Source organism: Micromonospora sp. NPDC127501 (assembly GCF_040302185.1).
GTDB lineage: Bacteria > Actinomycetota > Actinomycetes > Mycobacteriales > Micromonosporaceae > Micromonospora.
The window spans coordinates 1-56460 of the sequence record NZ_JBEORJ010000022.1 but is presented as its reverse complement, the minus strand read 5'-3'; the positions used below and the strand labels follow the sequence as shown (position 1 = coordinate 56460).

Genomic DNA, 56460 nt, shown 5'->3' with positions numbered 1-56460 from the left:
CGCGCCGACGGTGCTGATCGGCCAACCGGTCGACTGGCGCCGTCTCGACTAGCCTCGTCGCTGTGGCGGGACAGGGCACGCCGGCAACGGCACTGTTGGTCAAGCGTGGAATCGCGCATCGCACCCATCCGTACCGGGTGGCACCGGACGCCCCGAACTACGGCGCGTTGGTGGCGGTGGCGCTCGGCGTGGCACCGGGGCGCGTGTTCAAATCTCTGGTGACCGCCGTCGACGGCGCGCTCACCGTGGCGGTCGTTCCGGTCACCGGCGAGCTGGATCTCAAGGCGCTCGCGGCGGCGGTCGGCGGCAAGCGGGCGGTGTTGGCCGACCGGGCGGTCGCCGAGCGGGCCACCGGTTACGTACGCGGTGGGATCAGCCCGCTCGGGCAGCGTCGACGGTTGCCCACAGTGCTGGACGAATCCGCGCTGGATCTCCCGACGATCTACGTCTCGGCTGGTCGGCGCGGTCTGCAACTCGAACTGGCCGCAGCGGATCTGGTGGCGCTGACCGACGCCCGCACCGCGCCGTTGCAGACCCACTGACGGCCTTCGTTACGTCGACTCCCCCGTGGGATACCCGGGGAGTAACAGTCGCGTTGCTGAATTGTTATCGCCCCCAACAAACTATGCACCTGCGCGGTCTTGTGGAGCCGGTGTGACGCGAAATACGTTGCCGGGCACAACAAAACAACACCTCCCCCACCTCCGAAAGGACCCTGCACATGCGTAAGGGGATCCTCACCATCGCCGCCGTGGGCCTGCTCACGACCGGCGGCTTGACCGCTTGCAGCGACGATTCCGGCGACAACGCCGCCTCCGCCAAGACCCCCAAGATCGGCGTGATCCTTCCGGACAGCAAGTCCTCCCCCCGCTGGGAGACGGCGGACCGTCGCTTCCTGGAGGAGGCGTTCAAGGCTGCCGGCGTCCAGTACGACATCCAGAACGCCCAGAACGACAAGAGCGCCTTCCAGACCATCGCCGACCAGATGATCACCAGCGGCGTCACCGCCCTGATGATCGTCAACCTGGACTCCGGCACCGGCAAGGCCGTGCTCGACAAGGCCAAGTCGCAGGGCGTCGCCACCATCGACTACGACCGGCTCACCCTCGGCGGCTCCGCCCAGTACTACGTCAGCTTCGACAACGAGACCGTCGGCAAGCTCCAGGGCGAGGGTCTGGCCAAGTGCCTGACCGAGAAGGGCGCCAAGAACCCCGTCGTGGCGTACCTGAACGGCTCCCCCACCGACAACAACGCCACCCTGTTCAAGGCCGGCTACGACTCGGTGCTCAAGCCGAAGTTCGACTCCAAGGAATACACCAAGGGCCCGGACGACGCCGTGCCGGGCTGGGACGGCCCCACCGCCGCGACCATCTTCGAGCAGCAGCTCACCGCGACCAAGGGCAAGATCGACGGCGTGCTGGCCGCCAACGACACTCTCGGCAACGCCGCCATCTCGATCCTGAAGAAGAACAAGCTCAACGGCAAGGTGCCGGTGACCGGCCAGGACGCCAGCGTGGAGGGCCTGCAGAACATCCTCGCCGGTGACCAGTGCGTGACCGTCTACAAGGCGGTCCGGGAAGAGGCCAAGGCCGCCGCGGACCTGGCCATCGCGCTGGCCAAGGGCGAGAAGAAGGACACCGGCCAGACGGTGAAGGACGGCGACCGCGACGTCCCCTCGGTGCTGCTCACCCCGAAGGCCATCTACAAGGACAACGTCAAGGACGTCATCGCCGACGGCTACGCGACCAAGGAGCAGGTCTGCACCGGGGCCTACGCCAAGTTCTGCGCCGAAGCCGGCATCAGCTGACCGACGCCGCAGTACCCGCCGGAACGACCATCGCCGCCCGGCACGGGAGCACCCTCCCGTGCCGGGCGGCGCCCGCCGGACGGGCCCCGACCCTCCCTTGAGAAGGAGACCCCCGTGTCCGCGACCCCCTTGCTGGAACTCCGCAGGATCGACAAGAGCTTCGGTCCCGTCCAGGTGCTCCGCGACGTCGCCCTGACCGTCCACCCGGGCGAAGTGACCGCACTGGTCGGCGACAACGGCGCCGGCAAGTCGACCCTGGTGAAGTGCATCAGCGGCATCCACCCCACCGACGCTGGAGAGTTCCTGTTCAACGGTGAACCGGTGCACATCGGCAGCCCCCGCGACGCCGCCACGCTCGGCATCGAGGTCGTCTACCAGGACCTCGCGCTCTGCGACAACCTGGACATCGTGCAGAACATGTTCCTCGGCCGGGAGAGGCGCAGCGGCATCGTCCTCGACGAGCCGACAATGGAACAGCTCGCCGCCGAAACCCTGGCAGGGCTCTCTATCCGCACCGTCACCTCACTCCGCCAGCACGTGTCCAGCCTCTCCGGTGGCCAGCGCCAGACCGTGGCCATCGCCAAGGCGGTGCTGTGGAACAGCAAGCTGGTCATCCTGGACGAGCCCACCGCGGCACTCGGCGTGGCACAGACCGCCCAGGTGCTCGAACTGGTTCGCCGCCTCGCCGACAACGGTCTGGCCGTGGTGCTCATCTCGCACAACATGAACGACGTCTTCGCCGTCTCCGACCGGATCGCCGCGCTGTACCTCGGCCAGATGGTCGCCCAGGTGAAGACCACCGACATCACCCACGCCCAGGTGGTCGAGCTGATCACCGCCGGGCGCTCGGGCGGGCTCGGCCTCGCCACCGACCCGGGCAGCAACGGCGACGGCCCGCAGCCGGCCGATTCGACCTCAGGAGGCGTCCGATGACCACCACCGCCGTGCGGAAGGACGGCCCCGCCGCCGTCACACCGACGCCGACCATCGGAGGCCACTTCCGCAACTACCTGAGTCGGGTACGCGGTGGCGACGTCGGTGCGCTGCCAGCCGTGCTCGGCCTGATCGTGCTCTGCACCGTCTTCGCGATCATGCGGCCGTCGTCGTTCCTGTCGGCCGGCAACTTCGCCAACCTCTTCACCCAGGGCGCGGCGGTCACGCTGATCGCGATGGGCCTGGTCTTCGTGCTGCTGCTCGGCGAGATCGACCTGTCCGCCGGCTTCGCCAGCGGCGTCTGCGCGGCGGTGCTGGCCAATGTGGTCACGGTGCTCGGCTACCCCTGGTGGGTCGCCGTCCTCGCCGCCGTCGCCACCGGTGTGGTCATCGGCACCACGCTCGGCATGCTCGTCGCGAAGATCGGCATTCCGTCCTTCGTGGTCACCCTCGCCGGCTTCCTCGCCTTCCAGGGCGTCGTGCTGCTGCTCGTCAAGGATGGCACCAACATCTCCGTCCGCGACGACGTGCTGGTCGCCATCGCCAACCGCAACCTCGGCCCCACGTTGGGCTGGGCGCTGACCGCCCTCGCGGTCGTCGGCTACGCGGCGGTGCAACTGCTGCGCCACCGCACCCGGGCGGCCCGCGGTCTGATCACCGACCCCATCGCGGTGGTGGCGCTGCGGATCGGCGGGCTCGCCGTCATCCTCGGCGCCGCTGTGTACGTGCTCAACCTGGAGCGCAGCCGCAACGTCCTGATCAGCTCGCTCAAGGGTGTGCCGATCGTGGTGCCGATCATCGCGGTGCTGCTGATCATCTGGACCTTCGTGCTCCAACGCACCAGCTACGGCCGGCACATCTACGCCGTGGGCGGCAACCGGGAAGCGGCCCGCCGGGCCGGCATCGGCGTCGACCGGATCCGGATCTCCGTCTTCGTGATCTGCTCGTCCATGGCCGCCATCGGTGGCATCGTGGCGGCCAGCCGGGCCAACTCGGTCGACCCGAACACCGGGGGCAGTAACGTACTGCTCTACGCGGTCGGCGCGGCGGTGATCGGCGGCACCAGCCTCTTCGGTGGCAAGGGCCGCGTCCTCGACGCCGTCCTCGGCGGCGCGGTGGTCGCTGTCATCGAAAACGGAATGGGCCTGATGGGGTACACCGCGGGAGTCAAGTACGTGGTCACCGGCGTCGTGCTGCTGCTCGCCGCCAGCGTCGACGCGCTCTCCCGCCGCCGCGCGGCAGCCACCGGCACCCGCTGACCGCGCGGAAGGTAGCACCAGCATGCGCCCAGGACCGAGCCAGGATGACGTCCGACGGCAGAACCTCGGGGCCCTGCTGCGGCACGTGCACGTCCACGGGGCGACCACGCGTGCCGAACTGACCACCACGCTGGGCCTCAACCGCAGCACCATCGGCGCGCTCACCGCCGACCTGTCCGCGGTGGGGCTGGTCAGCGAAGGCGCACCGAAGGAGACCGGCCGAGCCGGACGACCGTCACTGGTCGTCCGGCCCGAGTCGGCCCGGGTCTACGCGTACGCGTACTCAGTGGAGGTGGACCGGCTGCGCGCCGCCCGGATCGGGCTGGGTGGCGCGGTCCTGGACCGCCGGGATCTGGACCGGCCGCGCGGGCTGCTGGCCGCGGAGGCCGCACCGCTGCTGGCCGGCGCGGTCAAGGAGATGCAGCAGCTGGTGCCGGCGGACGCGATCTGCGTCGGTGCCGGCGTCGCGGTCTGCGGCATGGTCCGCCGGGACGACGGCCTGGTCCGACTCGGCCCCACCACCGGTTGGGTGGACGAGCCGATCGGCGCGGCCCTCGCCGACGAGTTGGGCATCGACGTACCGATCACAGTGGGCAACGTGGCCGACGTCGCCGCGTTCGCCGAGCACGCACGGGGTGTGGCGGCAGGCTGCGACAACGTCCTCTACCTGTACGGCGACGTGGGCGTGGGCGCCGGCATCATCGCCGGAGGACGCCGACTGACCGGGCACGGTGGCTACGGCGGCGAGGTCGGCCACATGAAGGTGGTCCGCGACGGGAAGCCCTGTGAGTGCGGCTCCCGGGGCTGTTGGGAGACCGAGATCGGCGAGCACGGCCTCCTGCGCGCCGCCGGACGCTCCGACGCCCGGGGCCGCGACGCGCTGCTGGCCGTCTTCGACGCCGCCGACCGCGGGGACGCCCGCGCCCAGACGGCGGTCCGCCAGGCCGGCGACTGGCTCGGCTTCGGCGTCGCCAACCTGGTGAACATCTTCAACCCCGAGATGGTCATCTTCGGCGGGACCATGCGTGACCTCTACCTCGCGGCGGCGGCCCAGATCCGCAGCCGGCTCAACTCCAACGCGCTCGGCGCCTGCCTGGAGCACGTCCGGCTGCGTACGCCGAAACTGGGTACTGACGCGCCCCTGATCGGTGCCGCCGAGCTGGCCTTCGAACGGCTCCTCGCCGACCCCCTCGACGTGGGCTGATCCGCGTACGCTGTCCGGCGTGGATGTCGAGCTGCGCGCCTCCGACGACGACCGCAACCGGGTGGTCGCCGCGCTGCACCAGCACACCGCGGCGGGCCGGCTGACGCTTGACGAGTTCTCCGATCGCGCCGGTGCGGTGTGGACGGCGCGCACCCTCGGTGACCTGGCCGCGCTGACCCGCGATCTACCGGCCCTGCCCAACCCGGTCGTCGACGCCGGCCCGGTCGGGCGCGGGCGTCAGGAGTTGCTGATGGTCTTCGCCGCCGCGGCGCTCACCCTGCTGCTGCTCGGCGGCCTGCTCGCCGTCACGCGCTGATCCCTGTCGCTCCGCGATGAACTGATCGCGCGATCAGTCCGTACCAGTGTGCGGACGGGCAACCGGCAGGGTACGGCTGCCCGGTCCAGACGCGTTCCGGTCCGGACCGAGGAGGCACCACAGACATGGCACCGCTCAGAGCCGCCCATCGCCGACTGGGCACCCGGACGCACCGAGCGGCGATGCTGCTCATCGCGGTCATCGCGGGGGTCGGTGTCCTGCCCGGCGTGGCCGTCGCCGCACCCGCCGGTGGCCAGCAGCTCAACGCCGCCGACATGACACTGCTCAACGGGGTGCGGCTGGCCGGGCTGTGGGAGATGCCAGCCGGCCAGATGGCCGCCGAGAAGGGACAGTCGGCGAAGGTCCGGGAGATCGGCGCCGGCATCGCCAGCGAGCACCAGAAGCTCGACGAGCTCGTGGTCGAGGCGGCCAACAAGTTGGGCGCGACGATCCCCAGCGAGCCGACCGCCGAGCAGAAGGGCTGGCTGGCCGAGATGCAGAAGGCGTCCGGCGCTCGGTTCGACCAGATCTTCGTCACCCGGCTCCGGGTCGCCCACGGCAAGATCTTCCCGGTGATCGGCGCGGTCCGCGCCAGCACCCGGGACGCCACCGTCCGCAAGCTCTGCGACGACTCCAACGGCTTCGTGATGCACCACATGCAGATGCTGGAGAGCACCGGCCTGGTCCGCTGGCCGGAACTGCCGCCGGCCGCCCTGCCCGCCCCGGGTGAGGACGGGCTCCTGGCCGCCGCCTCCGCCAACTCCGGCCCTCAGGTCGGAGTCAGCAGCACCGTCGTGTGGCTGGTCTTCCTCGCCGCGCTGGGCACCGGCGGAATCGCCACCTACCGGATGTTGCGCCGCAGCTGACCGATCAGGCAGCGGCCTGGATGGTGGCTCGCGTTACCGGTCCACCTGGGTGAAGTCCCAGGAGTGCGGGGCGCGGGCCACCAGCATGGCTGGTGGGTCCGGCAGCGGGCGGGGGCTGCTGCGCCACTTGGAGATCACCACCACGCGGTGGTCGGTGGAGGAGAAGACCTCGCTGGAGACGTGGAGCGGGTCGTGCTCCAACTCGGGCAGGGCGGTGTCGCACACCCAGGTGATCAGGTCGGCCACTCCGTACGCCTCGGCGCGCGCCTCCCACATCCGCACGATCATGTCCGCCGCTCCCGTCACACGCTGACCGTGGTCAACGGCAGTGCCGAATCGGCTGGCAGGTCCAGTCGGCTCGGGGCGACCCCGGCGGCGACCAGGTGCGAACCGAGCGCGGCCACCATCGCGCCGTTGTCGGTGCACAACTTCGGCCGGGGTACCCGGACCTGGATGCCGTGCTTCTCGGCTCGCTGTTCGGCCATCGCCCGCAGCCGCGAGTTCGCCGCCACTCCCCCGCCGATGACCAGGGTCTCGATGCCGTGCGCGCGGCAGGCGGCGAGTGCCTTGCTGGTCAGGACGTCGCAGACCGCCTCCTGGAAGGACGCGGCCACGTCGGCCACCGGAACCGGCTCACCGGCACGCTGACGGGCCTCGACCCACCGGGCCACCGCCGTCTTCAGGCCCGAGAACGAGAAGTCGTACCGGTGGGCGGCGAGATCCTTCGCGGCGGTCAGACCACGGGGGAAGGCGATCGAGGCGGCATCGCCGGCCCGGGCCTCCCGGTCGATGGGCGGACCGCCCGGAAACGGCAACCCGAGCAGCCGGGCGACCTTGTCGAACGCTTCCCCGGCCGCGTCGTCGATGGTGGCGCCCAGCGGGGTGACGCCCCGGGCCAGGTCGTCCACGAGCAGGAGGGACGAGTGACCGCCGGACACCAGGAGCGCGATGGCGGGTTCGGGCAGTGGGCCGTGCTCAAGAGTGTCCACCGCGACGTGGGCGGCGAGGTGGTTGACGCCGTAGATGGGTTTCTCGGCGGCGACCGCGTACCCCTTGGCGGCGGCGACGCCGACCAGCAACGCACCGGCCAGCCCCGGCCCGGAGGTGACGGCGATCGCGTCGATGTCGGCCAGTGTGACGCCGGCCTCGGTCAGTGCCCGGTCCATGGTCGGCACGATGGCCTCCAGGTGTGCCCGGCTGGCCACCTCCGGCACCACACCCCCGAACCGGGCGTGTTCCTCGACGCTGGAAGCGAGCGCGTCGGCCAGCAGGGTGTGCCCCCGCACGATTCCGACACCGGTCTCGTCGCAGGAGGTCTCGATACCCAGGATCAGTGGTTCGTCAGCCATGGTCGTGTGGTCCGTCCCCGGTCGGCTCGGCGTCGCGCCGCATGACCAGCGCGTCGGTGTTGCTCGGTTGGTAGTAGCCGCGCCGCACCCCGATCGGCTCGAAACCGTACGTCGCGTAGAGCCGCTGAGCTGCGGCGTTGTCCACGGCGACCTCCAGCAGGGTGCTGCGGGCGTCGCGCCGGACCGCCTCGGCGAGCAACTCCTCCAGCAGGGCACGGCCTACGCCGCGCCGCTGGGCGTCCCGGCGGACGGCGATGTTCTGCACCCACACCTCGTCCGGCGGAACGCCGGCGAGCCCGGCGTAGCCGAGCACCGACCCGTCCGCGTCGACGGCCACCCGGTAGTGGTGCCCGTTGGCGAGCTCGCTCCAGAACATGGCGGGCGACCACTTCTCAGCGCCGAAGAGGTCCGCCTCGATCGGCAGCACGTCGTCGATGTGCCACCAGCGGAACGGTTCGAGCCGTACCGCCGTCATGGCAGGACCGGTTTGCGACCGGTCGCCACCACCGCGTCGGGGCGGCGCAGGTAGAGCGGGGTGAGCCGCTCACTGGACGCCCCCGCCCGGATCCGCTCGGCGGCGAGCAACGCCAGCACTGTCGCGTCCGGGTAGCGCGGCTCGACCCGGACGGGCAGGTCCAGGGCCTCGGCGTACCGGTGCGCCCCGTCACCGACCGCGATCGTCGCGCCCAGTTCGCGGGCGCGCGCGGCGGCGACCGCCGGCGCGGACACTTCGGGCCCGACGATCCGCTGGCCGGCACCGTCGTAGACCGCCCAGTAGAGCTCCTTGCGCCGGGCGTCGCTGGCGGCCAGGACCGACGCGCCGGTCGCCGCCGGGTAACCGATGGCGTCCAGCGAACAGACGCCGTACGTGGGGATGCCGAGCACCTGACCCATCGTCGCGGCGGTGACCAGGCCGACCCGCAACCCGGTGAACGGACCCGGGCCGAGCCCGGCGACGATGGCGCCGAGGTCACGCGGGCGCGCGTCAGCGTCGGCGAGGACCGCATCCACCTGGGGCGCGAGCAGCTCACCGTGCGCGCGGGCGTCGACCGTGCACCGGTGCGCCCGCGACGCCACGCCGTCTGCCGAGACCTCCACCAGCGCCGCGGTGACCGCGGGGGTTGAGCTGTCCACCACGAGTACGAGCACGGTAAGCCAGCCTAGCCGCCCCGCCCTCGCACCCCGGTCACGCCCCGCCCCCACCATCAGCCACGGTCACGCCCACCCACGGGCCGCCCGCACCACCAGCCCCTCGGCAGGCCCCACGACACCGGCCGCCCGCACCACGGTGACTCTCCGGCGGGCCACGGGCCGGCCGGGGCGGGACGACGGGCCACATCCCCCAGCGAGCGGTATACCTGTGAGTCATATTTATGACTCACAGGTATACCGCTCATCAGGGAACGGCCCTGGTCGCCGTGACACCTCAGCCGCAGGCCGGTGAAGCAGGGTGACGACCGTCCAGTCGTGAATACGCCTCAGCGGTTTCGGTCACGGCCGGCGTGGTCCACCATCCCGGCATGCCACCCAATCGTCTCGCCGGCCTGCTCGGCGCTGCCATCCGTGAGCAACGACAGTCGCGCGAGCTGAGCCAGTGCGAGCTGGCCGAGTTGGCCGGAGTCAGCCAGGCGACGGTCGCCCGGATCGAGGGCGGCGGCCGAGGGCCCAGCATCACCATGTTGGAGCGGTTGCTTGCCGCGATGGATGTGCAGTTGGTCGTCGGGGTCGAGCCGTTGGACGCGCACCTCGACGCCCGGATCGACGACCTGGCCGGCCGGCCGATCGCCGAGCGGATCGACGAGCTTGGCGTGGATGAGCTGCTGGACCAGCTCACCGACTTTCCGCAGGCGATCACCGGGAGCACCGCGGCGCTGTTGCAGGGCGCGCCGGTGCCGGTCGACGCACTGGAGATCGCCCTGCGCTGGCAGGACTCCAAACCGTTCACCCGCTGGCTGGAGACGAACTACGGGCAGCGGTGGAACGCCCGCTGGGGTGAGTTCGGCGGGGTGTGGTTGGAGCCCGAGGAGCCGGGCGAACACCGGTGGTCGAGCCGGTACGGGGAGATCAGGGCCACGATGTGCGACCAGTTGCCCGAGACGATCGAGGTGCGCCACAGCGGGCGGACTTACCAGGTGGTGCCGCTTGTCGAGCTGGAGCTGAGCGAGCCGCGCGCCGCCGAACTGTTACGCCGCTACCGGAAGCGGCAGCTGGCCAGCGACAGCTGAGCCACCTGCCGGTTCCGAGTGCCGGCTCAGCCGGCGGTGCGCTCCCAATCGATGGTGGGCAGGCCGGCGTCGGCCAGTGCCTTGTTGGCGGCGCTGAACGGGCGGCTACCGAGGAAACCGCGCGGGTTCATCGGGCTGGGGTGACCCGCCTCCAGCACCATATGCTGCGGATTGGTGACCAGCGCGGCCTTCTTACGGGCGTAGCCACCCCAGAGCAGGAAGACCACCCGCTCCGGTGCCGCGTCCAGTGCCCGGATGGTCGCGTCGGTGAACTCTTCCCAGCCGGCGTTGGCGTGCGAGCCCGGGGTGGCCTGCCGGACGGTCAGCACCGCGTTGAGCAGCAGCACCCCCTGGGCGGCCCACCCGTCGAGGTTGCCGCTGCGCGGCTTAGGGACGCCCACGTCCTCGCCCAGCTCCTTGAAGACGTTGCGCAACGACGGCGGCACCGTCACACCGTCGCGGACGCTGAAGCTCAACCCGTGTGCCTGCCCGGCCCGGTGGTAGGGATCCTGCCCGAGGATGAGCACCCGCGTGCCCTGCGGCGGGCAGAGCCGGTAGGCCGAGAACAGATCCTCCAACGGCGGGAAGACCGTCTGCGTCGCGTATTCCCGGGCGACGAACTCGCCCAGCGCGGCGGTGCGTGCCGGGTCGAGGTGCGGGGTGAGCACGGTGCGCCACTGCTCCGGCAGCAGGGCCAGCAGATCCAGGGCGGGAGCGTCGTCGGGCATCGGGAACCTCTCACAGCGCGGGTCGGACCCCCGCACTCTAGGCACCGGGTACGACAGCCACCGACCTAGCCCAGGTCGGCGAGCCGCCGGGCCCAGTCGCCGCCGATCGGGTCCAGCTCGACGATGCGGGTGTCGTCGTCGCGGCGGTCGATGCGAACCCGCAGGTGCGCGTCCACCAACTGCTCCACCAGGCCCTCGCCCCACTCCACCACTGTCACCGAGTCGTCCACCGACGCGTCGAGGTCCAGGTCGTCGATCTCGGCGCGCGGGTCGGTGGCGTCACCCAACCGGTACGCGTCGGCATGCACCAGCGCCACCCGGCCGTCCCGGGCCGGATCGGGGCGGTGCACCCGGGCGATCACGAAGGTCGGCGAGGTGATGTCCCCGAGGACACCGAGCCCGGCGCCGATGCCCTGGGTGAGCGCGGTCTTGCCGGCGCCCAACGGGCCGGTCAACAGCACCAGGTCGCCGGCGCGCAGCAGCCCGGCCAGCCGCCGGCCAAAGTCCCGAGTGTCCTCGACGGTCGGCAGCTTGACGACGTGACTCACCGTTCCTCCACGCTCTGCAATGACTCCAGGAACCGCGCCAGGGCGGCGTTGACCTCGTCCGCGTGCTCCAACATCACCACGTGGCCGCTGTCCTTGATCTTCACGAACTCGGCGTGCGGCAACCGGCGGACGATCTCCTCGGAGTGGGTCACCGGCGTGATCATGTCCTTGTCGCCGACCACCACCAGCACTGGAGTCGCCGCCAGCGCCGCCAGTGCCGGGAAGCGCGAGTGGGTGGCGAGGGTCCGCAGGTAGCGGGTCACCGTGTCGGCCGACGTCCGGGAGTTCATCGTCTCCACGTAGGACACCAGCGACGGGCTGGGCTTGCGGGTGCCGAAGCCGTACTTGCGGGTCAGCAGCCAGGCCACGTTCGACGTCGACTTGCGGGCCTTGTCGATCACCGGCCCGCCGTACCGGGTGGCGTTGCTGACCATGTAGAGCACCGGGCCGCCGACCCGGCCGAGCAGCGCGGGCGCGACCAGCTTGGTCTCCGCGATGAGCCCGCCCGACGTGGCCATCAGAACGGTGCCCACCACCCGGTCACCGAACAGTTCCGGGAACAACTCGGCGAACGCCATGATGGTCATGCCCCCCATCGAGTGGCCGACCAGCACCAGCGGCCCGTCCGGGGCGGTTCGGTCGATCACCTGGCGCAGCGTGCGGCCGAGCACGGCGAGGTCGTACTCCCCGGTCTCCAGCCGGCCGGACCGGCCGTGACCGGGCTGGTCGTACGCCACGATCCGGTAGTCACCGCGGGCGGCGAGCATCTGGCGCTGGAAGTGGAACGTCCCCATGTCCAGGCAGAAGCCGTGCACCAGCACCACCGTCGGTCGCCCCGGCACCGGCCGGGTCGGCTCGACCACCTCGACGTGGATGTCGGTGCCGTCCGGCAGCTCCAGGCGGAACGCCTCGTCGTACCGCTGCTGGTCGAACGTCTCGTGCGCGTAGCGGTCGGCCGGGTCGGCCTTGAGCCGGCGGACCAGGGTCCGCTCGGTCGCGACGCCGGCCGCCAGACCCGCCGCGGCCACCCCCACCGCCGCGCCGACGATCCCGGCGACCCGGCCCGCGGCCGTCCGCGGACGCGGAATGCGATAACTCATGGTTTCTCGCCGTCGTAGACCCGGGGCACCCGCGTGCCGCCGAACCGGGTGACGATCTCGTAGTTGATCGTGCCGACCGCCTCGGCCCAGTCGTCCGCGGTCGGTTCGCCGTCGACGCCGCTGCCGAAGAGCGTCGCCACGTCGCCATCGGCCACCGGGTCGTCGCCGCAGTCGAGCACGAACTGGTCCATGCAGACCCGCCCCGAGATCGTCCGGCGTACGCCGCCGAGCTGCACCGGGCCGGTGTTGGACGCGTGCCGGGGAACCCCGTCGGCGTACCCGAGCGGCACCACGGCCAGGTTCGCGTCGGCTTCGGTGGTGTAGGCGTGCCCGTAGGAGATACCGGTGCCGGCGGGCACCCGCTTGGTGAGCATCACCCGGGCGCGGGCGGTCATCGCCGGCCGCAACCCGTACGTCTCGCCGGCCACCGGGGAGAGCCCGTAGATGGCCAGGCCGGGGCGGACCAGGTCGAAGTGGGTGTCCGGGCGGGTGAGGGTGGCGGCCGAGTTGGCGAGGTGCCGCCAGCGCGGTCGCAGCCCGGCCCGCTCGACCATGGCCAGCCCTTCGTGGAAGACGGCCAGTTGCCGGTCGGTGGTGGGGTGGCCGGGCGAGTCCGCGTACACGAAGTGGCTCCACACGCCGACCACCTCGACCAGGCCATCGGCCTGCGCCTTCGCGGCGGCGTCCAACAGCGCGGGCCAGTCGGCGACGGTGGCGCCGCCCCGGGACAGCCCCGTATCGATCTTGAGGTGCAGGCGGGCGGGACGCCCGGCGAGGCGACTCGCCCCGATCATCTCGTCCAGTTGCGCCAGGCTGGCCGTGCCAAGGTCCACCCCGGCGGTGACCCCCTCGTGCAGCGGCAACCCGGGGGCGAGCAGCCAGGCCAGCACCGGCACTGTCACCCCGGCCCGCCGGAGGGTGAGCGCCTCGTCGAGGGTGCAGACACCGAGCCAGTCGGCGCCCGCGTCGAGCGCCGCGCGGGCGGCCGGAAGCATGCCGTGGCCGTACCCGTCGGCCTTCACCACTGCCATCAACTCGGCGGTGGTGCCGGAGCGGAGCCTGCTCACGTTCTCGCGGATGGCGTCAAGATCGACGCGTACCTCGGCCTGCCACATGTACCCAGCCTACTTTCCGCCGTGATCACCGCGGGCGGCGACGCACGTCCCGACGCGGCGATCCGGTCAGCGCACCCGGAACCGCCCCGTTCAGCCCAGCCGGGCCAGCACCGGACGCAGCGCGGTCGCCACGTCGGGCGCGGTCACCGGCCCACCCCGGGCCGCCTCCCGCCCGGCCAGCCCATGCAGGTACGCGGCCGAGGCGGCGGCCCGATCGGCGGGTACCCCGGCCGCCAGCAGCGAGCCGAGCAGCCCGGCCAACACGTCGCCGGTGCCGCCGGTGGCCAGCGCCGGGGTGCCGGTCGGGTTGACGTACGCCCGACCGTCCGGCGTGCCGATCACCGTGCGATCGCCCTTGAGCAGCACCACCGCGTTCATCCACGCGGCCAGCCGCAGCGCGGCGCCGACCCGGTCGGCGCCCGGCTCCTCACCGCAGAGACGGGTGAACTCCCGGTCGTGCGGGGTGACCACGATGGGCGCGTCGCGACCCCGCAGCCGGTCGGCGAGCGAGCCGTCCACCAGCAGGGTCAGGGCGTCGGCGTCGAGCACCACCGGCACCGGGGCGGCCAGTACGGCGCGCAGCTCGGCCGCCGCGTCGGCGCCGGTGCCCAGCCCGGAGCCGCAGACCCAGGCCTGCACCCGGCCCGCGTCGGCGACCCGCCCACTGGCGATCACCGACGGGTGCTGGTGCAGCACCTCGGCGCGGGCGCTGCCGGCGTAGCGGACCAGGCCGGTCGGCCCGGCCAGGGCGCCACCCACGGAGAGCACCGCCGCACCGGGGTAGGTCGCCGAGCCGGTCGCCACCCCCACCACGCCCCGGGTGTACTTCTCCGACGCCGGGCCCAGCTGGGGCCACCAGTCGACCAGGTCGGACCACTCGGTGACCCGCAGCGCCGGGGTGCCGCGCAGCCACGGCCGCAGCCCGATGTCGACCAGCTCGACGTGCCCGGCCATCGCGGCGGCCGGCCCGACCACCAGGGCGGGCTTCAGCGCGCCGAAGGCCACCGTCACGTCGGCGCGGACCGCGGTGGGCCGGCCGGACGCGGACAGCGGCACGTGGCCGGTGTCGACCGCGACCCCGCTGGGCACGTCGACCGCCAGCACTGTGGCCCGTTCCCCGTCGCGTCCGCGCAGCTCGTCGAGGCGCTGGACCACGTCGTCAGCGTTCGCCCGTAGCCCGCCGGTGCCACCGATGCCGACGATGCCGTCGAGGACCAGGTCGATCGGGCCGGCCGGATCCGGCACCACCCGGCCGCCAGCGGCTCGCAGCGCGGCCAGGCCGGCGGCGTGCGCCCGCCCGGGGGTGAGCAGCAGGGCGGACACCTGGACACCTCGGCGGGCCAACCGCTCCCCCGCGTACAGCGCGTCGCCGCCGTTGTCACCGGAGCCGACCAGCAGCAGCACCCGGCCTCCGTAGACTCCGCCCCGCTCGGCGAGCAGGAGCGCGGCGCGGCGGGCCAGCCCGGCGGCGGCCCGCTGCATCAGCGTCCCCTCCGGCAGCGTGCCCATCAACCCCGCCTCGGCCGCCCGTACGTCGGCCACCCGCCACACCGCTCTCATGCCACCGTGTCCCATTCCGTTAGCGGGCGGACCTGACCGGCCCTCCCGGCCGACGTCATCGTTCCGCGACCACCATCGCCGACGCGATCCCGCCGTCGTGCGACAACGAGAGATGCCAGTGGTTGACCCCACGTGCGTCGGCCACCGCCGCGACAGTGCCGGAGACGGCCAGCCAGGGGCGGCCATCCGGGTCGGGCACGATCTCGCAGTCGTGCCAGTTGAGGCCGGCCGGCGCGCCGAGCGCCTTGGCCACCGCCTCCTTGGCGGCGAACCGGGCGGCGAGCGACTCGGGCGAGCGCGGGCTGCCGGAGCGGGTGTGCCGCTCGGCCTCGGTGAAGAGCCGGTCGGCGAGCAGCGGCGTCCGTGCCAGGGCCCGGGCGAACCGGTCGACCAGGACGACGTCGATGCCGACAGCGACGATCACCACACCACCCTACCGGCGGTCGAGGCCGCAGATTAGCCGTCGGGCTCGCGCTGGGCAACGCCTGTGGACACCCCGGGGTACGCCTCGACGTCGGCTGTCCACAGGGCACCGCGCGACCTCCGGTACGCGCCTAGCGTCAGCGCGCCGATGCCGATCGTCCACGGGGGTGTGGTCATGACCGACGAGCCGTTCGCCGTCCAGCCGGAGGAGTTGCGGGCGGTCGCCGTCCTGCTCGACGACGAGGCGCGCCGGTTGGCGTTGGGCCTCGCGGGGTTGCCCGGGCTGGTGGTGGCGGCGCCCGAATGGCGAGCCGGCGCGGCGCTGGCCCGGTTGGAGGCGGCCGGGCACTCCTGGTTCTGCCGGCTGGGTGCCCGGGTCGCGGTGACCTCCGGCGGGGTCCGGGCGGCGGCCGAGGCGTACGAGACGGTGGACGACCGGGCCGCCGGCCGGTTCGCCTCCCTACCCCGGTGAGCAGCGTCGGTTACCGACAGCTGTGGGCTGTCGATCCCGGCGGGTGGCGGGCCGCCGGGGCGGCGTGGGCGGGGTTGGCCGGGCCACTCGATCGGCATCTCGGCGAGCTTCGCACGGCCACCGGGCGGTTGCGAGGCGGTTGGTCGGGTGCGGCAGCCACTGCGGCGGACACTCGACTGAACGGTCTGCGTGACGAGCTGACCTCGATCGCACCCGCGCTGATCGAGGTCGACCAGGTGCTGGCCGAGTTGGCCGGTGGGCTGGCGGTGGCGAAGGCGCGGCTCTCCCAGGCGGTCGCCCAGGCCGAGGCGGCCGGTCTGCTGGTGGACCGCTCGGGTGGGGTGCGGGTCGATCCCGCCCGGTTTCGGCCCACCGAGCGGGCCGGGGTCGCCGCGGCTGGCGTGGCCGCGGCCCTGCGGGCCGCGCTCGACGGGGCAGCCGCTGCGGACCGGGTCGCCGCCGACCGGTTGGATGACCTGGCCAGGGCCGCCGGCACCGGTTGGGCGTCCCCGCCCCCGCCGGGCCGACCGGCCTTCGGTGCAGCGCCCGCGCTGGTCAGCGCCTGGTGGTCCGGGTTGACCCCGGCGCAGCGACGGTGGCTGATCGCGCGCGAGCCGGCAGTGGTCGGCCGGTTGGACGGGCTGCCGGTGGCCGCCCGTGACCAGGCCAACCGGTTACGGCTCGACGCCTGGCGTACGGAGTTGCTGGCCGAGCGGCACCGGCTGCTGTCCCGGGTGCCGCCGGGGCCACTCGCGTTGATCCGGTTGCGCGGGGTGGCCGGACGGCTGGCCGGTCTGGACGCGCTGGTCGGGCGGCTGACGGGCGGCGAGGCGCCGCGGGCGTACCTGCTCGGGTTGGATCCGGCGGGTGAGGGCCGGGCGGTGGTGGCGCTCGGCGACCCGGACCACGCCGACCGGGTGCTGACCTACGTGCCGGGGATGACCGCCGGCCTGGACGACGCCTCCGGCGAGCTGGGCAGGGCGGCCCGGGTGCTGGAGCGGTGCGCCGCGCTCGCCCCGGACGAGCGCAGCTCGGCGGTGCTCTGGTTGGACTACGACGCCCCGGATCTGCTGACCGAGGCAGCCTCGGCGGGTCAGGCCCGGGACGCCGGCCCCGCGTTGCACCGCTTCCAGGAGGGGCTGCGCGTCAGCCACGACGGGCCGCCGGCCCGGCAGACGGTGCTCGGGCACAGCTACGGGTCGCTGGTGGTGGGGGTGGCCGCCCGGGAGCACGGCCTGGCCGCCGACGCGCTGGTCTTCGTCGGCTCCCCCGGTGTCGGCGCGTCGCACGCCACCGAGCTGGGCGTGCCACCCGGGGAGGTCTGGGCGAGCAGCGCTCCCGACGACGTGATCCGGGCGGCCCGGTCACCGGAGGAGCTGGGCCGAGGGGCCCTGCTGCGTACGGCTCCGCTGGCCGCCGTGCTGGGCTGGCCGGGCCAGACCGGGCACGAACTGTGGTTCGGGCACGACCCGTCGGATCCCGGGTTCGGCGCTCGGGTCTTCGGCAGTGGGCGAGGCGGGCACACCGGCTACTGGGACCCGGGCAATCCCGCGTTGGACGGGATGGCCCGGGTCGTGCTGGGCCGCTGAGGCTTACTCGACGGTGACCGACTTGGCCAGGTTGCGGGGCTGGTCCACGTCGTGCCCCCGGGCGGCGGCGATCTCGGCGGCGAGCACCTGCAACGGCACCGTGGTGACGAGCGGGGCCAGCAGGGTGGGCGTACGCGGCACGTAGATCAGGTGGTCGGCGTACCGGACGACCGCCTCGTCGCCCTCCTCCGCGATCACGATGGTCCGCGCGCCCCGCGCCCGGACCTCCTGGATGTTGGAGACGACCTTGTCGTGCAGCATGCCCCGGCCCACCGGCGAGGGCACCACGCAGATCACCGGGGTGCCCTTGTCGATCAGGGCGATCGGGCCGTGCTTCAGCTCGCCGGCGGCGAAGCCCTCGGCGTGCATGTACGCCAACTCCTTGAGCTTCAGCGCGCCCTCCAGGGCCACCGGGTAGCCGACGTGCCGGCCGATGAACAGCACTGTCGGCTCGGACTTCAGGTCCCGGGCCAGCTCGCGGACGGGATCGATCCGGTCGAGCAGCTCACGCAGCTTGCCGGGAATCTCCTGCAACTGGGCGACCACCGCGCCCACCTCGTCGGCGAACTTGATCCCGCGCACCTGGGCCAGGTGCAGGCCGATCAGGTAGCAGGCGACGACCTGGGTGAGGAACGCCTTCGTGGAGGCGACGGCGATCTCCGGCCCGCCGTGCGTGTAGAGCACGGCGTCGGACTCGCGGGGAATGGTCGAGCCGTTGGTGTTGCAGATGGCCAGCACCCGGGCCTTCTGCTCCTTGGCGTGGCGCAGCGCCATCAGGGTGTCCATCGTCTCGCCGGACTGGGAGATGACCACGATCAGCGTGGACCGGTCGAGCACCGGGTCGCGGTAGCGGAACTCGCTGGCCAGCTCCACCTCGCACGGGATCCGGGTCCAGTGCTCGATGGCGTACTTGGCGACCATGCCGGCGTGGTACGCCGTGCCGCAGGCCACGATGAAGATCTTGTCGACGTCGCGCAGATCCTGGTCGCTGAGGCGGACCTCGTCGAGGGCGATCTCACCGCTCTCGGTGAGCCGGCCCAGCAGCGTGTCGGCGATGGCCTGCGGCTGCTCCTCGATCTCCTTGAGCATGAACCAGTCGTAGCCGCCCTTCTCCGCGGCCGAGGAGTCCCAGTCGATGTGGAAGTCCTTGCCGGCGGCGGGCTGGCCCTCGAAGTCGGTGATCTCGATGCTGTCACCGGTGATCAGCACGATCTGGTCCTGGCCCAGCTCGACCGCTTCCCGGGTGTGCTCGATGAACGCGGCCACGTCGCTGGCCAGGTAGTTTTCCCCGTCGCCCCGGCCGACCACCAGCGGCGAGTTGCGCCGGGCGCCGACGACCGCACCGGGCACGGCGGCGTCCACCGCGAGCAGGGTGAACGCGCCCTCCAGTCGCTGGCAGACCACGCGCATGCCGGCGGCGAGCAGTTGCGGGCTGTCCGGCTGGCCGGCGGCGCGCAGGTCGGCCAGCGCGGCGGCGAGCAGGTGCGCGGCGCACTCGGTGTCGGTGTCGCTGGTGAACTGGACGCCGTCGGCCTCCAGTTCGGCGCGGAGCTTGGCGAAGTTCTCGATGATGCCGTTGTGGATCACCGCGACCCGCCCGTCGGGGGCGACGTGTGGGTGGGCGTTGCGGTCGGTCGGGCCACCGTGGGTGGCCCACCGGGTGTGCCCGATGCCGGTGGTGCCGTCACCGATGCCGATCGGGCTGGCCGCGCAGGAGGTCGGGTCGTCGGCGGCCCGCTCGGACAGCACCTTCTCCAGGTTGGCCAGCTTGCCGGCCTTCTTCTCGGTCAGCAGCTGGTCGGCGCAGACGATCGCGACGCCTGCCGAGTCGTAGCCACGGTATTCCAGCCGCCGCAGCCCGTCGAGGACGATGCCGAGTGCGGGGCGCGCGCCCGCGTATCCCACGATTCCACACATGGCCCGCAGCCTAACCCAGTTTCACTCATGTTGGTTGCTCGAAAGTCGGGTTATCAATCACGGAATCTGAGCGATCAGGGCCTGCGCGGCCGCAACGGGACGAGCGTCACAGCCCGCTCGCGCCCGCCTTGGAGGGCGGGGTTGCGACAGGCCTTCGGGTGCGACAGTCTCTCGGCGGGTTTGGCGCTCCCGTCCACGGCCCGTTCGTCCCATACCCACTCCCGCCCGGAGCAGCCATGTCCGACGCGCCGTCGCCCGACCCGAGCCCCTCATCCGCTCCGGACCCGGCCTCCCCCGCACCCCCGCCGGATCCGACGGCGCCGCCGTCCTCAATTCCGTTTCCGGCCCCGGACCCGTTGGCTCCGGGCCAGCCGTGGGCACCGCAGGCCCCCTGGTCACCGCCCCCGCCGGCCGCGCCGTGGACGCCGTCTCCGCCCGCCACCCAGTGGACGCCACAACCGTCCCCCACGCCGTGGACGCCCGACCCGCAGACGCCCCCGTGGTCGCCCGACGCCTCAGGCCCGCCGTCGGCCGGATCGCCACCCCCAGCGGGGTGGCCCATGCCCGACCAGCAGTCGCCGACCGCTGGTTGGCCACCGCCCGGCTATCCGCCGCCCGGCAGTGGCTGGCCACCGCCCGGCTATCCGCCGCCGTACGCCTACCCCGGGTATCCGCAGGTGCCCGGCAAGCCGGCCACGAGCGGCGGGCGGATCGTCGGGGTCGTCGTCGCGGCCTTCGTGGTACTCGTCCTACTCGTGTGCGGCTGCCTCTGCGCGGGTGGCCTGTGGCTCGACCCGACCAACTCGGACCCGACAGCTGAGGAGCCGTGGGGCGTCCCCGACGACGGCTGGACGGAGCCCACCACCGGGCCGATCATCCCGGAAAGACCCACCACCAGGCCATCCATCGCACCGCCAACCCCCAGCAAGAAGCCGATCACCCGACCGACCTCAGGACCGGCACCCGTGACTGTGGTCTACGAGCTCAGCGGGTCGGGTGTCGTCGATCTGGCGTACTTCGACGCCGAGAGCGACCTCATCCACGTCGACGGCCAGAAGCTGCCCTGGCGCACCACCATCCGCACCAACGGCAAGACCCGGGTGATGGTGGAGGCCAGATGGGCCGACGATGAGGGTGAGAGACCGCTCGACTGCGTCGTCACGGTCACCGGCGCCGGCAAGCCGGTCGTCGACAAGACCCGGGGGTACTGGTCGACCAGTTGCGGGCGCGACTGACGCTGGGGTCCGAGCCGGGTATGGCCGTAGGCTGGCGCAGGTGACGACGAGCACCGATGTCGACCCGCTGGTGGCCCGGATGCGGCCGTTCGGCACGACGATCTTCGCCGAGATGTCCGCCCTCGCCGTACGCACCGGTGCGGTCAACCTCGGCCAGGGCTTTCCCGACACCGACGGCCCGCCGGAGATGCTGGCCGCCGCCGCCGAGGCGCTGCGTGGCGGGCAGAACCAGTACCCGCCGGGCCCGGGGATTCCCGCCCTGCGCGCGGCCGTCGCGGCGCATCAGCGGCGGTTCTACGACCTGGCGTACGACCCGGACGGCGAGATCGTGATCACCGCGGGCGCGACCGAGGCGGTCGCGGCGAGCATCCTCGCGCTCTGCGAACCGGGCGACGAGGTGATCTGCTTCGAGCCGTACTACGACTCGTACGCCGCCTCGATCGCGCTGGCCGGCGCGGTCCGCCGCCCGGTGACGCTGCGCCCCACGGCCGACGGCCGGTACGCCTTCGACCCGGCGACGCTGCGCGCGGCGTTCGGCCCGCGTACCCGGCTGGTGCTGCTGAACTCGCCGCACAATCCGACCGGCAAGGTCTTCACCCCGACCGAGTTGGCGCAGGTCGCCGAACTGTGCCAGGAGTTCGGCGCGTACGCGGTCACCGACGAGGTGTACGAGCACCTCGCCTTCACCGACGCGGCGAGCCCGCACGTGCCGCTGGCCAGCCTGCCCGGGATGCGGGAGCGGACGCTGCGCATCTCGTCGGCCGGCAAGACGTTCTCCTGCACGGGGTGGAAGGTCGGCTGGGCGAGCGGCCCGGCGGCGCTGGTCTCGGCGGTGCTCCGGGTCAAGCAGTTCCTCACCTATGTCAACGCCGCGCCGCTGCAACCGGCGGTGGCCGTGGCGCTGGCCCTGCCGGACGACTACTACACCGGCTTCCGGGACGGTCTCCAGCAGCGGCGTGACCAGCTCGTCGGTGGTCTCACCGACGCCGGGTTCGAGGTGCTCGACTCCGAGGGGACGTACTTCGTCACCGCCGACATCACCGCCCTCGGCGGCCGGGACGGTGTGGAGTTCTGCCGCTCGTTGCCGGAGCGCTGCGGTGTGGTGGCGGTTCCCACCCAGGTCTTCTACGACGACGTCGACGCGGGCCGGCGGCTGGTCAGGTTCGCCTTCTGCAAGCGCCCGGAGGTGCTGACCGAGGCGGTCACCCGGCTGCGCGCTCTGGGCCCGAACCGCTGACCCGCCCAGCGCCGGCCGATCCCGGGTCGGTCGCCGACTGATCCGCTGTCGACGTCGCGAGACGGGTGAGCAGTTGACCCTCGTCACCGAGCAGCACCGCCTCGGCGTCGTCCACGAACGACAGGTCCGCGGTCACGTGCCGGCTGGCCGCCGTGAGCAGCAACCCGACCACCGGGTCCTCGGCGGCCCGCCGTAGGCCGTCCAGATTGCGCAGCTCGCGCAGCAGGTGCCCGCGCTGGTTGCTCAGTACCGCGCGGACCGTCGCCGCGGAGCCGGACCGGGCGGCGGCGGTGACCTTGAGGAAGAAGTCGTCCCGGAATCCACCGCTGCGCGGGCTCGGCTCGGCCAGCCACCGCGCCAACTCCGCGCGGCCGGCCGGGGTGATCTCGTAGACCACCCGATCCGGCTTGATCGGCTGCGGCTGCCGTTCGGCGACGACCAGGTCGTCCCGGGAGAGCCGGTCGAGGATCTGGTAGAGGTGGCCGATGTTCAGCGGCCCCCACTGCGGGCCGACGGCGGCCTCGAACGCGCCCTTGAGCTGGTAGCCGTGGCTCGGGCCACCAGCGAGCAGGGCGAGGACAGCGTGCTGGATCGCCATGTCACCTCCGGTACGGGTCTTGCATTGTCACAATGTATCGCGCAGAGTGAGAGCCAGCACACGGGGAGGCGCGATGCTCGGCTTCATCTGGAGACAGCTGCGCGGCCGTGCGGGGCGGTCGGTGGCGCTGCTGGTCGGCGTGCTGGTGGCCACCACCGGCTTCGTGGTCCTGACCGGCGCCACCACCACCTCTCGTCTGGACGTCACCGGCACTGTCGAGCGCAACACCCAGGTCGCCTACGAGATCCTGGTCCGTCCGAAGGGGACCCGCACGCCACTGGAAGCCGAGCGCGGGCTGGTCCGCCCCAACTATCTCTCCGGGCTCTTCGGCGGCATCACCACCCAGCAGTACGAGCAGGTGACCACTATCCCCGGCGTCGAGGTGGCGGCCCCGATCGCGATGCTCGGCTATTCCACCACCCTGCTACCGACGCCGCTCGACCTCACCGACGCCGTCGACCGCACGCTGGACCAGCAGGTGATCCGGGTCGACCCGACCTTCCACGCCGAACGCGGTCTCTCCAGCGCCCCGGGCAAACCCCGGTACGTCTACGTGACCAAGAAGCCGTTGATCTACCCCCGGATCGACGGGGAGATCGACAGTGACGCCGTGCCGTACTCCGATGGGCGGTCCTACTCCTGGTCGGACACCTGCGGGCCGACCCCCCGCGAGGTACAGCCGGACGGACGCAGCCTTCCCATCTGCGATCCGGGATACGCGCTGCTGGGCAACCCGGGCACCTACTCCGAGCGCGAGGACTGGTCCCTGCACGCCGTCCAACTGCTGCCCGACGGCCGGTTCCAGGCCGACTCCCACATCCTCGCGACCGACCGGGACGGCTCCGCTGCACCCACCGACCGGCTGGTGATGGCGTACGACCTGACCGTGCCGTTCCTCCTGGCCGCTGTGGACCCGGCGGCCGAGGAACAACTCGTCGGACTCGACGATGCCGTAGTCACCGGTCGCGCCGTCCGCACGGACGACAAGGTCGCCGTCAACCGCCGGGGCTCAGCGGACAACCACGAGGTCCCGGTCCTCGTCACGAACCGACCCTTCATCGACGAGTCGCTGGCGGCCAGGTTCACCCGGCTCGCGATCAGCCCCGCCGGGGTGGAGGCGATCGACCTGGAGCAGACGTTGAGCCGCCCCGGGGGGACTCCCGCGGGGTCCGGCCGGTACGACCTCACCGCCGGGCACCAGGCGATGCTCACCGAGGAGCTTTCCCTGGCCGGGTGCTGCCACGGCCAACTTCAGACGGTCGTGCAGTCGGCCGAGGTGCAGTACGACCGGCTCCCCGACGGCAGCCTGCGGGCCCGCCAGCAACCGCCCGGCGACCCCGAGGTGTACGGCAAGATGGAGACGTTCAACCCGCTGCCCCGACCCTGGCTCGCCGACGACACCGGTTCCCGAGCGATCCGGGCGCTGCCGCTACCCGTGGGCGCGAACACCGCCAATCGTTTCTGGCGGGCCGTCGGTGTCTTCGATCCGGGCCGGCTGGCCGGGTTCGGTGGCCTCGGCCAACTGCCGCTGGAGACCTACCAGGCGCCGACGGCAGAGGGTGCCGACGATCGCAGCCGGGCAGCGCTGGGCGGTCAACCGCTGGCGCCCAGCGGCAATCCCGCCGGCTACCTCTCGGCGCCGCCGCTGCTCCTCACCAACCTCGGCAGCGTGCCGAAGATCCTGGAGGGTGGCGGCGGGCCACAGGCCAAGGCCCCGATCAGCGCCATCCGGGTACGGGTGGCCGACGTGGGCGGCTACAGCGAGCGGTCCGCCGAGCGGGTCCGCCTGGTCGCCGAGCAGATCGCGGCACGCACCGGGCTGGACGTGGACATCACCCTCGGCTCGTCGGGGGCGCCGCAGACCGTGGAGCTGCCGGCAGGCTCGTTCGGCCGGCCGATGCTGCGGCTGACCGAGAACTGGTCCGCACTCGGCGTGGCGTCGATCATCACCCAGGCGGTGGACCGTAAGAGCCTGGTGCTCTTCGTGCTGGTGCTGGTGGTCTGCGTGCTCTTCCTCGGCAACGCGGTCAGCGCCGCCGTCCGGGACCGGCGCTCCGAACTGGCGGTGCTCTCCTGTCTCGGCTGGCCGGTCCGCCGCATCGCGGCGCTGATCCTGGGCGAGGTCGCCCTGCTCGGGCTCGTCGCCGGTCTGCTCTCGCTGACCCTCGCGGTGCCGCTCGGGATGGCGCTCGGCATCGACGTCGACTGGCGGCGGTCGGCCCTGGCCGTACCCATCGCCCTGCTGCTCGCGGTGGCAGCGGGCCTGGTGCCGGCGCTGCGGGCCGCGCGCACCCACCCGGCCGCCGCCCTCCGCCCGATCGTCGCTCCCGCGGGCTGGGTACGCCGGCCACGCACCCTCTTCGGTGTGGCGCTGGTGAATCTGGCCCGCACCCCCGGGCGCACGTTCCTCGGCGCCGGCGCGCTGGCCATCGGGGTGGCCGCGCTGACGCTGGTCACCGCCGCCGCGTGGGCGTTCCGGGGCGCGATCGTCGGCAGTCTGCTCGGCGACGTGGTCTCGCTGAGCGTGCGCGGCGCGGACACCGTGGCCGCTGCGGCCACCGTGCTGCTCGGTGCCGCTGCGGTGGCGGACGTGCTCTACCTGAACATCCGCGACCGGGCCGCCGAGTTGGCCACCCTGCGGGCGATCGGCTGGACCGACGCCGAACTCGGCCGGCTGGTCGGCTACGAGGGGCTGACGTTGGGGCTCGTCGGTTCGACGACCGGCGCAGCCGTCGGCCTGGCCAGCGCGGGTTGGCTGATCGGCGCGCTTCCCGGCGCGCTGCTCCTGGTGGCCGCGCTGGTAGCGCTGGCGGGCGCGTTGGTCAGCGCCGTCGCCGCGCTGGTGCCCGCCGCCCTGCTGCCGCGCCTACGACCCGCCCGACTTCTGGCAGAGGAGTAGCAGTCATGAGCGAGCAGATCGGTAGCGCGATCTCGGTCGACCACCTGACACGGCGATTCGGCACCGGCGCGGACCAGCTGACCGCGGTCGACGACGTGTGCCTGACCGTCGCGGCCGGCTCGGTGGTGGCGTTGACCGGGCCGAGCGGGTCGGGCAAGTCGACGCTGCTGCATCTCGTCGGCGCGATCGAGCAGCCCGACGAGGGCACCGTGACCGTCGACGACGTGGTGGTCAGCGACCTGCGTCGGGCGGCCCTCGCCCGCTACCGGCAACGGGTCGGGTTCGTGTTCCAGCGCTACCACCTGCTGCCCGCACTCACCGTGCTGGACAACGTGATCGCGCCGGTCCTCCCCCGCCGGGGCCGGGCCGATCACGCGACCCGAGCCCGCGAGTTGCTCGACGCGGTCGGCCTGGCCGGGCGGGAGCGCGCCCTGCCCGCGCAGCTCTCCGGTGGCCAGCAGCAACGGGTCGCCATCGCTCGCGCCCTGATGGGGGCACCGGGCCTGCTACTGGCCGACGAGCCCACCGGCAACCTCGACTCCACCACCGGCGGGCAGATCCTCGACCTGCTGCTCGACCTCCGTGAACGGCACGGCATGACCATCCTGCTCGCCACCCACGAACAGGCCATCGCTGCCCGCTGCGACCGGCTGGTCCGACTGACCGACGGACGCGTCACCGAGGACCTCGACCTCACCGACGGCGAGGACCCCGCCGACACCTACGAGCGGGCGGCCCGACTGCGGTTGTGACGCCGTCCCGAGGTGGTCTCAGGCGACCGGGCTCGCGGTACGGACCAGCTCGGCGATCCGCTCGGCGACCTCACGGGCGGTTGCCTCGGTGGCCGCCTCGACCATCACCCGGACCAGCGGTTCGGTGCCCGACGGGCGCAGCAGCACCCGGCCGGTCTCCCCCAGCTCCGCCTCGGCCCGCTCGACCTCGGCGCGGACGGCGGGCGCGGCGGCACCGACGGTGCGGTCGCCGACCGGCACGTTGATCAGCACCTGGGGCAGCTTGGTGACCACCGAGGCCAACTCGGCGAGGGACTGGCCGGTGGCCGCCATCCGAGCCATCAGGTGCAGGCCGGTGAGCACCCCGTCGCCGGTGGTGGCGTGCGCGGGCATCACGATGTGGCCGCTCTGCTCACCGCCGAGCGCCAGCCCGGAGGCGCGCAGCTCCTCCAGCACGTACCGGTCGCCGACCTTGGTCTCGATCAGCCGGATGCCCTGTGCGGACATGGCCAGGCGGAGGCCGAGGTTGCTCATCACGGTCGCCACCAGGGTGTCCTGGGTGAGCGTGCCGGCGTCACGCATGGCCAGCGCCAGGATCGCCATGACCTGGTCGCCGTCCACCTCGTCGCCGTCGGCGGTGACCGCCAGGCAGCGGTCGGCGTCGCCGTCGTGGGCGATGCCCAGGTGGGCGCCGTGCTCGACCACGGCGGCGCGCAGCGCCTCGATGTGGTTGGAGCCACAGTCGTCGTTGATGTTCAGCCCGTCGGGCTCCGCGTGGATGGCGATGACCTCCGCGCCGGCCTCCCGGTAGGCGACGGGGGCGACCTCGGCGGCGGCGCCGTTGGCGCAGTCGACCACGACCTTGATCCCGTCGAGCCGGTGCGGAACGGTGCCCACCAGGTGCTGGACGTAGTGGTCGGCACCGTCGAGCAGGTCGTGCACCCGGCCGACGCCGGCACCGATCGGCCGGTCCCAGGCGGTGGTGGCGTTCGTCTCGACGGCCGCCTCGATCTGCATCTCGATCTCGTCGGGCAACTTGTGCCCACCGGCGGCGAAGAGCTTGATGCCGTTGTCCGGCATCGGGTTGTGCGACGCGGAGAGCATCACACCCAGGTCGGCCTTGGCCTCCGCGGTGAGGAACGCCACCGCAGGGGTGGGCAGCACGCCGACCCGCACCACGTTGGCGCCGGCACTGGTCAGCCCGGCGACCACGGCGGCCTCCAGCATCTCGCCGCTGGCGCGGGTGTCGCGACCGACGACGGCCAACGGCGGATGGCTGCGGTCCGTCTCGGCGAGTGTGTGCGCGGCGGCCACCGCGAGCGCCAGCGCCAATTCCGGGGTGAGATCCGCGTTTGCCCGCCCGCGTACGCCGTCCGTGCCGAACAACCGACCCATACCCGCCAACCTCCGAGAGAGCACTGCCAGTGAGGAGAAAGCGGAACGGCCGACCCGCCTCCCCCGAGGGGGAGGCGGACCGGCCGTCCGTCAGAAGTACAACGCGCTGGAAAAGATCAGCGCTTCGAGTACTGGGGAGCCTTACGGGCCTTCTTGAGACCGTACTTCTTGCTCTCCTTGACCCGGGCGTCACGGGTGAGGAAGCCGGCCTTCTTCAGGGCCGGGCGGTCGTCCGGCTCGTTGATGATCAGCGCGCGGGCGATGCCCAGCCGAAGCGCACCGGCCTGACCGGTGGTGCCGCCGCCACGCAGGTTGGCGATGACGTCGAACTGCTCGAGCTTCTCGGCGGTGACCAGCGGGTCCTTGATGAGCTGCTGGTGCACCTTGCTCGGGAAGTACGCCTCGAGGTCCTGGCCGTTGCAGGTGATCTTGCCGGTGCCCGGGACGATGCGGACCCGGACGATGGCCTCCTTGCGGCGGCCCACGGTCTGGATCGGCCGGTCACCACGAGGCGCGCGGGCAACGGGCGCCGGCGCCTCGGTGGCCTCGGGGGCTTCCGGGGCGACCTCGGTCTCGATGATGTCGGTCATGCTGCTTCCTTCGCCCGCGCTCACTGCGCGATCTGCTTGATCTCGAACGGCACCGGCTGCTGCGCGAGGTGCGGGTGCTCGGCACCGGCGTAGACCTTCAGCTTCTTGATCAGCTGACGGCCGAGCTTGTTGTGCGGGAGCATCCCCTTCACGGCCAGCTCGATGGCCCGCTCGGGACGCTTGGTCAGCAGCTCGTCGTAGCCGATCTGCTTCAGACCACCCGGGTAACCGGAGTGGCGGTAAGCGACCTTGGTCTGGCGCTTGTTGCCGGTCAACGCAACCTTGCCCGCGTTCACGATGACGACAAAGTCGCCCGTGTCGACGTGCGGCGCGAAAGTCGGCTTGTGCTTACCACGCAGCAACGTGGCGGCGTGGGTGGCCAGGCGGCCCAGCACGACATCAGAGGCGTCGATGACGTGCCACTGACGCTCGATCTCACCCGGCTTCGGGCTGTACGTACGCACAGGTCTACCTTGTCTCGTCGTCGGTCTGGGGTCGCGCGCCGAGGTGACCAGATCTAGCAGGCCGGACCAGCGCGCACGAACGACCAAGCGTACCTGATGGGGCACGCCTCTGGATGTCGTACAACAGCAGGCAACGATACCCGGCGCCCCGTCCGCAGGTCAAAACGGGGGTGCGGTGCCGCGCGGCGACGCGCCGAGGGTGGCTCAGCTCACACGTTGGCGAGTCGACCGGCCCTCGGACGGCGGTAGACCACCCAGGTGGCCGCGAAGCACAACGCGTACCAGCCGATGAAGGCCAGGTAGGCGGCGTCGGCGTTGCCCGAGCTGAGGAACGACTGGCGGAACGCGATGTTGACCAACACCCCGCCGAAGGCGCCGATCGCACCCGCGATGCCGATCAACGCGCCGGTCATCCGCCGCGCCCACCGGGCGGCGGCCTCCGGATCACGCTGACCCGTGGCCACCGCCTCCGCCGACCGGGCCCGGAAGATCGCCGGGATCATCTTGTACGTGGAGCCGTTGCCGACGCCGGAGAAGACGAAGAGGGCGAGGAACCCGGCGAGGTACAGCCCGAACGAGCGCTCCCGGGCCGCGTACAGCACGGTGCTCGCGCCGGCCGCCATCGCCACGAAGTTCCAGAACGTCACCCGCGCCCCGCCCAACCGGTCGGCGAGGTGCCCACCCAGCGGCCGGATCAGCGAGCCGACCAGCGGGCCCAGGAAGGTCAGCCAGGCAGCGTCGACCGGGGTGGGAAACCGCTCGGCGAACTGGAGCTGGAGCACCTGACCGAAGGCGAAACCGAAGCCGATGAACGAGCCGAAGGTCCCGATGTAGAGCAGCGACATCACCCAGGTGTGCGGATCGCGGGCCGCCTCCCGCAACGCTCCCGGCTCGTTGCGCGCCCCGGGCACTGTGTCCAACCAGCGGGCCGCGGCCAGGGCGGCCAGCACGATCAGCGGCAGGTAGACCGCCGGCACCAACCGGGGGTACGCGGCGCCCGCTGTGGCGAGGACCGCCAGGCCGACCAGCTGCACGGCGGGTACGCCCAGGTTGCCGCCACCGGCGTTGAGCCCGAGCGCCCGCCCCTTGAGCCGCTGTGGGTAGAACAGGTTGATGTTCGCCATGGAGGAGGCGAAGTTGCCGCCGCCGACCCCGGTGAGGCAGGCGAGCACCATCAGGGTGGTGTAGGACACCCCGGGCTCCAGCAGCACCGTCATCGGGACCGCGGGCACCAGCAACAGCAGTGCGCTGATGATCGTCCAGCGTCGTCCGCCGAAGCGGGCCACCGCCAGCGTGTACGGCAGCCGCAGCACCGCGCCCAGTGCGGCCGGCACGGCGGTGAGCAGGAACTTCCCGGCCGGATCGATGCCGTACGCGGGGCCGAGGAAGAGCACAGTGACCGACCAGAGACTCCACACCGAGAAGCCGACGTGCTCCGCGAAGATCGAGACCCAGAGGTTGCGCCGGGCGATCGGCGCGCCGGTGGCCTGCCAGAAGTCCGGGTCCTCGGGGCGCCAGTCGTGCAGCGGTTGCCGGCGACCGGTGACGGCAGGCGGCTCGGCGGTGACTACGGTGCTGGTGAGCGTGCTCACGGCGGCTCCTCCTCGTCGATGTGACGAGGGGAAACGCTAGGAACACCCGGTTACCTGGCAGTGCCCGTCGCGGGTCGGGCCGGAAACGGGGATCGCACCACCGGCCGGCGGCGATGGTGAGCACGCCACCGGGGCGCTCAGAGCTGCCTTACGGTCAGAGCTGCTGGAGGATGCGCAGCGCGCGCCCGACCCGGAGCATGGTGTCGGTGTCGGCGACGTCCACGCACGCGGTGAACCACTTCTTCATGGGCGAGGAGATCCGGTCGGGCATCACCACGTACCGGCCCATCGACACGGCGAGCGGCGAGTCCCGCAGGAGCGACTCCTCGACCACCTCGACCACGATCACGATGGGCACGTCGGTGGAGTTGTAGACGTCCGAGCTGATCACCAGGCCGAGGCGTTCCCGGGCGCCCTCGATGCGCCAGATCTCACCCCTACGCAGCACGCGGCCGTCCGCCGGAGAACAGGTCGTTGACCATGCCCACCTCGCGGGCGTCGGCGAGCGCGGCGGACTCCAGATCCAGGCTGGCGCGGCCCACGGCGGCGGCGTGCGCGGTGAAGACCTCGCGCAGCGCCTTTTCCCGGGCGGCCTGGTCCATCCACGCGGAGAGCGACAGCCCTTCGCGCTTGGCGAACCGCCGCGCCTCCTCGATCGTCTCGTCCGTGAACGAGAGAGTCACCTTGGCAGTCATGCCGAGCAGATTACCCGCCGGTGTGACCAACAGTCATCCCTGCGTCCACCGGCTCGCCCCCCGGCGGCGAAACGCACATTCCGTCGGGCTTACCCGGCCCGGCCGCCGAACACCGCGAAGCGCCACTCCTTGAAGTAGCAGTCGACGTCGACCAGGCCCGCCTCGCCGAGCCACCGGCACTGGTCGGCCACCGTAGCCGGGCGGTCGTGGCGCATCCGCTCCCGGGAAGCCGCGATCTCGTCGGGGGACGCGCCCAGCTCGGTGATCCGCTCCAGCCACACCTCGTCGTACCGCCGGTCCAGCTCCGCGGTCGGGCCGGCGACCTGCTCCGCGTTGACGAAGACCCCGCCCGGCGCCAACGCGGCGGCGGCCCGCCGGTAGAGCTCGCGCTTGCCGGCGTCGTCCAGGTGGTGGATCGCCAGCGCGCTGACCACCGCGTCGTACCGGCCCGGCGGCAGCTCGTCGGCCAGGTCGGCGTGGACCGTTCGGTGTGGCACGGACCGGGCGTCCAACTGGTCGGTGGCGCGGGCGAGCATCGCCGGCGCTCCGTCCACCAGGGTCAGCCGGACTCCGGGCACCGCTGCGGACAGCAGCAGGGAGAGCAGGCCGGTGCCGGCACCCAGATCCAAGACCTCCGGCGTACGCCCGGCGGCGAGCGCGGCCCGCAACGGCGGCGCGGCCACCTGGACGGCAGTGCCGTAGAAGGCGTCGAAGCACGGGATCAACCGCCCGCGCGCCTCGTCGTACGTGCCGGCCACCGCGTCGAAGACGTCCGTCACGCTCATCGCGCGCTCCCATCTATTGAGACAACTTTCCCACATTATAAGCCGATGAACGACGTTGATGTCGTCAGCGATTCAGCTCCAAAGGCCGTCCGGCCCGCACCTGCCATCGGACGCGAACAGCGCATTCCGCCGGGCCCCTCGCGAACGGTCCGTGTGGTCGATCTGGCCGCGACCATGCAGGCCACGCTTGACGACCTGTACTCGCTGGGTGTTCGTCCGGACCCGCGAGCACTGCACGCCCGGTTCCTGGCCTGGCTGTCCCTCACCCGCCGACCACGCCGCGCCGACCGGCGCTGACCGCCTCCACGAGGTGGAGTGCGCTGCCGCTTCGGAGCTGATGTCGCAAACGAGTCAACGGCCCGATGTCGTCAACGACTCAGCTCCACAGGTTGCACCCTCCAACGCGCCCGCTGCTCCTGTGCGGTGTGAGCCCCACTTGACAGGACCGAAACAGAAGGGACCCGGACCGGAAACCGCCCGGCGGCACGCTTTGCCGACATGACAGACGGTGCACGGTCGGCGACTCCGCCGGGGTCGACGCCCCGGGAAGTGGCGACGCACTGCCCGTACTGCGCACTGCAGTGCGGGATGACGCTGCGCGCGGACGACGCCGGGGTCACGGTCCACCCGCGCGAGTTCCCCACCAACCGGGGCGGGCTCTGCCAGAAGGGTTGGACCTCCGCCGAACTGCTCGACCACCCGGATCGGCTGACCACTCCGCTGGTGCGCGACGCGGCCACCGGCGAACTGCACCCGGCGAGCTGGGACACCGCGCTCGACCGGGTGGTCGCCGGCATCCGCGCCGTTCAGGACGACGCCGGCCGGGACGCGGTCGCCGTCTTCGGCGGTGGGGGCCTGACCAACGAGAAGGCGTACGCGTTGGGGAAGTTCGCCCGGATCGGGCTGCGCACCCGGCACATCGACTACAACGGACGGTTCTGCATGTCCTCCGCGGCAGCCGCCGGGATGCGCGCCTTCGGCATCGACCGCGGGCTGCCGTTCCCCCTCGCCGACCTGGGCCGGGCCGACACGCTGCTGCTGGTCGGAGCGAACCCGGCGGAGACCATGCCGCCGCTGGTGCGCTGGCTCACCGAGCAGCGCCGCAACGGCGGAAAACTGATCGTCATCGACCCCCGGGTCACCGCCACCGCCCGCCAGGCCGACCTGCACCTGCAACCCCTGCCCGGCACCGACCTCGCGGTCGCCAACGCGCTGCTGCACATCGCCCTCACCGAGGGTTGGGTCGACCGGGCCTACGTGGCCGACCGCACCACCGGCTTCGACACGGTCCGCCGAGGCGTCGCCGCCTGGTGGCCGGCTCGCGCGGAACAGCTCTCCGGGGTGCCGGTGGCCGACCTGGAGGCGACCGCCCGAGCGCTGGGCACCGGCGGTCGCGTGATCATCCTGACCGCGCGCGGCGCCGAGCAGCACGCCAAGGGGGTGGACACCGTCACCGCGTACGTCAATCTCGCCCTCGCCCTCGGGCTGCCCGGCCGCGACGGTTCGGGGTACGGGTGCCTCACCGGCCAGGGCAACGGCCAGGGCGGGCGGGAGCACGGGCAGAAGGCCGACCAGCTGCCCGGCTACCGGCGGATCGACGACCCGGCGGCCCGGGAGCACGTGGCCGGGGTCTGGGGCGTGCCGGCCGACGAACTGCCCGGCCCGGGAGTGCCCGCCTACCAACTGCTCGACTCGCTCGGCACCCCGGGTGGCCCGCGCGCGTTGCTGGTGTTCGGGTCGAACCCGGTGGTCTCGGCACCCCGGGCGGCCCGGATCGAGGGCCGGCTGCGCGACCTCGACCTGCTGGTCGTCGCGGACCTCCTGCTCTCCGAGACGGCCGCGCTGGCGGACGTGGTGCTGCCGACCGCGCAGTGGGCGGAGGAGGACGGCACCATGACCAACCTGGAGGGTCGGGTGCTGCGTCGACGCGCGCTACGACCGCCCCCGCCGGACGTCCGGACCGACCTCGCCATCATCTCGGACCTGGCGGCGCGGCTGGCCGAGACCGAGTCGACGGACGCCGACCCGGCCGACGCCAGCCCGGCCAGCGTGCGACGGGCCGCCGTCGCGGCGGCTCGGTTCCCGGCCGACCCGGCCGTCGTCTTCGCCGAGCTGCGCCGCGCCTCCGCCGGTGGGGCCGCCGACTACGCCGGGATCAGCTGGGACCGGATCGACGCCGACGACGGGGTCTACTGGCCCTGCCCGACCGAGGACGGGGCGGACACGCCCCGACTCTTCGCCGAGGAGTTCGCCACCCCGGACGGCCGGGCCCGCTTCCACCCCGTCGACCATCGGCCGGCCGCCGAGGAGGTCTGCGCCACGTACCCGCTGCACTTCACCACCGGTCGGGTGCTGGCGCAGTACCAGTCGGGCACCCAGACCCGACGGGTGGCCGCGCTACGGCGTGCCGCCCCGGAGGCGTTCGTCGAACTGCACCCCGACCTGGCCACCCGGCTGGGCATCGACGACGGCGACCCGGTGCGGGTCACCTCGCGCCGAGGTGAGTTCCGCGCGCCGGCCCGGCTCAGCGCCGGGATCCGACCCGACACCGTGTTCGCCCCGTTCCATTACGCGGGGGCGGGACGCGCCAACTCGGTGACCAACGACGCGGTGGACCCGATCTCCGGGATGCCCGAATTCAAGATCTGCGCCGTCCGGGTGGAGAAGGCATGACCGCCCGGGTGGTCATCGTCGGCAACGGGATGGCGGGCGCGCGCCTCGCCGGTGAGCTGCACGCCCGGGAGGGAGACCGGAAGGTCACGGTACTCGGGGCCGAGCCACACCGCGCGTACAACCGGATCCTGCTCTCCACACTGCTGGCCGGCCGGATCGACGAACCGGACGTGGAGCTGACCGAGGCCGCCGGCCACGGCGTCGACCTGCGCAGCGGCGTACCGGTGGCCACCATCGACCGGTCCGCCCGGGAGGTCCGCACCGACGACGGCGAACGGATCGGATACGACCACCTGGTGCTCGCCACCGGTGCCCGTGCGGTGGTGCCGCCACTGCCCGGCCTCGACCCGGCGAACCTGCCGGAGCGGGTGGTCCCCTTCCGGACCCTGGACGACTGCCGGCGGATCCTCGCCGCGGCGGACGGCGCCCGCAGCGCGCTGGTGCTCGGCGGCGGGTTGCTCGGTCTGGAGGCCGCCCGAGGGCTGGCCACCCGGGGGCTGACCACCACAGTGGTGCACCCGAGAGAGCACCTGATGGAACGGCAACTGGACCCGACTGCCGGCGCGGTGCTCGCCGGCACGCTCGCCGGTTTCGGCGTCACCGTCCAACTGGGGGTGTCGGCGACCGGCGTGGCCGCGGACGCCAGCGGTGTCCGCCTCGACCTGGCCGACGGCCGGTCGCTCCGCGCCGACCTGCTGGTGCTCTCCTGTGGCGTACGCCCGGACACCGCCCTCGCGCAGGCCGCCGGTCTGACCGTGCGGCGCGGCGTGGTGGTGGACGACCGGCTGCGCACCAGCGACCGGTCCATCTCGGCGATCGGCGACTGCGCCGAGCACGACGGCGTGCTCACCGGCCTGGTCGCGCCCGCCTGGGCGCAGGCCCAGGCGCTCGCGGACGTGCTGACCGGGACGGACCCACTGGCCCGGTACCGGCCCCGCCCGGTGGTGACCCGGCTGAAGGCCGCCGGGATCGACCTGGCCTCGATGGGTGACGCGTCCAGTGGCGGGCCGGGCGAGGAGTTGACCTTCGCCGACCCGACCCGGGGCACCTACGCCCGGTTGCGGATCCGGGACGAGCGACTGATCGGCGCGATCCTGCTCGGCGACAACCCGGCGGTCGGCACGGTGATCCAACTCTTCGACCGTGGTCAGCCGGTGCCCAGTGACCGACGGGCGCTGCTGCTCGGCCGGGCGCTCGGTGCGGTCGGCGCGGCCCCGGCCGCCTCACCGGCGCTGATGCCGGACGCGGCCACGGTCTGTCAGTGCAACACGGTGAGCAAGGGCGCACTGGTCAGAAGCTGGCGCTCCGGCGCCCGGACGGTCGATGCGGTGGTGGCCGCGACCCGGGCCGGCACCGGATGCGGCGGATGCCGGGACGCGGTGAGCGGCATCGTCGGCTGGCTGAGCCAGGCGGAATCGGTGGAGGTGACGCGATGAGCGGCGGCGAACTGGTCGTCATCGGCAACGGCATGGTCGGGCAGCGTTTCGTGGACGCGCTGCGCGCCCGTGACCCACAGGGCAACTGGCGGGTGACAGTGCTGGCCGAGGAGGGGCGCCCGGCGTACGACCGGGTGCGGCTCTCGGCGTACTTCGACGGGGTCAGTGAGAGCGAACTCAACCTGCACACCCCGCACGACGGGGTGCGGCTGCGACTCGGCGAGCCGGCCACCGCCCTCGACCGGGACCGACAGGTGGTGACCACCGCCGTCGGCGAATACCGCTACGACGCGCTGGTGCTCGCCACCGGGTCGTACGCGTTCGTGCCTCCGGTGGCCGGCACCGAGCTGCCCGGGGTCTTCGTCTACCGGACCCTGGACGACCTGGCGGCGATCCGGGCGTACGCGCGGGGCCGGCGGGTCGGCGCGGTGATCGGTGGCGGGCTGCTCGGGCTGGAGGCCGCCAATGCCCTGCGACTGCTCGGCCTGAGCACCGACGTGGTCGAGTTCGCGCCCCGGCTGATGCCGGTGCAGGTGGACCAGGCCGGTGGCGCGATGCTCCGCCGCTACGTCGACGAGTTGGGCGTACGGACCCATCTCGGGGTGGCGACCACCGCGATCCGTCCCGGCCCGGACGGCGGCGTCGCGGCCCTGGAACTCTCCGACGGCACCGCCCTCGACGCCGAGCTGGTGGTGGTGGCCGCCGGCATCCGGCCCCGGGACCAGTTGGCCCGGGACGCCGGTCTGCCGCTGGGCCCGCGCGGCGGGGTGCTCGTCGACGCGACCTGTCGTACCGCCGACGAGCGGATCTGGGCCGTCGGAGAGTGCGCGGCGGTCGACGGCACCTGCCACGGTCTGGTCGCACCGGGGTACGCGACGGCCGAGGTGGTGGCCGATCGGCTGGTCGGCGGCGCGGCGACCTTCCCGGGCGCGGACACCGCCACCAAACTCAAGCTGCTCGGCGTCGACGTGGCCTCGTTCGGCGACGCCCACGGCACGACCGAGGGCTGCCTGGACGTCACGTTCACCGACCCGGCCACCCGGGTCTACGCGAAGCTTGTTCTCTCCGACGACGCGCACACCCTGCTCGGCGGGGTGCTGGTCGGTGACGCCAGCGCGTACCCGACGCTGCGGGCCAGTGTGGGCGGCCCGCTGCCGGCCGCACCGCTGGCGCTGCTCGCCCCCGACGGCGGCGGCGCGGACGCCGGGGCGCTGCCCGCCGCCGCGCAGGTCTGCTCCTGCAACGCGGTGACCCGGGGCGACGTGGACGCCGCCATCGCCGACGGTTGCGCGGACGTGCCGGCGTTGAAGGCGTGCACCCGGGCAGGCACCAGCTGCGGCTCCTGCGTACCGATGCTGAAGCAGCTCCTGGACGCGGCCGGGGTGGCACAGTCCAGCGCGCTCTGCGAGCACTTCGACGTCAGCCGGCGGGAGCTGTTCGAGATCGTCCGCGTCCGCGGCATCCGCACGTTCTCCCGGCTGGTCACCGAGCACGGTCGGGGCCGCGGCTGCGACATCTGCAAGCCGGTGGTGGCCTCCATCCTCGCCTCGCTGGGCAGCGGGCACGTGCTCGACGGCGAACAGGCGTCGTTGCAGGACACCAACGACCACTTCCTGGCCAACCTGCAACGCGACGGCAGCTACTCGGTGGTGCCCCGGATCCCGGGCGGCGAGATCACCCCGGAGAAGCTGATCGTGATCGGCGAGGTCGCCCGGGACTTCCAGCTCTACACGAAGATCACCGGTGGGCAGCGGATCGACCTGTTCGGGGCGCGGGTGGAGCAGCTGCCGCAGATCTGGCGGCGGCTGGTCGACGCCGGTTTCGAGTCCGGGCACGCGTACGGCAAGGCGCTGCGCACTGTGAAGTCGTGCGTGGGCGAGACCTGGTGCCGGTACGGGGTGCAGGACTCGGTGGGGCTGGCCGTTGCGCTGGAGCTGCGCTATCGCGGACTGCGCGCTCCACACAAGCTCAAGTCGGCGGTCTCCGGTTGCGCCCGGGAGTGCGCGGAGGCGCGCAGCAAGGACTTCGGCATCATCGCCACCGAGACCGGCTGGAATCTCTACGTCGGCGGCAACGGGGGTTTCCGGCCCCGGCACGCCGACCTGTTCGCCACCGACCTGTCCACAGACGCGCTGATCAGGCTGATCGACAGGTTCCTGATCTACTACATCCGCACCGCCGACCGGCTGCAACGCACCGCCGGCTGGATCGAGGCGATGGACGGCGGCCTGGACCACCTGCGCTCGGTGATCGTGGACGACTCGCTCGGACTCTGCGAAGACCTCGACGCGGCGATGGCCCGGCACGTGTCGTCGTACTCCGACGAGTGGCGCGACGTCCTGGACGACCCGGATCGGCTGCGCCGCTACACCTCCTTCGTCAACGCCCCCGACGTACCGGACCCGTCGATCACCTTCACCCGGGAACGCGGCCAGCCGGTACCCGTACGCGACCAGTCCCCGACCGGATCCGAGCCGACCAACGGTCACCGTCGGCAACCGGTCACCCTCGGCCTACCGGAGGTACGGCGATGACCCAGACCCTCACGCTGACCTGGACCACCGTCTGTCTGCTCGACCGGTTGGAACCGGATCGGGGCGTCGCCGCCCTGGTCGACGGGGTGCAGATCGCTCTCTTCCGGACCGCCGACGAGCTGTTCGCGATCGACAACCGCGATCCGGTCTCCGGGGCGTACGTGCTGTCCCGGGGCATCGTCGGCAGCCGTGGCGGAGTGCCGACGGTCGCCTCCCCGCTGCACAAGCAGGTGTACGACCTGCGCAGCGGGCACTGCCTCGACCTGCCCGGGGTGGCCGTGGCCCGGCACGACGCACGTTGCCGCAACGGGCTGGTCGAGGTGCGGCTGCGACAGGAGGGTTGATGCGGGAAGAACTGGCGGGCTTCACCATCGGGGTGACCGCCGACCGGCGGCGCGACGAGTTGGCCGCGCTGCTCGAACGACGGGGCGCCCGGGTCGTGCTCGCCCCGGCGCTGCGGATCGTGCCGCTGTCCGACGACACCGAGCTGCGCGAGGCGACCCGCGCCTGCCTCGACCGGCCGCCGGACATCCTGATGGCCAACACCGGCATCGGCATGCGCGGCTGGTTGGAGGCGGCCGAGGGCTGGGGGCTGGCCGAGCCGCTACGTTCGGTGCTGGCCAGCTCGTACGTGGTGGCGCGCGGCCCGAAGGCACGCGGCGCGATCCGGGCGGCCGGGCTGCACGACCAGTGGTCGCCCGCCTCGGAGAGCTGCGACGAGGTGGTCGACCACCTGCGCCGGCGCGGCGTGGCCGGGCAGGTCATCGCCATGCAGTTGCACGGCGAGCGGCAGCCCGAGTGCACGCTCGCGCTGGAGGCGGCGGGCGCCACTGTCATCGAGGTGCCGGTCTACCGCTGGGCGCCGCCGACCGATCCGGCGCCGCTGCACCGGCTGATCGACCTGATCGCCGGCCGGCTGGTGGACGCCGTGACGTTCACCTCGGCGCCGGCGGCCGAGGCGTTGCTGCGGGCCGCCGGTGACCGGACCGACGCGGTGCTGTCCGCGTTACGCAGCGACGTGCTGGCCAGCTGCGTCGGGGCGGTGACCGCCGAGCCGCTGCTGCGGCGCGGGGTGCCGGTGAGCGCACCCGGTCGGGCCCGGTTGGGCGCGTTGGTGCGGACGATCGTCGACGAGCTGCCCCGCCGGACCGTGACGTTCAAGGCCGGCGGGCACCTGCTCACGTTGCGGGGGCACGCCGCGGTGATCGACGGCGAGCTTCGGCCACTCGCGCCCGCGCCGATGGCGGTGCTGCGGGCGCTGGCCCAGTCCCCGGGTCGGGTGTTGTCCCGCACGGCGTTGCTGCGGACGCTGCCCCGGGGCGCGGACGAGCACGCCGTCGAGATGGCCGTCGCCCGGCTGCGGGCCGGCCTGCGCGCGCCCCGCGTGGTGCAGACCGTGGTGAAACGCGGCTACCGGCTCCGGGTCGACTAGGGCGTGCGGCGAAGGCCTCGACACACTCCCTGAACGCGTCACGGCCGGCCGTCGCGAGCCGGCCGTGACGCGGCGCTTCAGCCGACCGGCGTCGGAAAGCCCCGCCCGTGCTCGGACTGGAGCCGGAGCATGGCGTGCTCGACCACCGTCACCAGGACCTGCTTGACCGAGTCCCGCTGCCGGGCGTCGGTCATCACCAGCGGCACCTGCGGCGAGATGGCCAGCGCCTCGCGGACCTCCTCGGCCTCGTACTGCGGTGCGCCGTCGAACTTGTTCAGCGCCACCACGTACGGCAGGTTGCGGTTCTCGAAGTAGTCCAGCGGGGCGAAGGCGTCGGTGATCCGGCGGGTGTCCACCAGCACGGCGGCACCCACCGCCCCCCGGATGATCTCGTCCCACATGAACCAGAACCGGGTCTGACCCGGTGTACCGAAGAGGTACAGGATCAGGTCCTGGGCCATGGTGATCCGGCCGAAGTCCATGGCGACCGTGGTGGTCTCCTTGCCCGGCACCTTGGACGGATCGTCGATGCCGACACCCGCCGCGGTCATCAACGCCTCGGTGGTCAACGGTGTGATCTCGGAGATCGCCCCGACCAGTGTCGTCTTACCGACGCCGAAGCCGCCCGCGACGACGATCTTCGCGGAGACGATTCCCCGGCCCGGCCGCCCCCCTGCGGGGTCATAGCCTGCGAAGTCCACTTAGCACCCTTCCAAGCAGTTCCATCCGCTCCTCGAACCCCTCGGCGGGAGCAGCAGTGTGTAACGTCAGCAGGCTCTCGGCCACCATGTCGGCGACCAACACCCGGGCGACGCCCAGCGGCATCCGGGTATACGCGGCGATCTCCGCCAGCGACTGTGCTCGGCCCTCACAGACCGTGGCGATGCGGTGCTTGTCATGCCCGGCGAAGCGGGACTCGGCGACCTGGGTGGGCGAGGCGGTGAGGACGGCCTCGAGGGCGATGTCCTGCCGGGGCTCGGTACGACCACGGGTGACCGCGTACGGACGCACCAGCGCGCCACGCGGGTCAGCGCGTCGTTGGTCCATTCCCGATCACCTCCTCGTCCCCTGCGGAGCCGGACTGCGCCGCCTCTCGTCCCTGGTCCGGCGCTCGGAACGAGCGCCGCCTTCCGGTGCTAAGAGCGCACCGCGTCGCGCGGCAGCGGCACCAGCGCGGCACCCACCCGCTCGACCAGCAGTGCCATCTCGTAGCCCACCTGGCCCACGTCGCAGCTGCGCGCGGCCAGCACGGCCATCGAGGAGCCGTCGCTGATCGACATCAGGAAGAGATACCCGCTGTCCATCTCGATGACTGTCTGCAACACCCCGCCCGCGCTGAACATGCGGGCCGCGCCCTCGGTCAGGCTCACCACACCGGAGGTGATCGCGGCGAGCTGGTCCGCCCGGTCCCCCGGCAGATCCCGGGAGGACGCGAGCAGCAGCCCGTCTGCGGACACCGCCACCACGTGGGCGATGCCCGCCACGCTGTCGGCGAAGTTGGTGAGCAGCCAACCCATGTCCTGCATGGCAGCTGGCCTGTTCATCGGCTCTCCTTGGTCGAGGTGCTGTTCAGGTCCGTTCCGGCCGTCCGACCGCGCTGCACACCGCGGTGGTAGGCCGACAGCAGACCACGTACTTCATCCGGGGTCCGCCGGCTGCGGTCCCGGCCGCTCTTCGGTTCGATGCCACCCGGCACGAGCTGTGCCTGCGGCACCCGCTTGGGCAACCCGGAGCGGGTGGTTCCGGCGGGAGCCGGCTCGGCAGCCCGGCTGGCCCGGGACCAGCCCTCGTCCGCCGCCGTACGCCAGGCCTCCGGGTCGGGGGCGGGCGCGGCCGGAGCCGTCCGGGCGGCCGGGGGCGGGGCGTACGTCGGCGGCGCCGAGGGCCGTGCCCCGAACCCGTCCATTGTGGTGCCGAGGCCGTCGGCGCCCGGGGTGGCCGTCCCGTCGGTGCCGGAGCTGCCCGGGGTACGGGTCGGCAGTTTCGGTCGGGCCGGCGAGGCGGCCGGCGCCGACCCGGCGTTCGGCTGGCCGCCGTTGCCGGTGCGCAGGCCGGCGTCGGCCGCTGCGGTGGTGGCGGACGCGGGCGGCTCGTCGAAGTTCGGCCGGGTGAAGATCGCGGTGGCGTCGTCGCCGTGCGACCGGAACCAGACCGCCTCCATCTCCCGGAAGATCGGAGCCTCGGCCGGGAAGTCAGGCCGGGTGCTGACCGGTGCGGCGGGAACCGACGGGACGGCCGGCGGTGCCACCGCCCCCGGCCCGGCGACCGGTCCGACCGGAAGGCCCTGGGCCCCACGGCCATCCGCGGTGTCCGCGGCGTCCGGGGTGGAGCCACGCCGGGGCAGCGGGTCGACGGTCGGGTAGGCCACTGTCGGGCTGCCCAGCGAAGCGCCCGCGCCGTTGCTGTACGCCGGCCGGGCCGGCGGGAGCGGGGCGGCGGGCGCCGGGGCGGCGGGCGCCGGTGGCATGGCCGAGCGCGGACCGGTGTAGCCACCCGCCTGTACGGCCGGGGTGGTGTCCCGCGAGTCCAGCGGCGACTGCCACTGGGTGGGTGCCGGCGCGCTGGTCCGCCACTGGTCGGGCAGCGTCGCCGCCGTCGTGGCGGCACCGGCGAACTGCTCGGCGTGGCCGCCGGCCGGGGTGAGCGGCGCCTGCTCCACGGCCATCGGTTGACGCGGCCGGGTGAGCACCTGCTCGCGGCCCCGGTTGGTGGGCAGGACCACGGTGGCGGCGGGCAACGTCACCTGGGCGACGGTGCCGCCCTCGACGTTGCGACGCAACTCCACCCGGATGCCGTAGCGGGAGGCGAGCCGGCTCACCACGGCCAGACCCATCAGTCGGAACGCGGCGACGTCCACGCTCGGCGGGGCGGCCAGACGCCGGTTGAGCGAGTCGAGCTGGTCGTCGGTGAGGCCGAGCCCGCGGTCCTCGATCTGGATCAGCACGTAGTCGCGGATCCGGCGGCCGTCGGCGACCACTGTGGTGTTCGGCGGCGAGAACCGGGTGGCGTTGTCGAGCAGTTCGGCGACGAGGCGTACCACGTCGTTGACCGCGTGCGCGGCCACCGAGATGTCGGTGTCCACGGTGCCGAACTCGATGCGGTTGTAGAGCTCCACCTCGGACTGGGCGGCGCGCAGCACGTCCACGACCAGCGCGTTGTCGTGACGCGGTGCGGCGGAGTCGGCGCCGGCCAGGACGAGCAGGTTCTCGTCGTTGCGGCGCATTCGGGTGGCCAGGTGGTCCAGTTCGAAGAGCTGCGCGAGCCGCTTCGGGTCCTCCTCACCGCGCTCGATCGCGTCCAGCTCGCCGATCATCCGGTCGACCAGGGTCTGACTACGGCGGGCCAGGTTGAGGAACATCGCCGAGACGCTGGTACGCAGTGCCGCCTGCTCGGCGGCGACCCGCACCGCCTCCCGGTGTACGACGTTGAAGGCCAGCGCCACCTGACCGACCTCGTCGCGGGTGTTGAGCTGGATGGGGTCCCGGACCTGGCGGACGATCTCGTCCACCCCGCCGTCACCAACGCTGCCCATGTTCTGCAGCCGCTGCACGGCGTCGGGCAGGTCGTGGTTGGCCACCGAGAGGGCGCCCTCACGCAGTCGGCGCAGCGAGTGGTTGAGCGAGCGGGCCAGCACCACGGCCAGCGACACGGCGATGATCAGGGTCAGCAGCACCAGGATCGACTCGACCACGGCCTGCCGGATGACGTCCGAGCGGGCCTGGTCGGCCTGCTGGAGCAGTCGGTCCTGCAGTTGGATCTCGGCCCAGCGCATCAGGTCGTTCACGGCGCCGATCGCCGCGGTGGCGTCCTGTGCGGTGACCAGCGGACGCTGCCCGACCGAGCGGGTGATGTCGGTGGCCACCCGGTCGGCCAGGCCGACCGCGTCGCCGGAGACGGTGCTGTCGACCAGGGCGCGCTGCACCGGGTCGGCGGCCAGCGAGAAGGCGACCAGTGCTTCCTGCTGACCGGTCAACGTTGCCACGAAGGAGGAGAACTGCTCCGAGTCGAGCTGGCCGGCCGTCAGCGCGGTGAAGGCGACGGCCTCTTCCTCGGCGACCGAAGCCTTGGCGCGGGCGAAGGCGGCGACCGCGCGGCGGCTGTCCGCCAGGCTCTCGTCGCCGGGTAGCTGGGCCAGGCCGTCACCGTACGAGACCAGGTCGGTGAGGATGACGCCGTAGCGGAGCACCGCCTCGGCGACCGCCATCTGCCGGCGGTCCAGCACCTCCTGACGGGTGCCGTCCAGGGTGGCCAGGTGGTCGTCGATGGCGGCCAGCCGGTCGCGCAGGGCGGTCGGCACGTCGCCGATCCGGCCCCGCTCGGCGCGGTACTCGTCCACCCGCTGCTGCGTCTGGCGGACCCGCAGGTTGTACGCGTCGGCCGGCTGCTGCGGAGCGGCGAGGTAGGCGGCCGCGGCCATTCGTTCGGCCTGGAGGTCCTGGGTGAGGGCGCTGACGTCGACGGAGAGGGCCGTCAGTGACCGGGCCCGGGTGGCGTCGAACGCGCCCTCGCCGACGGAGATCAGGCGGACCGTGGCCAGCGCGATCACCGCCGCCACCGGGACGACCAGAATCAACGCCAACTTGGACCGGATCCGGGCGTCACGCAGTCTGGGCATCCGTCGGCGCGCAGGCCGACCGCTATCGCCGAGCGCGGGCAGGGTCGTCGGTCCGGTGCTCACGACATCGCCTCCGTCGTTTCTTCCCCGCCTGAGCCGCCGAGCCATGCCGTAAGCGGAGGGGACCACGCGCGGCACGGCCGCGATTTCATCAGAGATGATCGTGTTTGGGAAGCCGCAGTGAGGTAGGAAACGGTCGGACGGAGCGCATCCCGTGATCCGGGCAACTGATACCTTCATTTCCGCAAGCCCCTGAACAGGGCATGTAACTCCAGAGTGGTCACGCGTGTATGCAAAGTGAGCTTTTGCAAACATTGCGTTACCCCAGCATGTGGGATGGCCGTCCCGAAAATGCTGCCGGGGTCCGCGCTTGACCACAGCGCCGGCCATTGGCAAGGTTTTGCAGGCTTCGCGCACACCGTACGGCAGAGGAGATCCCGTCCTCCACTGAGGACGGATTAGCGGCGGTGACCGGGCAGCGCCCGCGCCCGCACCTGGAGGACTGAGTTGAGCCCCATCCGCTCCGCGACCATCGCGGCGCTCGCATCGGCCGTAGTGGCCACCACGCTCACCGGCTGCCAGTTTGGCGAGGCGGAACAGGACACGAGTCCGATCGTGATCGCTGCCGATCTCGAACTCTCCGGCGCCGCGGCCACGGTTGGCCGGACATACCAGCGAGCCCTCGAACTCAAGGTCGATCAGTTGAACGCCTCCGGAGCACTGAACGGCCGGAAGATCGACCTGAAGGTGAAGGACAACCGTTCCGACTCGGCCGAGTCACTTCGCAACATCGTCGACTTCAGCAGCGATTCGAAGGTCAGCGCCATCATCATGGGCGGCTGCAACGAATGCGCGGTCGGAGCGGTCGGGACCATCAACGAGAAGCAGATTCCCACCATTGCGCTGGCCGCTTCCGGCGCGATCGCCGCGCCGGCCGCTGAACGGCGCTACGTGTTCAAACTGGGCCCCAACGCCCAGGACAGCGCCGCCGCACTGACCACCGAACTGCGCCGCAACAACATCCGTAAGGTGGGGATGCTGGTCAGCGACGACGACTACGGTCAGGAAGGCGCGACCGCGCTCAAGAGCGAGCTGGACAAGGCCAGGATCACGCTCCGACAGCAGCGGATCAAGACCACCGACACCGACGTCAGCCAGCAGGTCCAGCAGCTCGCGTCGGGCAAGCCCGACGCGATGGTCTTCTGGACCCCGCCGGAGCAGGCGACACTTGCCGCCACCAGCGTCCAGCAGACCATCTTCCGTGGGTCGATCTACTTCGACGCGGGAGCGGCCGGGGACCTCTTCCTCGGCGCAGCGGCCAAGGCGACCGAGAAGGCCACGCTGATCTTCACGCAGACCATGGTGATCGATGACGTGATCGCGACCACGCCGGCCAAGGCCGCGCGGCGGCAGTGGTTCCAGGACTACACGGCCCGCTTCGGCGGGTACAACGGGTCCTCGTCGTTCGCTGCGGACGCCGTCCAGCTGATCGCCGACGCCGAACTGCGCGCCGGTGGTGAGATCGGGAAGGTGGACCGCAACGGCATCCGGGACGTGTTGGAGACGTCCCAGATGGACGGCCTCTCCGGCCCGATCCGCATGACGCCGGACAACCACAGCGGCCTGATGCCGCAGGCGCTCACCACGCTGGTCGCCCGCAACGGTCGCTGGCGGTTGGCGGGGTAACGCTGGGGCTTTCATCTGGCGGGTTTCCCCGGCCCTTCGTCGAGTGCCGGGTGTGGTGTGGCCGACCGCGCCCGACTCCGGGCGGTCAGGCTTGATCCCTCCGCCGGGCACGGTCGGCCACACCCCTTGCGCCAGCAGCGTCGACAAGACGGGCCGGCCTCCCACTGGGAGGCCGGCCCTGCGCGCTTCTTGGTGTTGATCTTGATCTGTGTCTTGGTGCTGCTCTGTGGTCTCTTCTGTTGGGTTAGCGGCTGCTGGTGGTTTCTCGTACCCAGGGGAGAGCGAACCGCTCGGTCAGCAGGAGCGCCGAGTAGAGCAGGATGCTCACCAGCGCCACCAACATGATCGCCGCCCAGGCGGTGGCGGCGTCGCCGATGCCGGCGTACTGCGTGATGACGTAGCCGAGGCCGCTCTCGCCGGCCTGGAACTCACCGATCACCGCACCGATCGCGGCCAGTGGCATGGCCACCTTGAGCCCGACGAAGATCTGCGGCAGCGCGGCCGGGAAGCGCACCTTGCGGAACGCCTGCCAGCGGGAGGCGTTCCAGGACCGGACCAGTTCGGCCAGGTCGGCCGGGGTGGTGGTCAACCCGGTCGCGGTGGAGAGCACGATCGGGAAGAAGCAGAGCAGGAACACCATGGTCAGGATCGGCTTCTGGCCCCAGCCGAGCGCCACCACCAGCAGCGGGCCCAGCGTGATCTTCGGCACCGCGTTCACCGCGACCAGCAGCGGCGTGAACATTCGCTCCACGGTGCGGGAACTGGCCAGGGAGAGCCCGATCAGCACACCGGCGGCCACCGAGAGGGCGAAGCCGGTCAGGATCTCCAGCGTGGTGTCCCAGGTGTGCTCCAGCATCTGGGTGGGCTTGTCGACGAACGCGCTGAACACGTCGCCGGGCGGCGGCAGGGCGACAGGGTGGACCAGTTCCAGCCGGGCGATCAGCCACCACGCCGCCAGCGCGACCAGGATGCCGACCGCGGGCAGCACGGCGTCGGCCCCGGCCCGAAGACCGGCACCTCGACCCGCGCGCCCCGCTTCGGGGTCGGCACCCGGGGGCGGGGGTTCCGCCACCGCCGGGTCCGCTGACCGGACGTCGGTCATCTCTGTCCTCCTCGAAATCCCACGGCCCGCCGGGGGCCGACGAGCGACGGGGGTACGCCCCACCGGGATCGGCGGGACGTACCCCCTGATGACGTCCGGACGATCAGGCCTTCGGCGCGAGGCTGAAGTCGATGATCTGCTCGGGGGTGATGTTCTGCTTCAGCGCGCCGGCGCCCTGCAGGATGGCGATGCTCTTGGCGACCCGACCGCTGTCCAGGGTGCCGATCGCGGTGCCGGTGTTGCCGGAACGGACGTACGCGGCCATCAGCTCCAGCTCGGCGGCGGCGGAGACCGGGTTGGTGGCGTCGACGTTCTTCTTCAGAATGTCGGCGGCCTCCTTGGAGTTCGCCAGGCTGTACTCCAGGCCCTTGAGCAGCGCCGCGGTGAACTTCTTCACCATCTCGGGCTTCTCCTTGGCGATCTTCGAGGAGGTGATCAGCACGTTGCCGTAGAGGTCCTGCATCACGTTGCTGTACGGCAGCATGACGGCCTTCTTCTTGGCCGCCGCCTCGATGGTCGGCTGACCGACGACGAACTGACCGATGCCGTCCACCGAGCCCGAGGCCAGCGTGCCGATGAGGTTCTGCGCCTCACCGTTGACCCAGGTCACCTTGGTCGCGTCCACACCGGCGAGCCGGGCGTACGTCGGGAACAGGTTGCGGACCACGGAGCCGGGGGTGTCGGCGAGCTTCTTGCCCTCCAGGTCCTTCGGGGAGCTGATGTTCTTGCCCTCGACGGTGGCGATGCCCGCCATGGTGCGCTGCTGGATCGCGGCCACCGCGGTGAAGTCCTTCGCCTGGCCGTTGCCGAGCTGAAGCAAGCCGCCGGTGAGGTCGATCGGGCCGAAGTCGGCCTGGCCGCCGACGATGGTCTGGATCACGCCACCGGTGCCCTGACCAGCCTTGATCTCGACGTCGAAGCCGGCGTCCTTGAAGAAGCCCTTGTCCTTCGCCACCCAGGCGTAGGAGTCACGGCCGAAGTTGCCGAACGAGGTGAGGTAGGTCACCTTCTCCAGCGTCTTGCCGTCGCCGCCCTTGGCATCGTCGGCCGAATCCGACCCGCTGCTGCAGGCGGAGACAAGGGCGAGGGCGGTGGCCAGCGCGGCCGTAGCGACCGTACGGGTCAGCCTTCTCATCAGTGCACCATGTCCTTTCCGACCGGGGCCGGCAGGCCACCGGAGGGGGTTGTCGTGACGGGCCGGCGGGAGGGGTGGAAGCCGGACGCCGCCGTCGTGGGGGGACTCTTCGCGGGCACAGCGTACGAGAAACCCACAGTTGCGACGCCAGGCGTATCGGGTTGCGGAACGGATACAACCTGACGACCACCCCAGCCGGTGTCATAACTCAACGGAGCAGTTAGCCTTTGTCGGATTCCTGACCGTCCACTCAGCGGAGGTACGCCGGAGATGATCCGACTGTCCGGGGTGTCCCGCACTTTCGAGGGCCGATCCGGCCGGGTGGAGGCGCTGCGCGGCATCAACCTCGAGGTCGCCGAGGGCGAGTTCGTCGCCGTGCTCGGCCGCTCCGGCTGCGGCAAGTCCACACTGCTGCGGCTGATCGCCGGGCTGCTCCCGCTGAGCGCCGGTGAGATCACCGTCGCCGGTACGCCGATCACCCGCCCCCGCCAGGACATCGCCATGCTGTTCCAGAAGCCGGCGCTGCTGCCCTGGCGCACCGTGCTGGACAACGTCCTGCTGCCCGTGGAGATCTTCGGCTGGAGCCGCGCCAAGCACCGTGAGCGGGCCCAGCAACTGCTCGACGTCGCCGGGTTGGCCGGCTTCGAGAAGCGGCTGCCGCACGAACTCTCCGGCGGCATGCAGCAGCGGGTGTCGCTGTGCCGGTCGCTGATCGGTGAGCCCCGGGTGATGCTGATGGACGAGCCGTTCTCCGCGCTGGACGCGCTCACTCGCGAGGAACTCTCCGGCGAACTCCAGCGGGTGCACATGGAGAACAAGCCGACGATCGTCTTCGTCACCCACTCGATCGACGAGGCGGTGCTGCTCGCCGACCGGGTGGTCGTGCTGAGCCCCCGCCCCGGCCGGATCCGCAAGGTCGTCGACGTGACCATCCCCCGACCCCGCACCCTGGGCCGCAACGCCCACCTGGCCGACGTCGCCCAGGTCAGCGCCGACCTGCACGAACTGCTGATGGAACGCGAACAGCCGGCCACCGCCGGCGCGGAAGGACACTGACCATGCGGGTGTCGGTCTTCACCGAGCCGAACCGTGGAGCCAGCTACGACACCCAGCTCCGGTTCGCCCGACTGGTCGAGGCCTGCGGCTACGAGGGCTTCCTCCGCGCCGACCACTACCAGTCGATGGGCGCCGACCCGGGCCTGCCCGGCCCCACGGACGCCTGGCTGACCCTCGCCGCCCTGGCCCGGGAAACCGAACGGATCCGACTCGGCACCCTGGTGACGTCGGCCACGTTCCGCCTGCCCGGCCCCCTCGCGGTGATGGTCGCGCAGGTCGACCAGATGAGCGGTGGCCGGGTCGACCTCGGCATCGGCGCCGGCTGGTACGAGCGCGAGCACACCTCGTACGGAATCCCGTTCCCGTCGGTCGGCGAGCGCTTCGACCGGCTGGCCGAGCAGCTTGAGGTGATCACCGGGTTGTGGGGAACCCCGCCCGGTGAGACCTACAGCTTCGCCGGCGACCACTACCGGCTGGTGGACGCTCCCGCCCTGCCCAAGCCGGTGCAGGTGCCCGGCCCGCCGATCATCGTGGGCGGGCGTGGCCCCAAGCGCACGCCCGAACTGGCCGCCCGGTACGCCGACGAGTTCAACATGCCGTTCAAGTCCGTGGCCGCCACCGCCGAGGCGTACGACCGGGTGCGCGAGACGTGTGAGCGCACCGGACGGTCGGAGTCCGGACGCGCCCCGCTGGTGCTGTCCGCCGGAATCGTCGTCGCCATCGGCCGGACCGACGCGGAGGCCCAGCGTCGGGCCGCGCCCCTGCACGAGAAGAGCGCGCTGCCACCGGAGGACCCGGTGGTCGGCTCCCCCGCGCAGCTCGCGCAGCGCCTCGGCGAGTTCGCCGCGATCGGCACCACCCGGGTCCACCTGCGCCTGATCGACTTCGATGATCTCGACCACCTCGAGCTGATCGCCGCCGAGGTGCTGCCCCAACTGGACGGAGCACGATGAGCGACGTGATCGACGGAACCGAACTCGGACCGGTGGGCCAGGAGATCGTGTACGAGAACGACCGGGTCCGGGTCTGGCACATCCGCCTTGAGCCGGGCGAGCGGCAACCGCTGCACCGGCACGACCACCCCTACCTGGTGGTGGCGATCGAGGGCGCCAAGAACGTCGTACAGACCATCGACGGCACCCGGATCGACGCCGACGAGCCCACCGGCGGAGTGGTCTACCGGGACCCGGGCGCGGTGCACATGCTGACCAATGTCGGAGATACGACTTACCTGGCCCGGCTGGTCGAACTCAAGTAGACCCGCCGATGGCCGGCGGCGCGCCTCGCGGCGCGCCGGTGGCGATCGGGTGTACCAGGTGCGTAACGTGCCGGACATGGCCTTTCGGACCTGGGGCAGACTGCTGCTCACGGCGCTCGGGGTGAGCGTGCTGGCCGGAGCCGGCCAGCTCGGCGTCGCGTACGGTTTCGGCATCGTCCGCCTGACCGGCGCATTCACCGGTACGACCGTCAACCAGTGGCCGGCCCAGCTCGTGTGGGTGGGCTGGTTCGCCGCGAACGCAGCCGTCGTCGGCGCCGTCCTGACCGGACGCCTCGCTCGCCGCGACGCCCCGGCGGCCACCACCGGCCGGCAGTTGGCGGTCGCCGGCGCCGCGGCGCTCGGCGCCACCGTCATCGCCCCGCTCTGCATGCAGCCCGCCCGCGCTGCGGAGCTGATCTCCGTTGACCCGGTCTGGGCGGTGGGCATCTGCGCCATGGTCGGTGCGGTGATCGGGGCGGGCGCGGCGATCGCCGTCCTGTTCCGGCCCGAGCTGGGATGGAACATGACGGCCGTGGCCGGCGCGGTCTGGCTGCTGGCGCTGATCTCCGTCCTACCGTCGCTCGGCACGGCCGGCCCACTGCCGACCGTCCGGCTCGGCGTACTGGAGCCGAGCTGGCTCGACGACGCCGCCGCACAGCGGCTGGCGCTGCTCCTGCTGCCCATCGTCGCGCTGCTGGCCGGCGCGGCGACCGCCGGGCTGGCTCGCTGGCGGGGTCAGGCCCCGCTGGTCAGCGGGGCCACCGGGGTGGCCGGTCCGGTGCTGGTGGCGTTCGCCTACCTGACCGCCGGTCCGGGCGACGCGGTGGACCGCTACCAGACCGCCCCCTACTACGGCTCGTTGATCGCGATCCTCGCCGGAGCGCTCGGCGCGGCCGCCGCCGCGCTGCTGCGCTGGCCGACTGGCACCCGTACCGCCGATCCGCAGGCGATCGAGCCGACCGCCATCCTGCGCCCGCTGCCCACCGGCCCGGCGCTGCCCGGCGCAGCGAACGACCGGGACAGCGCGGCGAAGGACCGGGACAGCGCCGAGCGCACCGACACGGAGACGACCAACGCCGAGCTGGCCACCGGCGCGAAGCCTGCCGGTGTCGTTGCGGGTGCGTGGGCGACGGGCGACTCCGATGCCGTACGCACCGTCCCGGCCCACTGGGACTGGCCGGAGACCACAGCGAGCGGACAGCACGGTCCGGCTCCCGCCACTGCGGCTCCCGCCCCGACTCCCGCCGCCCCGACTCAGCCTGCGGCCTGGGTGACCGCGCCGACCGGTGAGTTCACCGCCGCAGGGCAGACGTCTCAGCGTCACGATGATGTCCTGGCCCCGACCGAGCCCTCGGCCGGCACCGACGTCAGCAACGTCACCACGACCGACACCACGACCGACACCACGGCCGGACGCGCCGACGCCGCGACCCCGACGGGCGGCCGAGCGGTCGACGAGCCGACCGGCAGCACGGCGACGGACACGAGCGGCAGCACGGCGACCAACGGCAGGCCGACCGGTGGGCGCACCACCCGCAAGTCCGCCGCCACCCCGGGCGGCACGGGTGCACCCGGTTCCGGCACGACCAGCGCGGCCGCGACCAGCGCGCCGACCACCTCGGACGCGTCCATCCCCGCGACCGGCAGCACGGCTCCGAGCAGCACGGCCGCCACCAGCACGGGCGGCGGTACCGAGGCGACCAGCGCAGCCCCGACTGGCACGGACGCTCCCAGCCCGGCCGCCACGCCCTCGACGGGCACGGGGTCAGGCACGAGCACGGGGGCGAGCAGCGCGGGCACGGCCGGTCATGGCGCGCCCGAGGCGCCACTGTCGGTCAAGCCGCGACGCGGCCGTAAGTCGAAAGCCAACCCGGACACCACCACCGCCTCCGACGTGGCTGGCGACACCTCCCCTGCCGGTTCGACAACCACCAGCGAGACGAGCACCAGCGAGACGAGCGCCAGCGAGACGAGCGCCAGCGCAACGGCCACCCGCGAGACGACCACCGGCCGCGCCACGAAGGGCACCCGGCCGGGCAGGTCCGCCGACAGCATCGCCTCCGACACGGCCACCGACACTCCGGCCCCCAGCCGGGGAAGCCTGGGTGAGCGGTCGAGTTCGACCTCTGAGGTCGCCTCGGCCGCTGCCTCCGGCACGACAGCAGCCCGGAGCACCGCTACCGGCGAGACGCGAGCACCTGCCACCCCCGCCACCGGCTCGAAGCGGGCACCGGCCGCCTCGACCACCGCCGGGACCGGCGCGACGCAGGTGCCGGCCAACCCGGAGTCCCCGACCACGGCAATCGACGCCACACAGACCCCGGCCACGGCAACCCACGACGCACAGACGCCGACCACCGGGGCCGGGGCGACACCAGCACCGACCACCGCAACCGGCGCGACGCGAGCAGCGGCGGCGCCAACGACCGCGGCCGACCAGGTTGGCGCGGAAGCCATCCCGCGCGTCCCGAAGGCCGGCACGGGCAGCAAGGCAGCACCGGCCGACGCGACCAGCGATTCCGCAGTAGCCGGGGCTGGTGGCACCGACAGCGCGCCGCCCGCCGCCGAGGACGTCCCCACCGCCGGGTTGTTCGGGGCCCCCGCTGCCAGTGACCAGGAGACGGACCGGTGGACACCCGCGCCGTCGGCCTGGCCGGTCACCTCGACGTGGACGGTGCCACCGCAGGCCTCCGAGCCGGAGGCAACGGCATCGGAGGGGTCGAGCAGGCCCGACGAGCCGACCGGACCGACGCCCAGGCCCCGGCATCGGGCACCGTTGCCGGACCTGAGCCGGGCCGGCACCTGGAACGCGTTCGACACCTCTCGGCGTCGCGGATCGGCGGAATCGCAGGACAGCTCGACGGCACGGACAGCGCCGGCCGAGGCCGGCGGGACGACAGTTCCGACCGACCGGCCGGGTCGGCCGGAGTTCCCGGGCACGGTGGGCGCGCCCTCCGGTGCGGCCGCCGCCAGCGCCACCACCGACAGCGCCACCGGCACCGGCGATGTGGCGGCGACCGACGCCACGTCGGCAGAACCGACGCAGCCGAAGGTGGCAGAGCAGTCCTCCCGGCGAGGGCGGCTCGGCGGGCTGTTCCGCCGCAACCGGTCCCGCGCCGACGAGGAGAGCCCGAAGACGTCGGATGAGGCGGAGCCGCTGGCGTCCCAGGACGAGGAATTCGTCGACTGGGTCGCCGGTCTGAGCAAGCCGGTGTCGGACAACGAGCCTGAGCAGGAGAACGGCCGCCGGTCGTTGCGATCCACCGGTCGACACCACCGCGACTGACTCCACCACACAGCCACAGACGCACCGACCGCTCGCTTGATCGACTCGGGTTCACTGATATCGGGCTATCCCACGCGGCCGGACACCCCGACATCAATGAACCCGGGTCGATCACCCTGCGTGGGTGGGTCAGGCGAGCGGTAGGTAGACCCGGCTCCCGCCGGAGACGAACTCCTCCGACTTGTCCTTCATGCCGCGTGCCGCGTACTCCTTGAGCTCTTGGGTGATCTTCATGGAGCAGAACTTCGGGCCACACATCGAGCAGAAGTGCGCGGTCTTCGCCGGCTCCGCGGGCAGGGTCGCGTCGTGGTACGAGCGCGCCGTCTCCGGGTCCAGCGAGAGGTTGAACTGATCCTCCCAGCGGAACTCGAACCGCGCCTTCGACAGGGCGTCGTCCCAGGCCTGCGCGCCGGGGTGCCCCTTGGCCAGGTCCGCTGCGTGTGCCGCGATCTTGTACGCGATCACGCCCGCCTTCACGTCGTCCCGGTCGGGCAGGCCAAGGTGCTCCTTCGGCGTGACGTAGCAGAGCATCGCGGTGCCGAACATGCCGATCATCGCGGCGCCGATCGCCGAGGTGATGTGGTCGTACGCTGGCGCGATGTCGGTGGTCAGCGGACCGAGCGTGTAGAAGGGTGCCTCGTGGCACCACTCCTGCTGAAGGTCCACGTTCTCCTTGATCTTGTGCATCGGAACGTGACCGGGGCCCTCGATCATCACCTGGACGTCGTACGCCCAGGCGATCTTCGTCAGCTCACCGAGGGTGCGCAGCTCGGCGAACTGCGCCTCGTCGTTGGCGTCGGCGATCGACCCGGGGCGCAGCCCGTCGCCGAGGGAGAACGTCACGTCGTAGCGCGCGAGCAGCGCGCACAGTTCCTCGAAGTTGGTGTAGAGGAAGTTCTCCTCGTGGTGCGCCAGGCACCACGCCGCCATGATCGAACCGCCTCGGGACACGATCCCGGTCACCCGGTCCACGGCCAGCGGCACGTACGGCAGGAGCACCCCGGCGTGCACCGTCATGTAGTCCACGCCCTGCTCAGCCTGCTCGATCACGGTCTCCCGGAACACCTCCCAGCTCAACTTCACCGGGTCGCCGCCGACCTTCTCCAGCGCCTGGTAGATCGGCACCGTCCCGATCGGCACCGGCGAGTTCCGCACGATCGCCTCACGGGTCTCGTGGATCCGCTTGCCCGTGGACAGGTCCATCACCGTGTCCGCGCCCCAGCGGGTGGCCCAGGTCAGCTTCTCGACCTCCTCCGCGACCGACGAGCTGACCGCCGAGGTGCCGATGTTGGCGTTCACCTTCACCAGGAACGCCTTACCGATGATCGCCGGCTCGCACTCCGGGTGGTTGACGTTGAGCGGGAGCACCGCCCGACCGGCGGCGATCTCGGCCCGCACGAGTTCCGGTTCGACGTTCTCCCGGATCGCCACGAACTCCATCTCCGGCGTCACCACACCGGCCCGCGCGTACGCGAGCTGGGTGGGCCGACGACCGTCCACCCCGGCGAGTGGTGTGCCCGCACCCCGCACCGGGGCCACGTCACCCCGCTCGGCGATCCACGGCCCGCGCAGCGGCGGCAGCCCCACCTCCGGGTCCGAACCAGGGCCGGACGTGTCGTAGAGCCGCACCGGCGGCAGGTCCCCGGTCAGCCCCACCTCCGCGAACGGCACCCGGACATCCGGCCGCGAACCCTCGACGTACACCTTGCCTCGTGCGTGCATGACAGCCTCCCTGGTGATCAAGCGGACCAGCCGAAGTGGTTCAGCGGCCCACGCCCCGCGCCCAGCTCCCAACCCCGCGCGCCGGTCAGCGCACGGAGCACGTACTCCTTGGCGGCCCCCACGGCGGCCGGCACCGGATCGCCCAGACCGAGCCGCACCGCGATCGCCGCCGAGAACGAGCACCCGGTGCCGTGGGTGTGCCGGGTGGTCACCCGGGGTGCGCGCAACAGGGTGGTGACGCCGCCGCCGTGCAGCACGTCGACCGCCTCGCCCCCGTCCAGGTCACCGCCCGTGACCACCACGTACTCCGGGCCGCCGGCCACCAGGGCCTCGGCGGCCACGACCATCGCGGCCACGTCGTCGACCGGGCGTCCGGTGATCGCCGCGGCCTCCGCGCAGTTCGGGGTCGCCACCCTGGCGTACGGCAGCAGCCGCTCCACCGCGCCCACCACGCCGAGCCGGTGACCGCTCGTGGCGACCAGCACCGGGTCGACGACGAGTTGAGGCAACCGGCCGTCCCGGGCGGCCTCGGCCACCACGTCCGCGATCGCCGGGGTGCCGAGCATCCCCGTCTTCACGGCGCAGACGGTGAAATCGGTGAGCACGCTGTCCAACTGCTCGGTGACAGTGCGCGGGGGCAGCGGCAGCACCGCGTCGACACCTCGGGTGTTCTGCGCGGTGACCGCCGTGAGGACGCTGGTGCCGTACGCGCCCAGCGCGGCGAAGACCTTGAGGTCGGCCTGGATGCCCGCGCCGCCGCCGGAGTCCGAGCCGGCGATGGTCAGCAGTGTTCGCGGGGTCATGGTTCTTCGCCTTTGGTTGCGGTTGGGGGCTGCGGCCGACCGTGCCCACTCCGGGCGGTCAGGCTTGATCCCTGCGTGGGCACGGTCGTC

At 72.2% G+C, this 56460-nt stretch carries 53 protein-coding genes (1 of these 53 only partly in view); 26 read left to right on the top strand and 27 right to left on the bottom strand.

All coding sequences use genetic code 11. The features are described 5' to 3' along the window. The 8 genes from ABTW72_RS31825 to ABTW72_RS31790 form a co-directional block, all read left to right on the top strand. A protein-coding gene (locus ABTW72_RS31825; RefSeq protein WP_350865426.1) for a THUMP-like domain-containing protein crosses the window boundary here: on the top strand, positions 1 to 52 show its final stretch. Its footprint begins 1160 nt before the window's first position; the window shows 52 of its 1212 coding nt (coding positions 1161-1212); the start codon falls outside the window, past its left edge; its stop codon occupies positions 50 to 52. Positions 53 to 62: 10 nt separating this feature from the next. Continuing rightward, positions 63 to 542: a Cys-tRNA(Pro) deacylase gene (gene ybaK / locus ABTW72_RS31820; RefSeq protein WP_350865424.1), complete on the top strand. Its 480-nt coding sequence runs from the start codon at positions 63 to 65 to the stop codon at positions 540 to 542. Between the two features lie 179 nt (positions 543 to 721). Then, complete coding sequence (locus tag ABTW72_RS31815; protein WP_350865421.1) at positions 722 to 1807, top strand: sugar ABC transporter substrate-binding protein; 1086 nt, start codon at positions 722 to 724, stop codon at positions 1805 to 1807. Positions 1808 to 1921: 114 nt separating this feature from the next. Then, positions 1922 to 2740 (top strand): ATP-binding cassette domain-containing protein, encoded by an 819-nt coding sequence (locus ABTW72_RS31810; protein ID WP_350865419.1) that lies wholly within the window; start codon positions 1922 to 1924, stop codon positions 2738 to 2740. Then, positions 2737 to 3999: a sugar ABC transporter permease gene (locus ABTW72_RS31805; RefSeq protein WP_350865416.1), complete on the top strand. Its 1263-nt coding sequence runs from the start codon at positions 2737 to 2739 to the stop codon at positions 3997 to 3999. The genes ABTW72_RS31810 and ABTW72_RS31805 overlap by 4 nt, the downstream gene beginning before the upstream one ends. A gap of 22 nt (positions 4000 to 4021) precedes the next feature. Beyond that, positions 4022 to 5203 (top strand): ROK family protein, encoded by a 1182-nt coding sequence (locus ABTW72_RS31800; protein WP_350865413.1) that lies wholly within the window; start codon positions 4022 to 4024, stop codon positions 5201 to 5203. A gap of 19 nt (positions 5204 to 5222) precedes the next feature. Continuing rightward, positions 5223 to 5519 carry a DUF1707 SHOCT-like domain-containing protein gene (locus ABTW72_RS31795; protein ID WP_350865410.1) on the top strand — a complete coding sequence of 99 codons (297 nt, stop codon included), beginning with the start codon at positions 5223 to 5225 and terminating at the stop codon, positions 5517 to 5519. Between the two features lie 125 nt (positions 5520 to 5644). Continuing rightward, positions 5645 to 6385, top strand: coding sequence for a DUF4142 domain-containing protein (locus ABTW72_RS31790; protein WP_350865407.1), 741 nt, complete (start codon positions 5645 to 5647; stop codon positions 6383 to 6385). Positions 6386 to 6418: 33 nt separating this feature from the next. Here the strand turns inward: ABTW72_RS31790 and ABTW72_RS31785 are convergent, their stop codons facing one another. The 4 genes from ABTW72_RS31785 to tsaB are packed head-to-tail and all read right to left on the bottom strand — an operon-like array spanning position 6419 to position 8883. Beyond that, the gene (locus ABTW72_RS31785) at positions 6419 to 6673 is read right to left on the bottom strand and encodes a hypothetical protein (protein ID WP_091402287.1); all 255 of its coding nucleotides are present in this window, start codon (positions 6671 to 6673) and stop codon (positions 6419 to 6421) included. A 14-nt stretch (positions 6674 to 6687) separates the two neighbouring features. Further along, a complete protein-coding gene (tsaD, locus tag ABTW72_RS31780; RefSeq protein ID WP_350865404.1) occupies positions 6688 to 7734 on the bottom strand; it encodes a tRNA (adenosine(37)-N6)-threonylcarbamoyltransferase complex transferase subunit TsaD in 1047 nt (348 codons plus the stop codon). After that, positions 7727 to 8209, bottom strand: a complete 483-nt coding sequence (rimI, locus tag ABTW72_RS31775; RefSeq protein ID WP_112621757.1) for a ribosomal protein S18-alanine N-acetyltransferase — start codon at positions 8207 to 8209, stop codon at positions 7727 to 7729. Before rimI ends, tsaD begins: the two co-directional genes overlap by 8 nt. Further along, a complete protein-coding gene (tsaB, locus tag ABTW72_RS31770) occupies positions 8206 to 8883 on the bottom strand; it encodes a tRNA (adenosine(37)-N6)-threonylcarbamoyltransferase complex dimerization subunit type 1 TsaB (RefSeq protein ID WP_350865400.1) in 678 nt (225 codons plus the stop codon). The genes rimI and tsaB overlap by 4 nt, the downstream gene beginning before the upstream one ends. A 371-nt stretch (positions 8884 to 9254) precedes the next feature. Here tsaB and ABTW72_RS31765 point away from each other — a divergent pair, with 371 nt between their 5' ends. Beyond that, positions 9255 to 9959: a helix-turn-helix domain-containing protein gene (locus ABTW72_RS31765; RefSeq protein ID WP_350865397.1), complete on the top strand. Its 705-nt coding sequence runs from the start codon at positions 9255 to 9257 to the stop codon at positions 9957 to 9959. Between the two features lie 26 nt (positions 9960 to 9985). Here ABTW72_RS31765 and ung read toward each other — a convergent pair whose 3' ends face one another. The 6 genes from ung to ABTW72_RS31735 form a co-directional block, all read right to left on the bottom strand. Further along, entirely contained in the window at positions 9986 to 10687 is a 702-nt protein-coding gene (gene ung / locus ABTW72_RS31760; protein WP_350865394.1) for a uracil-DNA glycosylase, read from the bottom strand. Positions 10688 to 10752: 65 nt separating this feature from the next. Next, positions 10753 to 11235 carry a tRNA (adenosine(37)-N6)-threonylcarbamoyltransferase complex ATPase subunit type 1 TsaE gene (tsaE, locus tag ABTW72_RS31755; RefSeq protein ID WP_350865391.1) on the bottom strand — a complete coding sequence of 161 codons (483 nt, stop codon included), beginning with the start codon at positions 11233 to 11235 and terminating at the stop codon, positions 10753 to 10755. Further along, positions 11232 to 12335 carry an alpha/beta fold hydrolase gene (locus ABTW72_RS31750; protein ID WP_112584896.1) on the bottom strand — a complete coding sequence of 368 codons (1104 nt, stop codon included), beginning with the start codon at positions 12333 to 12335 and terminating at the stop codon, positions 11232 to 11234. Before ABTW72_RS31750 ends, tsaE begins: the two co-directional genes overlap by 4 nt. After that, on the bottom strand, positions 12332 to 13450 hold the full coding sequence (gene alr, locus ABTW72_RS31745) for an alanine racemase (RefSeq protein ID WP_350865388.1): 1119 nt from the start codon (positions 13448 to 13450) through the stop codon (positions 12332 to 12334). The genes ABTW72_RS31750 and alr overlap by 4 nt, the downstream gene beginning before the upstream one ends. A gap of 90 nt (positions 13451 to 13540) precedes the next feature. Beyond that, a complete protein-coding gene (locus ABTW72_RS31740; protein ID WP_350865385.1) occupies positions 13541 to 15010 on the bottom strand; it encodes an NAD(P)H-hydrate dehydratase in 1470 nt (489 codons plus the stop codon). A 55-nt stretch (positions 15011 to 15065) separates the two neighbouring features. After that, positions 15066 to 15434, bottom strand: coding sequence for a holo-ACP synthase (locus tag ABTW72_RS31735; protein WP_091403516.1), 369 nt, complete (start codon positions 15432 to 15434; stop codon positions 15066 to 15068). A gap of 174 nt (positions 15435 to 15608) precedes the next feature. Between ABTW72_RS31735 and ABTW72_RS31730 the strand changes: the two genes are divergently transcribed. Both ABTW72_RS31730 and ABTW72_RS31725 read left to right on the top strand, forming a co-directional pair. After that, entirely contained in the window at positions 15609 to 15905 is a 297-nt protein-coding gene (locus ABTW72_RS31730) for a hypothetical protein (RefSeq protein WP_350865381.1), read from the top strand. Beyond that, complete coding sequence (locus ABTW72_RS31725; protein WP_350865378.1) at positions 15902 to 17494, top strand: alpha/beta hydrolase; 1593 nt, start codon at positions 15902 to 15904, stop codon at positions 17492 to 17494. The genes ABTW72_RS31730 and ABTW72_RS31725 overlap by 4 nt, the downstream gene beginning before the upstream one ends. Before the next feature lie 3 nt (positions 17495 to 17497). Here ABTW72_RS31725 and glmS read toward each other — a convergent pair whose 3' ends face one another. Continuing rightward, positions 17498 to 19411, bottom strand: coding sequence for a glutamine--fructose-6-phosphate transaminase (isomerizing) (gene glmS / locus ABTW72_RS31720; RefSeq protein ID WP_350865375.1), 1914 nt, complete (start codon positions 19409 to 19411; stop codon positions 17498 to 17500). Between the two features lie 560 nt (positions 19412 to 19971). On the opposite strand from glmS, the gene ABTW72_RS31715 reads away from it, so the two are divergent. Both ABTW72_RS31715 and ABTW72_RS31710 read left to right on the top strand, forming a co-directional pair. Continuing rightward, positions 19972 to 20646, top strand: coding sequence for an MmpS family transport accessory protein (locus ABTW72_RS31715; RefSeq protein WP_350865372.1), 675 nt, complete (start codon positions 19972 to 19974; stop codon positions 20644 to 20646). A 79-nt stretch (positions 20647 to 20725) separates the two neighbouring features. Continuing rightward, positions 20726 to 21883 (top strand): pyridoxal phosphate-dependent aminotransferase, encoded by a 1158-nt coding sequence (locus ABTW72_RS31710; RefSeq protein ID WP_350865434.1) that lies wholly within the window; start codon positions 20726 to 20728, stop codon positions 21881 to 21883. Here the strand turns inward: ABTW72_RS31710 and ABTW72_RS31705 are convergent. Continuing rightward, positions 21849 to 22481 carry a helix-turn-helix transcriptional regulator gene (locus ABTW72_RS31705; protein ID WP_350865369.1) on the bottom strand — a complete coding sequence of 211 codons (633 nt, stop codon included), beginning with the start codon at positions 22479 to 22481 and terminating at the stop codon, positions 21849 to 21851. The genes ABTW72_RS31710 and ABTW72_RS31705 overlap by 35 nt on opposite strands. 73 nt (positions 22482 to 22554) lie before the next feature. Between ABTW72_RS31705 and ABTW72_RS31700 the strand changes: the two genes are divergently transcribed. Together ABTW72_RS31700 and ABTW72_RS31695 are read left to right on the top strand one after the other, a co-directional pair. Continuing rightward, complete coding sequence (locus ABTW72_RS31700; protein ID WP_350865366.1) at positions 22555 to 25380, top strand: FtsX-like permease family protein; 2826 nt, start codon at positions 22555 to 22557, stop codon at positions 25378 to 25380. A gap of 5 nt (positions 25381 to 25385) precedes the next feature. Next, on the top strand, positions 25386 to 26132 hold the full coding sequence (locus tag ABTW72_RS31695) for an ABC transporter ATP-binding protein (RefSeq protein WP_350865364.1): 747 nt from the start codon (positions 25386 to 25388) through the stop codon (positions 26130 to 26132). Positions 26133 to 26150: 18 nt separating this feature from the next. On the opposite strand, the gene glmM is transcribed toward ABTW72_RS31695, so the two are convergent. From glmM to ABTW72_RS31660, 7 genes are all read right to left on the bottom strand, one after another. Then, complete coding sequence (gene glmM, locus ABTW72_RS31690; RefSeq protein WP_091402319.1) at positions 26151 to 27506, bottom strand: phosphoglucosamine mutase; 1356 nt, start codon at positions 27504 to 27506, stop codon at positions 26151 to 26153. 116 nt (positions 27507 to 27622) lie between these two features. After that, on the bottom strand, positions 27623 to 28096 hold the full coding sequence (rpsI, locus tag ABTW72_RS31685) for a 30S ribosomal protein S9 (protein ID WP_112626216.1): 474 nt from the start codon (positions 28094 to 28096) through the stop codon (positions 27623 to 27625). A 20-nt stretch (positions 28097 to 28116) separates the two neighbouring features. Beyond that, entirely contained in the window at positions 28117 to 28560 is a 444-nt protein-coding gene (gene rplM, locus ABTW72_RS31680; protein ID WP_053653864.1) for a 50S ribosomal protein L13, read from the bottom strand. A gap of 209 nt (positions 28561 to 28769) precedes the next feature. Continuing rightward, positions 28770 to 30152 (bottom strand): nitrate/nitrite transporter, encoded by a 1383-nt coding sequence (locus tag ABTW72_RS31675; protein WP_350865360.1) that lies wholly within the window; start codon positions 30150 to 30152, stop codon positions 28770 to 28772. Between the two features lie 154 nt (positions 30153 to 30306). Then, on the bottom strand, positions 30307 to 30600 hold the full coding sequence (locus ABTW72_RS31670) for a hypothetical protein (RefSeq protein ID WP_091402325.1): 294 nt from the start codon (positions 30598 to 30600) through the stop codon (positions 30307 to 30309). Beyond that, positions 30590 to 30847 (bottom strand): DUF6364 family protein, encoded by a 258-nt coding sequence (locus tag ABTW72_RS31665; protein WP_091403518.1) that lies wholly within the window; start codon positions 30845 to 30847, stop codon positions 30590 to 30592. The genes ABTW72_RS31670 and ABTW72_RS31665 overlap by 11 nt, the downstream gene beginning before the upstream one ends. A gap of 89 nt (positions 30848 to 30936) precedes the next feature. After that, positions 30937 to 31632, bottom strand: a complete 696-nt coding sequence (locus ABTW72_RS31660) for a class I SAM-dependent methyltransferase (RefSeq protein WP_350865357.1) — start codon at positions 31630 to 31632, stop codon at positions 30937 to 30939. A 153-nt stretch (positions 31633 to 31785) separates the two neighbouring features. Between ABTW72_RS31660 and ABTW72_RS31655 the strand changes: the two genes are divergently transcribed. From ABTW72_RS31655 to ABTW72_RS31630, 6 genes are all read left to right on the top strand, one after another. Next, positions 31786 to 31929 (top strand): hypothetical protein, encoded by a 144-nt coding sequence (locus ABTW72_RS31655; RefSeq protein ID WP_350865355.1) that lies wholly within the window; start codon positions 31786 to 31788, stop codon positions 31927 to 31929. Between the two features lie 201 nt (positions 31930 to 32130). Further along, positions 32131 to 34305 (top strand): molybdopterin oxidoreductase family protein, encoded by a 2175-nt coding sequence (locus tag ABTW72_RS31650; protein WP_350865353.1) that lies wholly within the window; start codon positions 32131 to 32133, stop codon positions 34303 to 34305. Continuing rightward, a complete protein-coding gene (locus tag ABTW72_RS31645) occupies positions 34302 to 35741 on the top strand; it encodes an FAD-dependent oxidoreductase (RefSeq protein WP_350865351.1) in 1440 nt (479 codons plus the stop codon). Before ABTW72_RS31650 ends, ABTW72_RS31645 begins: the two co-directional genes overlap by 4 nt. Next, positions 35738 to 38275, top strand: a complete 2538-nt coding sequence (gene nirB, locus ABTW72_RS31640; protein ID WP_350865348.1) for a nitrite reductase large subunit NirB — start codon at positions 35738 to 35740, stop codon at positions 38273 to 38275. Before ABTW72_RS31645 ends, nirB begins: the two co-directional genes overlap by 4 nt. Continuing rightward, positions 38272 to 38619: a nitrite reductase small subunit NirD gene (gene nirD / locus ABTW72_RS31635; protein ID WP_091402335.1), complete on the top strand. Its 348-nt coding sequence runs from the start codon at positions 38272 to 38274 to the stop codon at positions 38617 to 38619. The genes nirB and nirD overlap by 4 nt, the downstream gene beginning before the upstream one ends. Continuing rightward, the gene (locus tag ABTW72_RS31630) at positions 38619 to 39707 is read left to right on the top strand and encodes a uroporphyrinogen-III synthase (protein ID WP_350865345.1); all 1089 of its coding nucleotides are present in this window, start codon (positions 38619 to 38621) and stop codon (positions 39705 to 39707) included. The genes nirD and ABTW72_RS31630 overlap by 1 nt, the downstream gene beginning before the upstream one ends. Positions 39708 to 39784: 77 nt before the next feature. On the opposite strand, the gene ABTW72_RS31625 is transcribed toward ABTW72_RS31630, so the two are convergent. From ABTW72_RS31625 to ABTW72_RS31610, 4 genes are all read right to left on the bottom strand, one after another. Next, on the bottom strand, positions 39785 to 40408 hold the full coding sequence (locus ABTW72_RS31625; protein ID WP_030329978.1) for a GTP-binding protein: 624 nt from the start codon (positions 40406 to 40408) through the stop codon (positions 39785 to 39787). Then, positions 40389 to 40754: a DUF742 domain-containing protein gene (locus tag ABTW72_RS31620; protein ID WP_007465174.1), complete on the bottom strand. Its 366-nt coding sequence runs from the start codon at positions 40752 to 40754 to the stop codon at positions 40389 to 40391. Before ABTW72_RS31620 ends, ABTW72_RS31625 begins: the two co-directional genes overlap by 20 nt. 89 nt (positions 40755 to 40843) lie before the next feature. Next, positions 40844 to 41251, bottom strand: a complete 408-nt coding sequence (locus tag ABTW72_RS31615; RefSeq protein ID WP_007465177.1) for a roadblock/LC7 domain-containing protein — start codon at positions 41249 to 41251, stop codon at positions 40844 to 40846. Then, positions 41248 to 44385, bottom strand: a complete 3138-nt coding sequence (locus ABTW72_RS31610) for a sensor histidine kinase (RefSeq protein WP_350865343.1) — start codon at positions 44383 to 44385, stop codon at positions 41248 to 41250. The genes ABTW72_RS31615 and ABTW72_RS31610 overlap by 4 nt, the downstream gene beginning before the upstream one ends. A 444-nt stretch (positions 44386 to 44829) precedes the next feature. On the opposite strand from ABTW72_RS31610, the gene ABTW72_RS31605 reads away from it, so the two are divergent. Beyond that, a complete protein-coding gene (locus ABTW72_RS31605) occupies positions 44830 to 46008 on the top strand; it encodes an ABC transporter substrate-binding protein (protein ID WP_350865340.1) in 1179 nt (392 codons plus the stop codon). A 244-nt stretch (positions 46009 to 46252) separates the two neighbouring features. Here the strand turns inward: ABTW72_RS31605 and ABTW72_RS31600 are convergent, their stop codons facing one another. Together ABTW72_RS31600 and ABTW72_RS31595 are read right to left on the bottom strand one after the other, a co-directional pair. Next, positions 46253 to 47110 carry an ABC transporter permease gene (locus ABTW72_RS31600; RefSeq protein WP_350865338.1) on the bottom strand — a complete coding sequence of 286 codons (858 nt, stop codon included), beginning with the start codon at positions 47108 to 47110 and terminating at the stop codon, positions 46253 to 46255. 103 nt (positions 47111 to 47213) lie between these two features. Continuing rightward, positions 47214 to 48245, bottom strand: coding sequence for an ABC transporter substrate-binding protein (locus ABTW72_RS31595; protein ID WP_350865335.1), 1032 nt, complete (start codon positions 48243 to 48245; stop codon positions 47214 to 47216). Positions 48246 to 48515: 270 nt separating this feature from the next. Here ABTW72_RS31595 and ABTW72_RS31590 point away from each other — a divergent pair, with 270 nt between their 5' ends. The 4 genes from ABTW72_RS31590 (at position 48516) to ABTW72_RS31575 (ending at position 53845) form a co-directional block, all read left to right on the top strand. Beyond that, positions 48516 to 49301, top strand: a complete 786-nt coding sequence (locus ABTW72_RS31590; RefSeq protein ID WP_350865332.1) for an ABC transporter ATP-binding protein — start codon at positions 48516 to 48518, stop codon at positions 49299 to 49301. Between the two features lie 2 nt (positions 49302 to 49303). Further along, a complete protein-coding gene (locus ABTW72_RS31585; RefSeq protein WP_350865329.1) occupies positions 49304 to 50254 on the top strand; it encodes an LLM class F420-dependent oxidoreductase in 951 nt (316 codons plus the stop codon). Further along, a complete protein-coding gene (locus tag ABTW72_RS31580) occupies positions 50251 to 50559 on the top strand; it encodes a cupin domain-containing protein (protein ID WP_091402349.1) in 309 nt (102 codons plus the stop codon). The genes ABTW72_RS31585 and ABTW72_RS31580 overlap by 4 nt, the downstream gene beginning before the upstream one ends. Before the next feature lie 76 nt (positions 50560 to 50635). Next, positions 50636 to 53845 carry a hypothetical protein gene (locus ABTW72_RS31575; protein ID WP_350865326.1) on the top strand — a complete coding sequence of 1070 codons (3210 nt, stop codon included), beginning with the start codon at positions 50636 to 50638 and terminating at the stop codon, positions 53843 to 53845. Between the two features lie 129 nt (positions 53846 to 53974). On the opposite strand, the gene thiC is transcribed toward ABTW72_RS31575, so the two are convergent. After that, positions 53975 to 55567: a phosphomethylpyrimidine synthase ThiC gene (thiC, locus tag ABTW72_RS31570; protein ID WP_112601253.1), complete on the bottom strand. Its 1593-nt coding sequence runs from the start codon at positions 55565 to 55567 to the stop codon at positions 53975 to 53977. A gap of 17 nt (positions 55568 to 55584) precedes the next feature. Next, entirely contained in the window at positions 55585 to 56370 is a 786-nt protein-coding gene (thiD, locus tag ABTW72_RS31565; RefSeq protein WP_350865322.1) for a bifunctional hydroxymethylpyrimidine kinase/phosphomethylpyrimidine kinase, read from the bottom strand. Between the last annotated feature and the right edge of the window lie 90 nt (positions 56371 to 56460).

Excerpts from the sequence above, each read along its gene's own strand:
- ABTW72_RS31815 (WP_350865421.1), top strand. The coding sequence starts at position 722 with ATGCGTAAGGGGATCCTCACCATCGCCGCCGTGGGCCTGCTCACGACC.
- ABTW72_RS31805 (WP_350865416.1), top strand. The coding sequence starts at position 2,737 with ATGACCACCACCGCCGTGCGGAAGGACGGCCCCGCCGCCGTCACACCG.
- ABTW72_RS31800 (WP_350865413.1), top strand. The coding sequence starts at position 4,022 with ATGCGCCCAGGACCGAGCCAGGATGACGTCCGACGGCAGAACCTCGGG.
- ABTW72_RS31790 (WP_350865407.1), top strand. The coding sequence starts at position 5,645 with ATGGCACCGCTCAGAGCCGCCCATCGCCGACTGGGCACCCGGACGCAC.
- ABTW72_RS31785 (WP_091402287.1), bottom strand. The coding sequence starts at position 6,673 with ATGATCGTGCGGATGTGGGAGGCGCGCGCCGAGGCGTACGGAGTGGCC.
- tsaD (WP_350865404.1), bottom strand. The coding sequence starts at position 7,734 with ATGGCTGACGAACCACTGATCCTGGGTATCGAGACCTCCTGCGACGAG.
- rimI (WP_112621757.1), bottom strand. The coding sequence starts at position 8,209 with ATGACGGCGGTACGGCTCGAACCGTTCCGCTGGTGGCACATCGACGAC.
- ABTW72_RS31765 (WP_350865397.1), top strand. The coding sequence starts at position 9,255 with ATGCCACCCAATCGTCTCGCCGGCCTGCTCGGCGCTGCCATCCGTGAG.
- ung (WP_350865394.1), bottom strand. The coding sequence starts at position 10,687 with ATGCCCGACGACGCTCCCGCCCTGGATCTGCTGGCCCTGCTGCCGGAG.
- ABTW72_RS31750 (WP_112584896.1), bottom strand. The coding sequence starts at position 12,335 with ATGAGTTATCGCATTCCGCGTCCGCGGACGGCCGCGGGCCGGGTCGCC.
- alr (WP_350865388.1), bottom strand. The coding sequence starts at position 13,450 with ATGTGGCAGGCCGAGGTACGCGTCGATCTTGACGCCATCCGCGAGAAC.
- ABTW72_RS31740 (WP_350865385.1), bottom strand. The coding sequence starts at position 15,010 with ATGAGAGCGGTGTGGCGGGTGGCCGACGTACGGGCGGCCGAGGCGGGG.
- ABTW72_RS31730 (WP_350865381.1), top strand. The coding sequence starts at position 15,609 with ATGACCGACGAGCCGTTCGCCGTCCAGCCGGAGGAGTTGCGGGCGGTC.
- glmS (WP_350865375.1), bottom strand. The coding sequence starts at position 19,411 with ATGTGTGGAATCGTGGGATACGCGGGCGCGCGCCCCGCACTCGGCATC.
- ABTW72_RS31715 (WP_350865372.1), top strand. The coding sequence starts at position 19,972 with ATGCCCGACCAGCAGTCGCCGACCGCTGGTTGGCCACCGCCCGGCTAT.
- ABTW72_RS31710 (WP_350865434.1), top strand. The coding sequence starts at position 20,726 with ATGCGGCCGTTCGGCACGACGATCTTCGCCGAGATGTCCGCCCTCGCC.
- ABTW72_RS31705 (WP_350865369.1), bottom strand. The coding sequence starts at position 22,481 with ATGGCGATCCAGCACGCTGTCCTCGCCCTGCTCGCTGGTGGCCCGAGC.
- ABTW72_RS31700 (WP_350865366.1), top strand. The coding sequence starts at position 22,555 with ATGCTCGGCTTCATCTGGAGACAGCTGCGCGGCCGTGCGGGGCGGTCG.
- ABTW72_RS31695 (WP_350865364.1), top strand. The coding sequence starts at position 25,386 with ATGAGCGAGCAGATCGGTAGCGCGATCTCGGTCGACCACCTGACACGG.
- glmM (WP_091402319.1), bottom strand. The coding sequence starts at position 27,506 with ATGGGTCGGTTGTTCGGCACGGACGGCGTACGCGGGCGGGCAAACGCG.
- rpsI (WP_112626216.1), bottom strand. The coding sequence starts at position 28,096 with ATGACCGACATCATCGAGACCGAGGTCGCCCCGGAAGCCCCCGAGGCC.
- ABTW72_RS31665 (WP_091403518.1), bottom strand. The coding sequence starts at position 30,847 with ATGACTGCCAAGGTGACTCTCTCGTTCACGGACGAGACGATCGAGGAG.
- ABTW72_RS31660 (WP_350865357.1), bottom strand. The coding sequence starts at position 31,632 with ATGAGCGTGACGGACGTCTTCGACGCGGTGGCCGGCACGTACGACGAG.
- ABTW72_RS31650 (WP_350865353.1), top strand. The coding sequence starts at position 32,131 with ATGACAGACGGTGCACGGTCGGCGACTCCGCCGGGGTCGACGCCCCGG.
- ABTW72_RS31645 (WP_350865351.1), top strand. The coding sequence starts at position 34,302 with ATGACCGCCCGGGTGGTCATCGTCGGCAACGGGATGGCGGGCGCGCGC.
- nirB (WP_350865348.1), top strand. The coding sequence starts at position 35,738 with ATGAGCGGCGGCGAACTGGTCGTCATCGGCAACGGCATGGTCGGGCAG.
- nirD (WP_091402335.1), top strand. The coding sequence starts at position 38,272 with ATGACCCAGACCCTCACGCTGACCTGGACCACCGTCTGTCTGCTCGAC.
- ABTW72_RS31630 (WP_350865345.1), top strand. The coding sequence starts at position 38,619 with ATGCGGGAAGAACTGGCGGGCTTCACCATCGGGGTGACCGCCGACCGG.
- ABTW72_RS31620 (WP_007465174.1), bottom strand. The coding sequence starts at position 40,754 with ATGGACCAACGACGCGCTGACCCGCGTGGCGCGCTGGTGCGTCCGTAC.
- ABTW72_RS31615 (WP_007465177.1), bottom strand. The coding sequence starts at position 41,251 with ATGAACAGGCCAGCTGCCATGCAGGACATGGGTTGGCTGCTCACCAAC.
- ABTW72_RS31600 (WP_350865338.1), bottom strand. The coding sequence starts at position 47,110 with ATGACCGACGTCCGGTCAGCGGACCCGGCGGTGGCGGAACCCCCGCCC.
- ABTW72_RS31595 (WP_350865335.1), bottom strand. The coding sequence starts at position 48,245 with ATGAGAAGGCTGACCCGTACGGTCGCTACGGCCGCGCTGGCCACCGCC.
- ABTW72_RS31590 (WP_350865332.1), top strand. The coding sequence starts at position 48,516 with ATGATCCGACTGTCCGGGGTGTCCCGCACTTTCGAGGGCCGATCCGGC.
- ABTW72_RS31585 (WP_350865329.1), top strand. The coding sequence starts at position 49,304 with ATGCGGGTGTCGGTCTTCACCGAGCCGAACCGTGGAGCCAGCTACGAC.
- ABTW72_RS31580 (WP_091402349.1), top strand. The coding sequence starts at position 50,251 with ATGAGCGACGTGATCGACGGAACCGAACTCGGACCGGTGGGCCAGGAG.
- ABTW72_RS31575 (WP_350865326.1), top strand. The coding sequence starts at position 50,636 with ATGGCCTTTCGGACCTGGGGCAGACTGCTGCTCACGGCGCTCGGGGTG.
- thiC (WP_112601253.1), bottom strand. The coding sequence starts at position 55,567 with ATGCACGCACGAGGCAAGGTGTACGTCGAGGGTTCGCGGCCGGATGTC.
- thiD (WP_350865322.1), bottom strand. The coding sequence starts at position 56,370 with ATGACCCCGCGAACACTGCTGACCATCGCCGGCTCGGACTCCGGCGGC.